The sequence below is a fragment of the Shimia sp. genome (assembly GCF_965227725.1).
Lineage (GTDB): Bacteria > Pseudomonadota > Alphaproteobacteria > Rhodobacterales > Rhodobacteraceae > Shimia.
In genome coordinates this window covers 506,160-563,830 of sequence record NZ_CBDDGH010000005.1, presented here as the reverse complement: position 1 = coordinate 563,830, position 57,671 = coordinate 506,160, and the positions used below count along the sequence as shown (strand labels likewise).

Genomic DNA, 57,671 nt, shown 5'->3' with positions numbered 1-57,671 from the left:
CCCGACATGCAAACTCCAGCGATTGTCGGGGTGTCAGCAGTTTTTGAGCCCGGCAGCACAACCGCCCTACTCGGGCGGATCGGCTCGGGAAAGTCCACACTCGGTAAGCTGATCAACGGTCTCTACCAGCCCCAAGAAGGCACTTTATTGATCGATGGTCATGAAATCGCGCAGTACGAACCCGCAGCCGTCCGCGCGGGCGTAGGCTATCTGCCTCAGGATCCCCTTCTGTTTACAGGCACCATCCGCGAAAACATCTCGCTGGGAGTGCCAGATGCTCCAGATACCGAAATCATGAGGGCACTGCATTTGGCAGGGCTCGATGACTTTGTTGCAGGTCTTCCTGAAGGGTTAGATTATTTTGCCGGGGAAAGAGGTGAACGGCTTTCTGGAGGACAAAGGCAAGCCCTGTCACTGGCGCGCCTTTTGCTTCGTCGACCGAAGTTCATCTTCCTTGATGAACCAACCAACGCAATGGATCATCAAAGCGAAGCTTTAGCAATAGAGCGGTTGCGTCTGTTGCAAAAGGAAGGCGTGGGGATGATTTTATCCACGCACCGAATGTCTCTCGCAGCGCTCGCAAATCGTTTCATAGTGATCGAACAGGGCCGCAAGGTGCTTGATGGACCACGCGTCGAGGTGATGAATCAACTGTCGCAAACAACTTCTGCCGAGCGTCAGATCGATCAGAAGGCAGCCGAGTGATGTTTTCCATGCGGATAGAAGACGAAGAATTCGTCAATCGCCCGGGAGGTCAGGACGCAGGACAAGGGCTTTGGGTCTTGCTGCTGTTTGTGATCGCGCTCATTGGCGGGTTCGTGTTTTGGGCAGCAACCTTCGAAATCGAAGAAGTGACCCGTGCCTCTGGACGCGTAGTGCCGAGTTCCCAAGTTCAAACAGTGCAAGCTCCCGAAGGAGGTATTGTGTCTGCAATCCACATCTCAGAAGGAGATGTGGTTGAGCCTGGTCAGGTGCTTTTTCAGATCGACGATACAACCGTGCAATCCAATCTTGGTGAATTGGAACAACGTTATCAGGCGCTATCCGCTGAACTTGTCCGGCTCAGAGCGGAAGCCGAAGGGTCAGATGCGCTAACGTTCCCGATAGAACAGAACTGGAATGACAGGCTCATCGCGGCAGAAATAGCCGTGTTTGACACGCGGCGAAGCCAGCTGGATCTGGAAATCAGTGTTTTGCAAGATCGCCTGTTACAGCGGGAAGCCGAGCTTGTGGAACTGACCGCAAAGCGCGCCCGTCTTGAAGCGGTCGCAGCCCCCCTTCGGCGGGAAGTCCAAATTTCTGAAGGCCTCTTTGCAAGTGGATCGGTCCCTGAGATTGAAATCCTGCGCTTACGTGGGCAGCTGGCGGAAATCGAAGGCGACATCACCGTGTCAGAAGCCACCGAACTCCGTGTCCGTGCGAGCATTGCAGAAACCGAAAAACAGATCGGCTCTGCCCAATCATCCTATGGTCTCACAGCCCGGGAGCGTATCTCAGTGGTGCTTGGAGATCTCGCAGTGGTCGAGGAAACACTGACTGCTGCGAGAGATCGGGTCTCGCGCACGGACCTGCGCGCGCCTGTTCGCGGAACTGTCAATCGGATTTCTGTCACCAATGTTGGGAGCGTCGTCCATCCCGCGATGACGCTGGCTGAAATTGTGCCTCTGGATGACACGCTGCTGATTGAGGCAGAGGTCAGCCCCCGGGATCTGGCCTTTGTCCGGGTAGGGGCAGATGCGTCCGTCAAGATCACGGCCTATGACTATCTGCGCTATGGTGACCTCCCTGCTCAAGTAGAACGCATCGGCGCGGATGCGCTCAACAACGCTGACGGCGTGCCCTATTTTCAAGTCATGCTACGCACCGAACAAACGTCATTGGAAGGCGACAACGGAGCGCTCGACATCTCTTCGGGAATGGTTGCAAGCATCGATATACAAAGCGGCCGCAAAACGGTGCTCGAGTATCTTATTCGCCCTGTATTACGCGCGCAGCACGAGGCTTTGCGCGAACGCTAGCAAGACAGATACCGGCCAGAGGTCCAGGCGAGATCTGTCACACCAGATGAAATATCGAAACATCACAGTTACTTAAATCGGCCTTATATCTAAATTGTGGCATTTATTTACAATTTGATTTAATTTTCTATCCAATTGTTTTTAGAGCCGCCTGGCGTTTCACGCCTCAATATTCGCGGACGTGTTTTTGTATTGGTTGTTCCTGGGGACTGCCCATGAGTATTAGTGACTTCGACCGCCCTGATAGCGGTGAAAACGAGTTTGTGGTTGTGGCGGATGGGTCAGACGTTCTGACCCCCAATGTTGAAGCCCTCTTTCAAGGCAACTACGCCAAGGACGGCCAAGACCTTGTCATCTCTTTTGATGGTGCAGAAACGCTCCGGGTCGCTGGATACTTTACCTTCGCCTCTCCTGCAGCACTGATCGCCCCCAATGGAGCGAAAATCCAGGGCGCAGATGTTGCTCGGATCGCTGGAGCCGGTATCGATACGCGCACAGCCGCCCTAAAGACCGAAGCGACTTTCCAACACACAGATATCACGCAATCAGACATCGTTCCTGTTCAAGCGCAAGTGTCATCTGACGCCATCGGACAAGTTGATACGATTGAAGGCGTGGTGACGGTCACCCGCGCAGATGGCGCGACCGTCCGGCTGAACGACGGTGCTTTGGTTTTTCAAAACGATGTGGTCCAGACCGGCGCTGGCAGCACGGTATCTTTGGTATTTATCGACGGAACGATTTTTACCTTGGCGCAAGACAGCCGCATGATTTTAGACGAGCTAATCTATGATCCTGACGGGTCAGACAATTCCGCAGCGTTTAACCTGATACAGGGCGGCTTTGTTTTTGTGGCTGGGCAAGTTGCCAAGATCGGCGACATGGAGGTGAACACACCCACTTCCACAATCGGCATCAGAGGAACCACTGTGGAAGTGCGCATCGTGGTGGTCAACGGTGTGACGGAAGTTGTCGTCTCTCTCTTGCCAGACTGGCCCGACGGCGCTCTCGGCAGCATAGATTTGTTTGATCAGAACGGGAATTTTGTCTCTTCCCTTTCCGACCCGGAAACCAGCTGGATTGTGTCCCCCGTCGACGGCGAAACACGCCCAGTGCCGCGCGCCCAAGTGGTTCAAGCGGACTCCGAAGCGCTACAAGTCCAAACCAATGAGGTGACAGAACGCGCCGAACTGCGTCTGGAGAACAGCGGAAGCTACATAGACTTTGACGGAACAGGCACAGGCGAAGCAGGGCCTGACGGCGGCGGACAGGCAGCCCCCGGCGTCGCTCCCCCTGCCCCAGCGCCCACGCCTCAAGATGGTGGCGGTGGTCAAGATGCAGCTCCGCCCCAGGATCAAGGACAAGACCCTGGGGACACCGAAGGCGAAGAGACAGTCCCTCAAACTCCCAACGACGCAGAAGCTCAGGGCGAAGACGACGCCTCGCTGCAACAAGACGGCCAAGAACAATTTGCGGCGGTCGCGCCTTCTGAAGTCGATAACTCCGAGACCTCAGCAGAAAGCATCGCCGCACTCGCTCTTGCGCAACTAGACACCGATGGCGGGGATCTTGGCCTCGAAGGCGTAACAAATTTGGTCACTGGCGACGAGGGCTTAGACACAGGCTCCCTTGGCAATGCTGATCCGGGGCTTGGTCCAGGAACAGAAACCGCTGACACCGGTACCTTCTCTTCCGACCCAGGTCTTGGCGACACCACAAGTGGTGAGTCTTTCACACAAATTGGTGCGCCTGCGGCGCAAACATCGCCCGCACCCACGCCCCCGCCAACAAACTCTCCAGTTAATGACGCCTCTTCAGGTCAAGACGGAGGATCCTCCTCATCTGGTGGCACTGAAAGCACAGAGCTAACGACCGAAATTACCAACTCTGAGCTGGCTGAAGATACCTCGATGTCACTGAATCTCGCCAGCGCGGTCAGTGGTGACAATGGCTCAACACTGACCTTCACCGCAACAAGTGCTCCCTCAAACGGCGTTGCGACCCTGCTGACCAACGGGGATGTGACCTACACGCCAAACGCCGATTTCGCAGGCACCGACAGCTTCACCTACAATGTGGAGAACGAACAGGGCGACAGCACGTCCGGAACGGTGACCTTTTCGATCACCCCGGTCAACGACGCGCCGATTGCAGCAGACGACAGCGGACTATCCACTGCGTATAATATGCCCTTGGCGATCGACATGTCCGCACTTTTGGCCAATGATTCCGATGGTGATCCAGAAACTGTGCAGCCCCTCACAATGCTTTCGGTTGGCTCTGCGGTAGGAGGCACAGCTGCGCTCTCAACAAATGCTGTAACCTTCACGCCAGACCCAGATTTTAGCGGGCAAGCCAGCTTCACGTATGAAGTTTCTGATGGTGCGGGCGGGCTTGCTACGGCAACAGTGCTCATCGAGGTCACTGAAAACACGCCCCCCATAGCCGCAAACGACACCATTGTTACCCTCGAGGACAGCGCAACCACCATTGATCTGCTGCAAAACGCTGTAGACGTTGACGGTCATGCTGTTTCATTGGCAGCGGTTGAGCAACCTTCCAACGGCACGGTGGATTTGACGATTTCTGGAGGGGTCATCTACACCCCCGATGCGGATTTTTCCGGCAGTGACAGCTTCAGCTATACCATTGATGACGGCAACGGCGGGCAGGACACCGGCACCATCACCATCACCGTCACCCCGGTCAACGATGCCCCCGACGCCGCAGATGACAGCGTCAGCACAGACGAGGATTTTGCGCTCACATTTGACGTGCTCAGCAATGATGCCGATGTAGAAGGCGACGCGCTGTCTGTCACCAGCGTCTCTGATCCCGCCAACGGCTCCGTGGTGATTGAGGCCAACGGCCAGCTCACCTACACGCCGGATGCGGATTTCAACGGCAACGATAGCTTCACCTACACCGTGGCCGACAGCAACGGCGCCACTGACACCGCAACCGTGGTGGTGCTTGTTGCCCCCATCAATGACGCCCCTATTGCCACAGACGACAGCGCCGCCACCGACGAAGACATCGCCGTGACCTTTGACGTGCTGGGCAATGACAGCGACCCTGACGGCGATCCGCTGACCGTCACCAGCGTGACGGATCCCACCAACGGCACTGTGGTGATCGAGGCCAACGGCCAGCTCACCTACACACCGGACACTGGCTTCTCCGGGGCCGACAGCTTCACCTACACCGTGGCAGACGGCAATGGCGGCAGCGATACCGCCTCCGTCACCCTCGCCGTGGCCCTCGTCAACCTGCCCCCCGTGGCCACCGATGACAGCTACAGCCTGACAGAAGACACCCCCCTCGCCATAGACGCAGCCCAGGGCCTTCTGGCCAACGACAGCGACCCCGATGGCGATCCGATCAGCGTCACCCTGACCAGCGATGTCTCAAACGGCACCCTCACCCTCGATGATGACGGCAGCTTCACCTATACGCCGGACGCAAACTTCAACGGCAACGACAGCTTCTCCTATCAGATCAACGACGGAAACGGGGAAACAAGCACCGCAACCGTCACGCTCAACGTTGACCCCGTCAACGACGCGCCGGTGGCCACCGATGACGGCGGGCTCTCCACCGCCTTCAACACTCCGATCTCCATCGCCGTGGCCACGCTGCTGGCCAATGACACCGATGGTGACCCGGAGCTGACCCAGACACTCTCCGTCCTGTCGGTGGATGCGCCCGTGGGTGGCACTGTGGCACTGGCTGGCGACACCATCACCTTCACGCCGGATGCCACTTTCTCAGGTCAGGCAAGTTTCACCTACACGCTGTCAGATGGCGCAGGCGGCCTCGACACCGGCACCGTGACCGTCGCCGTGAATGCCAACACCGCGCCGGTGGCCGGGGACTACCCCAACGTCACAACCAACGAAGACGCCTCCGTCTATATTCCCTTCTTTGCCAATGACAGCGACGCTGATGGCGACCCGCTCTCCATCGCGGCCCTCGGCACACCCGCAAACGGCACCGTCACGCTGGACGGCGAAGGCTATCTCTACACCCCTGATGCGGATTTTTCTGGCAGTGACAGCTTCAGCTACACCATTGATGACGGCAATGGCGGGCAGGACACCGGCACCATCACCATCACCGTCACCCCGGTCAACGATGCCCCCGCCGCCGCTGATGACAGTGTAAACACCGATGAAGATCTCGCACTCACATTTGATGTGCTCAGCAATGATGCGGATGTGGAAGGCGACGCGCTGTCTGTCACCAGCCTCTCTGATCCCGCCAACGGCACCGTGGTGATTGAGGCCAACGGCCAGCTCACCTACACGCCGGATGCAAACTTCAACGGCAACGACAGCTTCACCTACACCTTGGCCGACAGCAACGGCGCCACCGACACCGCAACCGTGGTTGTGCTTGTAGCGCCCATCAATGATGCGCCAGTGGCACAGGACGACAGCGCCGCAACCGATGAAGACCTGGCCGTCACCTTCGACGTGCTGGGCAATGACAGCGATCCGGATGGCGATCCGCTGACCGTCACCAGCGTGACAGATCCCACCAACGGCACAGTGGTGATTGAGGCCGATGGCCAGCTCACCTACACGCCGGACGCTGGGTTCTCCGGGGCCGACAGCTTCACCTACACCGTGGCAGACGGCAATGGCGGCAGCGATACCGCCTCCGTCACCGTGGCCGTGGCCCTGGTGAATCTCCCGCCGCTGGCCAATGACGACAGCTACACCACCGATGAGGACACGCCGCTCAGTGTTGATGCGCTCACCGGTGTGCTGGCCAACGACAGCGACCCCGATGGCGATCCGATCAGCGTCACCCTGACCAGCGATGTCTCAAACGGCACCCTCACCCTCGATGATGACGGCAGCTTCACCTATACGCCGGACACAAACTTCAACGGCACCGACAGCTTCACCTACACCATCGCCGACGGCAATGGCGGCACGGCCACGGGCACGGTGGCGGTGGTGATCGCCGCGATCAATGATGCCCCCAGCGCCGAAGACGACAGCGTCGCCACCGACGAAGACATCGCCGTGACCTTTGACGTGCTGGGCAATGACAGCGACCCTGACGGCGATCCGCTGACCGTCACCAGCGTGACGGATCCCACCAACGGCACTGTGGTGATCGAGGCCAACGGCCAGCTCACCTACACACCGGACACTGGCTTCTCCGGGGCCGACAGCTTCACCTACACCGTGGCAGACGGCAATGGCGGCAGCGATACCGCCTCCGTCACCCTCGCCGTGGCCCTCGTCAACCTGCCCCCCGTGGCCACCGATGACAGCTACAGCCTGACAGAAGACACCCCCCTCGCCATAGACGCAGCCCAGGGCCTTCTGGCCAACGACAGCGACCCCGATGGCGATCCGATCAGCGTCACCCTGACCAGCGATGTCTCAAACGGCACCCTCACCCTCGATGATGACGGCAGCTTCACCTATACGCCGGACGCAAACTTCAACGGCAACGACAGCTTCTCCTATCAGATCAACGACGGAAACGGGGAAACAAGCACCGCAACCGTCACGCTCAACGTTGACCCCGTCAACGACGCGCCGGTGGCCACCGATGACGGCGGGCTCTCCACCGCCTTCAACACTCCGATCTCCATCGCCGTGGCCACGCTGCTGGCCAATGACACCGATGGTGACCCGGAGCTGACCCAGACACTCTCCGTCCTGTCGGTGGATGCGCCCGTGGGTGGCACTGTGGCACTGGCTGGCGACACCATCACCTTCACGCCGGATGCCACTTTCTCAGGTCAGGCAAGTTTCACCTACACGCTGTCAGATGGCGCAGGCGGCCTCGACACCGGCACCGTGACCGTCGCCGTGAATGCCAACACCGCGCCGGTGGCCGGGGACTACCCCAACGTCACAACCAACGAAGACGCCTCCGTCTATATTCCCTTCTTTGCCAATGACAGCGACGCTGATGGCGACCCGCTCTCCATCGCGGCCCTCGGCACACCCGCAAACGGCACCGTCACGCTGGACGGCGAAGGCTATCTCTACACCCCTGATGCGGATTTTTCTGGCAGTGACAGCTTCAGCTACACCATTGATGACGGCAATGGCGGGCAGGACACCGGCACCATCACCATCACCGTCACCCCGGTCAACGATGCCCCCGCCGCCGCTGATGACAGTGTAAACACCGATGAAGATCTCGCACTCACATTTGATGTGCTCAGCAATGATGCGGATGTGGAAGGCGACGCGCTGTCTGTCACCAGCCTCTCTGATCCCGCCAACGGCACCGTGGTGATTGAGGCCAACGGCCAGCTCACCTACACGCCGGATGCAAACTTCAACGGCAACGACAGCTTCACCTACACCTTGGCCGACAGCAACGGCGCCACCGACACCGCAACCGTGGTTGTGCTTGTAGCGCCCATCAATGATGCGCCAGTGGCACAGGACGACAGCGCCGCAACCGATGAAGACCTGGCCGTCACCTTCGACGTGCTGGGCAATGACAGCGATCCGGATGGCGATCCGCTGACCGTCACCAGCGTGACAGATCCCACCAACGGCACAGTGGTGATTGAGGCCGATGGCCAGCTCACCTACACGCCGGACGCTGGGTTCTCCGGGGCCGACAGCTTCACCTACACCGTGGCAGACGGCAATGGCGGCAGCGATACCGCCTCCGTCACCGTGGCCGTGGCCCTGGTGAATCTCCCGCCGCTGGCCAATGACGACAGCTACACCACCGATGAGGACACGCCGCTCAGTGTTGATGCGCTCACCGGTGTGCTGGCCAACGACAGCGACCCCGATGGCGATCCGATCAGCGTCACCCTGACCAGCGATGTCTCAAACGGCACCCTCACCCTCGATGATGACGGCAGCTTCACCTATACGCCGGACACAAACTTCAACGGCACCGACAGCTTCACCTACACCATCGCCGACGGCAATGGCGGCACGGCCACGGGCACGGTGGCGGTGGTGATCGCCGCGATCAATGATGCCCCCAGCGCCGAAGACGACAGCGTCGCCACCGACGAAGACATCGCCGTGACCTTTGACGTGCTGGGCAATGACAGCGACCCTGACGGCGATCCGCTGACCGTCACCAGCGTGACGGATCCCACCAACGGCACTGTGGTGATCGAGGCCAACGGCCAGCTCACCTACACACCGGACACTGGCTTCTCCGGGGCCGACAGCTTCACCTACACCGTGGCAGACGGCAATGGCGGCAGCGATACCGCCTCCGTCACCCTCGCCGTGGCCCTCGTCAACCTGCCCCCCGTGGCCACCGATGACAGCTACAGCCTGACAGAAGACACCCCCCTCGCCATAGACGCAGCCCAGGGCCTTCTGGCCAACGACAGCGACCCCGATGGCGATCCGATCAGCGTCACCCTGACCAGCGATGTCTCAAACGGCACCCTCACCCTCGATGATGACGGCAGCTTCACCTATACGCCGGACGCAAACTTCAACGGCAACGACAGCTTCTCCTATCAGATCAACGACGGAAACGGGGAAACAAGCACCGCAACCGTCACGCTCAACGTTGACCCCGTCAACGACGCGCCGGTGGCCACCGATGACGGCGGGCTCTCCACCGCCTTCAACACTCCGATCTCCATCGCCGTGGCCACGCTGCTGGCCAATGACACCGATGGTGACCCGGAGCTGACCCAGACACTCTCCGTCCTGTCGGTGGATGCGCCCGTGGGTGGCACTGTGGCACTGGCTGGCGACACCATCACCTTCACGCCGGATGCCACTTTCTCAGGTCAGGCAAGTTTCACCTACACGCTGTCAGATGGCGCAGGCGGCCTCGACACCGGCACCGTGACCGTCGCCGTGAATGCCAACACCGCGCCGGTGGCCGGGGACTACCCCAACGTCACAACCAACGAAGACGCCTCCGTCTATATTCCCTTCTTTGCCAATGACAGCGACGCTGATGGCGACCCGCTCTCCATCGCGGCCCTCGGCACACCCGCAAACGGCACCGTCACGCTGGACGGCGAAGGCTATCTCTACACCCCTGATGCGGATTTTTCTGGCAGTGACAGCTTCAGCTACACCATTGATGACGGCAATGGCGGGCAGGACACCGGCACCATCACCATCACCGTCACCCCGGTCAACGATGCCCCCGCCGCCGCTGATGACAGTGTAAACACCGATGAAGATCTCGCACTCACATTTGATGTGCTCAGCAATGATGCGGATGTGGAAGGCGACGCGCTGTCTGTCACCAGCCTCTCTGATCCCGCCAACGGCACCGTGGTGATTGAGGCCAACGGCCAGCTCACCTACACGCCGGATGCAAACTTCAACGGCAACGACAGCTTCACCTACACCGTGGCCGACAGCAACGGCGCCACTGACACCGCAACCGTGGTTGTGCTTGTTGCGCCCATCAATGACGCGCCAGTGGCACAGGACGACAGCGCCGCAACCGACGAAGACCTGGCCGTCACCTTTGACGTGCTGGGCAATGACAGCGATCCGGACGGCGATCCGCTGACCGTCACCAGCGTGACAGACCCCGCCAACGGCTCCGTGGTGATCGAGGCCAATGGCCAGCTCACCTACACACCGGACGCTGGATTCTCCGGGGCCGACAGTTTCACCTACACCGTGGCAGACGGCAATGGCGGCAGCGATACCGCTTCCGTCACACTCGCCGTGGCGCTCGTCAACCTGCCCCCCGTGGCCACCGATGACAGCTACAGCCTGACAGAAGACACCCCCCTCGTCGTGGATGCAGCCCAAGGCCTTCTGGCCAACGACAGCGACCCCGATGGCGATCCAATCAGCGTCACCCTGACCAGCGATGTCTCAAACGGCAGCCTCACCCTAGATGATGACGGCAGCTTCATCTACACACCGGACGCAAACTTCAACGGCAACGACAGCTTCACTTACCAAATCGACGACGGAAACGGAGAAACAAGCACCGCAACCGTCACGCTCAATATTGACCCCGTTGCGGATGCGGTTGTGCTTGATGCTGTGACCGGCGACGATTTCATCGATGTTCAAGAACAGCTCTCCCCGGTCACAATTTCAGGGACGGCCGATCCAAACGGCTCGGTGACCATCGACTTTGGCGGCACGGTCGCCACCACGGATGTGGGGGCAGATGGCCGGTTCTCTCAAGTGTTTCTGTCTGCCGATATTCCGGATGCAAACAGCGTTCAGATCAGCATCACATCGCTTGATGCAAACGGCAACGACAGTGGAAGCGCCAACCGGGTGGTGAGCATTTCGCAACCCACGAATGAGCTGACGGTAAATGTGGCCGGATCCACCACCACATTCTTATCCCAGCCCCCGGGCTTTGACCTCTATTTTGGAGACATGCCTGACGCGGCCTTTTTTGAGATCAACTCGGGTGTCGCATCGGTCCGCGCGCCAAGCGTAAATTCATCTTCAGAAATCCGGTTCACCGCAGATGATGGACGTACCTTTGCCTTTTCCGGCTCCGACCTCGACTACGACGGCGCAACCGGGATCATCACTGGGGTAGAAATCGGCACACCGACGGACCCGGATTTTCTGACCGGGACAGGCTTTAACCTGACCGTGGCTGAATTCGTAACGGCTTTGAACAACAGCATCGTTGGCGGTGTGATCGATAACGCGCCTTTAGATGCGTTCTTTGGGGAATTTCCTTGGGTATACAATGGGTCTGATCAGGAAGATTGGATCGACGTTAATGAAGACAATACATCCAACGATATCTTCTTTGGCAACGGTGGGGATGATGAGGCCGACTTTGGCTTGGGAGATGACCAGTATTTTGGCGGCTCCGGGAATGACTTTTTCTATGACACCGACGGAAACAACAGCTTTGACGGCGGCATAGGAGAGCTTGACCAAATTTCTTATGCCAATGCATCGGGTGCCGTCGACGTAAACCTCAACACAGGTTCTGCAGAGAAGTCTGACGGTACTTTGGACACGGTTGTCGGCGTTGAGTTTGTGCGCGGCTCACAATTCTCAGACAGCATACAGCTTGCAGATAATGCCGACTTTAATCGTGCGCTCGGGCTGGCTGGAAATGACACTCTGAGAGGCGGCGCAGGCGGTTTTGACCAAGTCTCTTATGATCTGGACAGCAGGTATACCGTCCGCACTGTCGGGGTGACGATCAACATCGCACTGGGCTTCGCAATCGACCTCTTTGGGGACACGGACTCCCTTGCAGGTTTTGAGAGTGTCCTTACCACAGAGTACAACGACGTCGTGATCACGGGCGATGGAGGTTTCGTAACCTTCGCCGGTGACGGCAACGATACCGTTCAAACGGGAGGTGGCGACGACTTCACGGAACTTGGCGCAGGCGAAGACATCTTGGTCTATACGGCTGGCTTTGACGTGGTCGGAGATTTCAACCCTGATGAGGACGCACTTGTCTTTGGCGGCTTCGCCCTGGCAAACTTTGATAGTCTCACAACCGCAGCCTATGACGATGGCGTTGATACCGGAACACTACTGGCATTTGATGACGGGGCCGGCACCACATCAAGCATTGTGTTGTTCGGAGTGACGTTGGCGGAAGTCTCAGATCTTCTGAATGTAGAGTATTTCTATGGCACAGATCTCAACGACACAATCGAGCACACCACAGTTGATGGAGATCTAAAGATCACCTTCGCGTCGTTTGGCGACGATACTTACATCTATTCAAATAGTGCCCCACAGGCCTATCAGGAGTTGCGGTACAACGCAGAAGCTCTCGATTTCGGCTCCATAACAGCCAATCTTGATGCCAATGCGGCCACAAACACCATACTCAAATCTTCAGGTGGCACAGACACGCTTGTCGACCTGTCTCAGGTCGCGCGTTGGGCCTTTGGCATTTATGGTACGGCGAATGACGACACATTCAACGTCACACTGAGCAATTCCGACTTCGCTTGGATTGGCGTTTTTGACTCAGGTGGTGATGACACGGTCAATCTGTTTGGCGGGACGGGTTGGCTGCGTGTCGATGCTGGGGAGGACGGTGAAAACGTCATCGCTGACCTCGGCGCCGGTACGGTATCTTGGGGCACGGACTCGACCACGATCAACTTTCTGGGCGACATATCTGATGTGACGCTAAACCTTCGGACGCATACTGGCGACGACAACGTGGTTGGCAGCGAAGGACGAGACTCCATCATTCTCGGTCCCGGAACGGACGTTGCCGACGGGCGCGGCGGATTTGATAGCATCCAATACAACCGCTTTGATATATTCGAGGGTGTGACCGTGAACCTCGCGACCGGCATAGCGACCGGCATCTGGGACGGACAAGCTTTCACGCATACGCTCAGTAATTTCGAGCGTGTTCGGGGATCTGCTTTTGATGACGCATTGACCGCCGCGGACTATAGCACGCGCCTGCAAGGCAACGCGGGCGACGACACGCTGATGGGCGGATCAGGGCGCGACTCGTTGGAGGGTGGTGAGGGCGACGATGTGTTGGATTCGTCGGCTGGAGCCTCTGAAACACAGGGCTACGGTGATCTCATCGAGCCATGGAGCGGTAGCGACACGATCATCGGTCACCAAACGCATTGGGAAGCAGGTGAAGGCATCGAAATCGGTTACTGGAACCTGACAGGCACAGGCGGGCTGCAAGTCACGCTTGGCCTTGAAGGTTCAGGAACAGTCGTCTCCAATAATACCGGTGTTGTGAACGATACTTTCACCTACGCAAACTGGCTGCGCGCCACAGATGAGAATGACTATTTTGTGGGTGCGGAGTCATATGGCGCGCCTAATGAAGGCTTTACCTTAAGCGGTGGTGGGGGTGACGATACCATCATTGGCGGTGGTGGCCGGGAGAACATACGCGGCGGCGATGGCGATGATCTGCTCGATGCATCAGGCGGCAGCGTAGAAAACCAGTTTTGGGGTGACTACGTTCAGCCTGGAACAGGCAACAACACGATCATCGGGCACCAAGCTCTTTGGGAGCAGGGTGACGGCATCGACATAAGCTATGAAGATGTCGAAGGAAGTGGTGGTGTCGTTGTGAACGTTGGAGCAAATGGCTCTGGCACGGTTACATCCAACGTTGCGGACGTGATCAATGACACATTTACATATGCGCATTATTTTGGCGGCACATCGGAAGATGATCTCTTCAATGGTTCAAGTCACAGATTTGAAGGTTGGCAACCCGGCGCGGGCAGTGACACCATTAACGGTGGCGACGGCACAGACAAATTGAACTATCGCACCGAGGATGACGATCCCAATGGCGTTGGGGTTAACATCAATTACACGACCGGTATCGCAGTAGATCAATATGGCGATACAGATCTGTTCACTTCGATTGAAGAATTTGAAGGGACAGATTTTGACGACACCGTAATTGGCTCGACTGCTGACGAATACTTCGAGCTTGAAGCAGGAGCTGACCGCCTGACTTACAATGGCGGCTATGACTACGTCAGAGATTTCGACGTTACTGAAGACACGCTGCAATTCGCAGGTGATCCAATCACCTACATCGGCACATTGGAAATTGTCAGCAGATCAAGTGGGCCAGGACATTCTTTCCGTTTTGACGATGATTTTGACGACCGGCTCGAAAATGAATTTGAGCTCACTCTTGATGGAGTCTCGCTCGAAGGCATGTATCAGATTTTGGCAGGCATGACCTTCACTCCGGTCAATACTGTCGGAACCTTTGGTCGTGCAGATTACTTTGGCTCACCAGAAGACGACACCATTTCAATTGGCGGCAACGATCAGGAAGGCGAGTTCATCTACGCAAGCGCCGGCAACGACACCTACAACTACTCCGCAAGTACCAATGAGACGTTCACCGATCTTATATACGAATATCTGGGTGCGGTTGGCATCACCGTTGATCTGGATATGAGCAGAGGCATCAACACCGTCGACAAAGGTGTGGCGGGGGTCGATACGCTCGAAGATATCGCTCTTGCTGCGGCGGGTGATGGGCTGTTTATCGTTGGCAGCGATGGGGATGATCTCTTCAACATCAGACAAGATCCCGTTGAGGATACATGGCTCGGCATCTCTCATCGGAGCGGTCACGACGTCATCAATCTCACCGCAGGCACCGGTCTGTTCCGCGTCGACCTAGGCAGCGGCAACGACGACGTAACTGGCGACTTGGTGACGGGCTTCTTCTCTGAAGCCCCGGACGAAAGCGTGACGATCAACTACAGCGGAGATTTGTCAAACTCACGGCTTGATGTGCGCACCCGAAACGGCGACGACACCGTCTATGGCACAGATTTTGACAACCGTTTTATTCTGGGCGCGGGCAATGATTTCGCAGATGCGCGCGGTGGGTGGGACACAATACGGTACGATCGCAACGGGGTCGAACAGGGTGTCACTGTCAATCTGGCAACAGGTGTCGCAACGGGTGTCTGGGATAATCAGGCTTTCACACATACGCTCGTGAACTTTGAGCAAATCCGCGGGACAAATTTTGACGATGTCTTGGTCGCAAACAATCTAGGCAACCGTTTGGATGGCCGCGATGGTGATGACATTCTCATCGGGGGCGCCGAAAATGATGAGCTTTCCACGACGGGAGGTGTAAGTGTCCTGATCGGAGGCGGCGGCGATGACTATTACAACGTCTATGAAGGAAACAATCTGATCATCTTCTCAGCCGGAAACGACTATATTGACGGCTTTGATCCAACCACAGACATGTTGCAATGGGACACCTCCATTGCCGCCCTGCCCTTCACCATCAGCGAGTATGTGTTTGACGGCGATACCCGCGTGCGGTTTGATTTTGACGATGGATCTGGGAACTTCTTTGGTGTCGACCTAGGCAGCACCACTTTGGCGAATGCCAACCAAATTGTGGCGAATATGGCCAATCAAGCAAATTACATCATTGGCACCACTGGCCGAGATGATGAGATATTTGGCACAATTGGTGACGACGACATCAATCTGCTCGGGAACAACGATGAAGGCGACTTCATTTACGGGTCGGAAGGCAACGATATCCTTCGCTTTACCCATGCTACGGACAACAGCTGGTATGAAGTCGACTACAGCGATCTCTCGACTACATCAGTCACTCTGAACCTGGATCTACAGAACAACACAGGCTCCGTAGACAAGGGCGCTGCAGGCATCGACACACTCGTCGACCCTCAATTCGCTGATTGGGGCCTCAGCTTCCAGGGGACAAGCGGCAACGATACCTTCAATGTTACGCTGAACAGCACCGAGTTTAACTGGATCAGCTTTGGAGCCAGCGGAGGCACAGACACGCTAAACCTCACAGGCGGCAATGGCCTGGTGCGTGCAAGCATTTACTCGGGCGATGTGAGTGCGGATCTCAGCCAAATACATCTGGGTGCGTCCGGCAGCATGTCTTCCACCACTGGCGAGGCCCATATCATAAACGCCGCTGGTGACCTGACAAACACGCTGATTGAGCTGCGCACTGAGGATGGCGACGACAATTTGGTTGGCAGCGAGTACAATGATCGCTTCATTCTCGGCACCGGCACGGACATCGCTGACGGCCTCGGCGGGGTCGATCAAATTCGTTATGACCGCAGCGGTGTTGAAAGTGGCGTTACCGTCGATCTCCAAGAGGGATCTGCGACCGGCACTTGGGACGGGCGCATTTTCAATCACAGCCTTCAGAACATCGAAGTTGTCCGAGGATCCGGTTTCGATGACCAGCTCACTGCGCTGGACGATGGTTTCAGCGAGTTGCGCGGACGCAATGGAGATGACCTGCTGATCCGTTCGGATTTTGCAGAAGACTGGACTGAGGGTGGCGAAGGTCGCGATACCCTCATGCAGTCAAGCTCCGGCAGCTTCGATTTCTCTGCATTCAATGTGCGCGACCACTACCGAGATATCGAAGTACTCAACTTTGAAAACGCCGGTGCGGATGACATCACCCTGTCACTGGACAACGTCATGGACCTTTCAGACACAGCAGATTCCTTACTTGAAGGCTTCTTTGGAAGCGACGCCGTGGAAAGCATTACGGTATTGGGCGAAGCCGGGGATAAGCTTACCTTTGATGATGAGGGGTTCAGCAAAGGTTCTTCAATTTCTGATGGCGAAGGTCGCGCCTTGGACGTTTACCAGTACGACGGAGGTGCCGGAATTCTGGCCATTGTCGCCGTTGATCAGGATGTCTCGGTCGAAGGAGCCGCAACAAGCACTTAAAGGCCATCTCGCTCCAGAGACGCAAAAGCTTCGCGTTGGCGTCATGAGTTAACCTCATTTCCACTCTACCCTCCTATTTTGTGGGGCAGTTGACCGGCAGGATGGGCCGGCTCTGCGACGGAGTGGATCTTGAAAAATCGGCGCTTGAGCGGCCATCGTTGGGCGCTTGCTTTCTTTTGCACGCTGCAAATAGCATCGCTACCCTTGGCCCGCATCAGTTTAGCGGCTATGCCAGAAGTCCCCGCTGACGCTCCACTCATCATTCACAATGATCGCGGCGGCCTCCTTACGGATCGCATTCACCAGCTGCGAAATTTGGTCACCACACAAACCCCCGTCGAAATTCGTGGCGAAGTCTGTCACTCAACCTGCACGATGTTGTTGGGGTTGCCAGATGTCTGTGTTTCGCCAAATACCCGATTTGGTTTCCATGGCCCCAGCAAAAGCGGCGCACCAATTAAGCCTGAGGTGTTTGAACGCGCCTCTCGAGTGATTGCCAGTTTCTACCCAAATGATCTGCGTGACTGGTACATGAGTTCCGCTCGCTATCACATTGCTGAACATGAAGAAAAAACCGGGGCGGAGCTAATTAAACTCGGCATACCGCGCTGCGCCAACTCCTAAGCACTCTACTTCGTCGTTGCATCATGGACGCCGTCCCAATCCCTAGGTGGTGGTAAGCGTTCAAAATCTTCAATCCGCGTATGATAGTTCATCAGATGTGTGTTTAGCCTGGCATCGAAGTCGGTCACCAGCGGTTTGAGAGTTTCCAGCATTTCCTTGGCCCGCGCCCAGTCGCGCGAACGATATGCCTCAAGCATCTCTGCATTTGTCTGCCGAATTTTTGCAAACATCGCTTCTCTGAGTAACTTTACGTCGCCTAGTAGTGCAAAGATATGCTCAGCCTGCTGCTTGCCCTTTAACCGCACAAAATCGACTTCCAACAAGGCAAAATCATCACGGACCAAACGCTCGGTCTCTGCAGCCACGATGACTGTCTTGCCGTAAGTGCTTGATTGGCCTTCAAGGCGCGACGCCAAATTCACTGGATCCCCCATGGCGGTGTAGTCAAACCGCGTGTCCGACCCCATGTTGCCAACCATGCAGGACCCGGTTGCGATCCCGATCCCAAACCGGATTTCGAGAAACTCAGTACCGGCAGCCTTTGCTTCCTTCTGCCTCTTGATGTTGAGAGCTTCCACGCCGTCGCGCATCAACAACGCGGCTCGACAGGCCGCGCGCGCATGATCCTCGTGGCTGAGCGGGGCATTCCAGAAGGCCATCACCGCATCGCCCATGAATTTATCAATCGTCCCCTTTTCATTCAGGATGGCGTTGGACTGGAGATTGAGAAACGTATTCATCAACCGTGTCAGGCCTGCAGGATTATCGCGGAAACTCTCTGCAATGGGCGTGAAGCCTCGCACGTCGCTGAACAACAATGTCAGCTCTCTTGTTTCCCCGCCTAGCTGCAAGCCATCCGGGTTGTCGCTCAATGCATTCACCAGATCTTCGGAAACATAATGCCCAAACGCACTCCGAATATCGCGGCGACGCTTCTCTTCGCGCATATAGTTTGTCGTCGACATAAAGATGATCGTCGCTAGGGCAGAAACGATCGGGAAACTCGCATCCAAAAGGATTTTTTCGTTTTGAAACAGCAGGAAAGAGCCCCATCCAAAAGCTGTTAGCATGGCCACGGAGGAAACCGCTAGAAACCCTGCATTCATGATCGGGGTGACGATCACAAACAACAAACACAGAAGAAGCGTAACAGCCAATTCAGCAGAGATTGCATAGTTCGGCCTTTGCAAGAGAGAGCCTGTAAGCAGATTTTCCAGCAACTGCGCGTGAAGCTCCACACCGGGGACAGCCACGCCAAAGGGTGTCGCCCGATAGTCGCCCAATCCCACCGCCGATGTGCCAAAAAACAGCAGCTTACCGGCCACATGATCTGGCCTAAGTTTTCCGTTCAACACATCTGAAGCTGGGATAAATCGCTCCTGCAGCGAGCGCGTTAAATACGGCCTGACAGTGCCATCAGCTGCGGTCTGTATAAACTGACGCGCAAGCACGACCCCATCAACACCTGCCTCATTGGATCTCAGCACAAAAGGTGCCCCACCTGTGGCGACGCGTAACATCTCTGGCGCAAGAGCAAGGCGTAGCTGGCCCTGTGCGTTCATAACCATTGGCAAATTGCGATAGACCCCGTCCGGATCCGGTCGAATACTGAACATTCCTCTGCCGGAAGCGGCATCCTCAAGCACTGGCAAGTTTTGCACGAGATCAGGCAGCTCCAGAATGAACCCCACAGGAGACGGCCCCATCATGGCATGTGGCACATCCGGGATTTGTTCATTAGGGATCGAACGATGGAATGCGCTTCGAATGCTCGTTTGCCCCACAATCACGCGGGCACGTTTGAAAGACGCTGCCAATACATCGTCGTTGTCAGGAAGCAGCGACAGCGCCTGAGAAACCTGCTGCGGTAATGCGCTGTTGTCCAAAGCAATAGCCTGCGGAGAGAGACGGTCGGGTTCGGCAAAAATTACGTCAAATGCTATCGCGACCGCGCCGAACTCGGTCAGCTTGTCGATCATTTCGGCAAACCGCGTCCGTGGCCAAGGCCATTGACCAATTTCAGCGATGCTGGCGTCGTCGATATCGATAATCGCTACAGGAAGCTCTTCCGGTACACGCGGCAAAATACGTTGGTAGGCATCAAAGGTGAGGTTGCGCACAAGCTGCACCGGAATTGGGTCAGCAATGCGGACGAACAGCGCAAAAACAATCAAACCCAACGCTACAATCCGAGCAAAGGCGACGGACTCAATAAACCGAACAAACATGTTCCGATTAAGCAAGAGCCTGAGAGTTTTGGCAAATACTTCTGTAGATCAGCGGTTTTAAGCGCTGGTAAGGGGCTGATCGGCTCCAAAGACGGCCGTTGTATTCGCCCACTATCTCTCGATAGCCAACTGGCGATGCCAAGGTTTAGAAACCTGTCGCACCGCCAGCCAGAGTAATTTCGTCGATCAGGCGCGCTGATCCAGGGCGCGTTTTTTGTCGCCTTCACGCAGCAAGTACAGCGCGAGCAACGTCACGGCGACGCCAGACAGCAGGTAGATCGCCGCCGCCCAAAGGCCAAAACGGGACGCCAAGAACAATCCTGTGAGAGGTGCAAACGCCGCGCCAGCCAACCAGGACAAATTCGTTGCCATGGCCGATCCGGAATATTGATACTCTTCCTTAAAGCGGTTCGGCACGATGGAACTAGATTGCCCATAGGACAGGCCAAGCACCACAAACCCGAAGAGAATGTAGATGGACGGGACGGTTTCCAGCGTCACAAAGCTCAGGCTGAGCAACACCATCAGAACGCTGCTGATAAACAGCACAACACGGCGCGAGAACAAATCGCTCAAAATGCCTGATACGATGACCGAGCCAATCGCCAATGCGCCACCCAGCAGCTGCAGCAGCAGAATTTCGGTGATGTCTCTGCCCGAAAACAGCAGCGCATAGCTGAGCGGGAAGACTGTGACCAAGTGGAACAGGGCATAGCTTGCCAGAGGAAGCAGCGCTGACAAAATGATCGTGCGCCATTCGTTTTTCAGAAGGTCCGGAAGCGGTGCCGATTTGAGCAGCGTTTCGTCATCGCTGCCAAAATCAGTTGTCAGCAACCGCAGGCGCGCAAACAGAGAAACCACGTTCACGGCCATCACTGCAAAGAAGGCAAAGCGCCATCCGTAGGTCAGGAATTCCTCTTCCGTCAGGAAACCTGTCAACACATAGAAAAGCGCCGCTGCAACGCAGAATCCGATAGGCCCACCAAGCTGAGGCACCATGCTGTAGCGCCCTTCCCGGCCCTCAGGTGCGGCCGACTTCAGCTGCAACGTAATGCCGTCCCAAGCGCCGCCGAGACCTAGCCCCTGCACAAATCGCAGAACGCCCAACATGATGGGTGCAGCAATGCCCCAATTCTGGTAACTTGGCAGCAATCCGATGGCCACCGTCGACGATCCGAGAATCATGAGTGCCAGAGTTATCTTTCCCGGCCTCCCGATCTTGGTTTGAATGCGTCGCGCGAGCATACTGGCGATCGGCCTTGCGACAAAAGCAAGTGAAAACAATGCGAAAGACCACAAAGTTCCACTAAGCGGATCCAGATGAGGAAAGAAAACCGCTGGAAAAACGAGGGCTGAAGCGATGGCGTAGACAAAAAATCCGAAAAAATCCGTCACCCTTGCCATCACCACGGTGATGACAACATCGTCGAGTGTGACGTTTTGTTGTGCAGTTGCTTCAGTTATTGCCATATTTTTCAGCCTCCGTCTGATGAATTCACCTCTGATCCTCTCCTCAAAGGATCAAAGACGCCTCAACCGCCCTGCTTCGGCAAATTTGACGCAGCGCAGCATCTTGCAACTGAAGCGTACTGGCGATATTCGCCCCCGGCAAGGTGCGAACGGCGCCTGATCGCCGTTAAACCCAGTTAAATATATCCAGATACGAAAAGAAGAATGCCATGCTGCTGAAACGCGTTGGTTTGTTCGTGCTCCCGTTGTTGTTATTATCAGGGTGCCAACTCACAGTCCTTAATCCGGCCGGCGACATCGCTGCGCAACAGGGCGACCTGATCATCTACGCAACCGTGCTGATGCTGATCGTGATTGTGCCAGTCATGGCGCTGACAGTCTTTTTCGCCGTGAAATACAGGGCCTCTAACGAAGAGGCTACTTACGAACCTGACTGGGATCACTCTGTCAGTCTCGAGGTTGTTGTTTGGTCTGTGCCGCTGGCCATCATCATCTGCCTTGCTGGTCTGACCTGGGTCGCGACCCACCGTCTTGAGCCCTACGACGATCTGAAGCGGATTTCTGCTGAAAAGCCAATCGATCCAAGTGTTGAACCTCTGGAAGTGCAAGTGGTCGCACTGGATTGGAAATGGCTGTTCATTTATCCGGAATACGGCATTGCAACCGTGAACGAAGCAGCCGCCATCGTTGACCGCCCTGTGGAGTGGAAAATCACCTCTGCGACGGTGATGAATGCGTTCTACATCCCTGAAATGGCCGGCATGATCTACGCCATGGGTGGCATGGAGACCGAGCTGAACGCAGTGATCAACGCCCCGGGCGAGTTCGAAGGCTTCTCAGCCAACTACAGCGGCAACGGCTTCTCTCACATGCGCTTTGACTTCCACGCGCTGGACGAAGCTGACTTTGATGCATGGGTCGAAAAAGTCCGCGAGGCCCCTCAGGCGCTGGATCAGGATGCCTATGTCGCGCTTGAACCACAAAGCACCGATCACCCGGTCACCTATTACTCCTCTGTCGAAGCTGGCATCTGGGATAAGATCCTGAACATGTGCGCAGGCGAGGACGACCTCTGCCTCAATGACATGATGATGGCTGACGCACTTGGCGGCGGCGGCATCGAAGGGCTTTATAACCGTGAGCTTTTCCGCGGTCTGTGCGCGGCGGACGATCCGCAGGGTCTGTTTGACATCCTGCGCCCCGATCTGGCTGAACGTCGCGACGAGATCATCAACGCAATGCTGAGTGACTCCACTCTGCTTCCTTCCTCTACAGTACAGGCGAACTGATACATGGCGAGCCCAACCGCAGCCGTCGAGCACGGCACAGATATCGTCAACTCTGCCCACTGGTTCTGGGGCAAGTTGGGATGGGACATCTTCCCGTTCTACGATCCAATCATCTTTGGCACCTTCATTGGCACCTGTCTTCTCGGGTTGGCCGTGTTTGGTGCCATCACCTACTTCCGTCTCTGGGGCTATCTCTGGAACGAGTGGTTCACCTCGATTGACCACAAGAAAATCGGGATCATGTATATGATCCTTGGCACCATCATGTTGGTGCGTGGCTTTGCCGATGCCTTGCTCATGCGCTTGCATCAGGCTTTGGCCTCCTCGGGATATGTCGGCTTTCTGCCCGCCTATCACTATGATCAGGTCTTCACCGTACACGGCGTGATCATGATCTTCTTCGTGGCGATGCCTTTTGTCACGGGCTTCATGAACTATGTGATGCCCCTGCAGATCGGCGCGCGCGACGTGGCCTTCCCGTTCCTCAACAACTTCAGCTTCTGGCTGACAGTGTCGGGTGCGGTGCTGATCATGATCTCGCTGTTTGTGGGCGAATTTGCGGCAACCGGCTGGTTGGCCTACCCACCTCTTTCGGGTCTGACGTTCAGCCCGGGTGTTGGCATGGACTACTATCTCTGGTCCCTCAACATCGCAGGTATCGGTACGACGCTTTCCGGGATCAACCTGGTTGTGACCATCGTGAAAATGCGCGCACCGGGCATGACCTGGATGAAGATGCCTGTCTTCACCTGGACCACGCTCTGCACCAACGTTCTGATCGTGGCCACCTTCCCTGTGCTGACAGCCACCCTCGCGCTGCTGACTGCAGACCGTTACCTCGGCACCCACTTCTTCACCAATGAAATGGGCGGCAGCCCAATGATGTATGTGAACCTGATCTGGATCTGGGGTCACCCAGAGGTTTACATCCTCACGCTGCCGGTCTTTGGCATCTTCTCCGAGATCGTGCCAACCTTCACCAAGAAACGCCTCTTTGGCTATGCGTCCATGGTTTACGCCACCTGCGTGATCATGATCCTGAGCTACATCGTTTGGCTGCACCACTTCTTCACCATGGGAGCCGGTGCAAATGTGAACTCCTTCTTCGGGATCACAACGATGATCATCTCGATCCCAACGGGCGCGAAGCTCTTCAACTGGCTGTTCACCATGTACAAAGGCCGCATCAGCTTTGAGCTGCCAATGATGTGGACCATTGCCTTCATGCTGACCTTTGTGATCGGCGGCCTCACAGGCGTGCTTCTGGCCATTCCGCCAGCGGACTACGTCCTGCACAACTCGCTGTTCCTGGTGGCACACTTCCACAATGTGATCATTGGCGGCGTGGTGTTCGGTATCTTTGCGGGCATCAACTACTGGTGGCCCAAAGCCTTTGGCTTCAAGCTGGACCCATTCTGGGGCAAAGTCAGCTTCTGGGGCTGGGTTGTCGGCTTCTGGTTTGCCTTCATGCCGCTCTACATCATGGGCCTGATGGGTGTGACACGACGCCTGAGCCAGTTTGAAGACACTTTCTACAGCGTCTACTTCATCGTGGCTCTTGTGGGTGCACTGATGATTGCTGTGGGTCTTCTGGCCTTCATCGTTCAGATCGGTGTCAGCATCCTGAAACGCGAAGAGCTGAAGGTTGATGGCGATCCATGGGGCGGCCGTTCACTGGAATGGGCAACCACCTCTCCACCGCCTTACTACAACTTTGCCTTCAACATGCGTGTCTACACGCTGGATGCGTGGCAGCATATGAAAGACAACGGCTACAAAAAGCCAATGGACGGCTTCGCGCCCATCCATATGCCGCACTACACCTCCAGCGGGATCATCATCTCCGGTTTCATGACCGTAATGGGATTCGCACTGATCTGGCACGTGTGGTGGTTGGCGGCTGTGACCTTCTTTGCCTCCCTCATCTGGGGCATCGGCCACACATTCAACTACAACCGTGATTACTACATCCCTGCTGACGAGGTCCGCGCGATCGAAACCGGCAAGGCAGCAACCATGAGCCCGGCGGAGTAAATCTAATGTCCTCAGCTACCGTTGACACGCCGGAAGGCGGCTTTGAATTCATCGTCCATGATGACCATCATCATGACGATGGAGAGCACCACCACGAAACCGGGACAATGCTCGGTTTCTGGATCTACCTGATGAGCGACTGCCTGATCTTTGGCATTCTCTTTGCGATCTATGCAGTTGTGGGCCAGAACTATGCGGCTGGCCCCGCTCCTGTGGATCTCTTTGAGCTCGACAAGATCGCTTGGGCCACCGCCTGGCTTTTGCTCTCTTCGATCACCTACGGGTTCTCCGTGATCAAAATGCATGAGAACAACAAGAACATGATGATGTTCTGGTTGCTTGTGACAGGCATCTTTGGCGCGGCGTTCCTGTATCTGTCGGTCGAAGAATTCATGCACCTCTGGCACATCGGTGCCGGTCCGGGTGCTTCGGCCTTCCTGTCCGCGTTCTGGTTCCTTGTGGGCACCCACGGTGTGCACGTGGCCTGTGGCGCGCTCTGGCTGGTTGTTCTGCTGGTGCAGGTTCAGATCCACGGTCTGACCCCTGAAAACAAACGCCGCATCCTGTGCCTGAGCCTGTTCTGGCACTTCCTCGACCTGATCTGGATCGGGGTGTTCTCATTCGTCTATCTCACAGGGGTTCTGCTATGAGCGCTGAAACACACGACTCAGCCAAGGCCTATCGCGACTATCTGAAAGGCTTCATCTTTTCGGTGATCCTGACGGTTATCCCGTTCTATTGCGTGATGAGCGGCGCGGTCACCGATGTGCCGACCCTGATTGCCATCATCTTCGGCCTCGGCGCGATCCAGATGCTTGTGCATGTGGTCTACTTCCTGCACCTGACCGTCAGCGCAGAAGACGGATGGCAGGCCATGTCGGTTGTCTTCACCGTGATGCTTGTCGTGATTATCATGGCCGGCTCGATCTGGGTGATGGCGCACCTTCATGAGAACATGATGCCAGCACACGATCAGATTGAACGGATCAAAAACCTGCCATGACGGCCTCTTCAACCCGCGTGAAACGTCCTCTTTGGGTCGATGTCACTCTCCTGCTGTTGTCCTCTGCGCTCTTCCTTTCCATGGTCGCGCTTGGCAACTGGCAGGTTCGGAGACTCGGCGAGAAGCTGGACCTGATCACGCGGGTTGAAACCTACGCATATGGGGATCCTGTCCCCGCGCCAATGGAAGGTGTCCCGCCAGAATATCTGCGGGTACACCTCTCCGGCACATACGATCACACAAAATCCATCCTCATCAAGGCGGTGACCGATCTTGGCCCCGGCTATTGGATGATGACCCCCCTCCTCATCACAGACGCAGCAGACACAGCGGTTTGGATCAATCGCGGGTTTGTGCCTACGGGAACCGCAGATACGGATTGGTCGCTACCGGAAGGCCCCCAAGAGATTGTTGGTCTTGTGCGCCCGAGCCAGCCCGAGGGGACTCTGCTGGAAAGCAATTTGCCCGACCAGGATCGCTGGGTCTCGCCTGATCTTTCCGTGATGTCCACGACTGTGGGGCTTCACAATACTCTCGATTACTATGTGGCAGCTGAACACAGCGGCGCAGAATCTGCCTGGCCGCGCGGCGGCATGACACGCCTCACATTCAGCAACTCACACCTCAGCTACGCTCTGACATGGTACGCCATGGCCGTCCTTTTCCTCGCAGCGATGCTCTACGTCATCTGGGATCGCAGACGCGCCAACACCTGACACTGTCAGCCCCTTCCAAATGGCAAAACAGAATAGACCTTCAGCCTGCGCTGAAAGGTCTCTGCTCCATGTCGCAAAATTAAGCTTTTTGTAAGCTTTTCGCCTTGCGGCATCTGCGTGATTGGGCAATCAGACATCCCTAATAAAGAACGCTCTTCGCGCGCTTTACAGCCCTGCCAAACAGCAGAGGCACAGATACCGACATTCACCAGTATGGAGACAAAACGCACAATGTCTGCACGACAAGACAGCGATGGTGGCATCCCATCATCCGAGACCACTTATAAATTCGGGCTACAGCAAGCGCTCGCAGGGGCACAGATGCTCTTCGTGGCTTTTGGAGCCTTGGTCCTTGTTCCAATTCTCACAGGCCTCAATGCGAGCGTCGCGCTGTTCACGGCCGGCGTTGGCACCCTGATCTTTCAGATCGTGACACGTGGGCAAGTGCCGGTATTTCTGGCCTCCTCTTTTGCCTTCATTGCACCCATCATCTACGGCGTACAGACGTGGGGTCTGGCAGCCACCACAGGCGGTCTGGCCGCCGCTGGTCTGCTCTATGTTGTGCTCAGCTTTGCCATCCGCATCTGGGGCAGCGGCTTTCTGCACAAATACCTGCCACCGGTCGTGGTTGGCCCGGTGATCATGATCATCGGCCTGTCGCTTGCGCCGGTCGCGATCAACATGTCCACAGGGCTCGCAGGTGACACACAGATCATGCCACGCGGCATCGCCATGCTGCTGGCGGCTATCGCGCTTGGCACCACCATGCTCACCGCAATTCTGGGCCGTGGCATCATGAAGATCGTCCCCATCCTGGCAGGCATCGTCGCAGGCTATGTGGCCGCGATTGTGGTTGGCCTGATCACCGGCGAAAGCCTCATCAACACCGCAGGCCTTGCAGATGCGCCTTGGTTCGCGATCCCGGAATTTGTACGCCCGGAGTTCCACCTGGCAGCCATTCTGTTCATCCTGCCAGTGGCAATCGCTCCGGCCATCGAGCATTTCGGCGACATTCTGGCCATCGGCAATGTCACCAAGAAGGACTACCTCAAGAAGCCGGGCATCCAGAACACCATGCTGGGCGACGGTCTGGCGACAACCGCTGCTGGCCTGCTGGGCGGCCCGCCCAACACCACCTACTCCGAGGTAACAGGCGCCGTTACACTGACCCGTGCGTTCAATCCTGCGATCATGACCTGGGCGGCAATCTTCGCAATTGCTCTGTCCTTTGTGGGCAAGCTGGGCGGCTTTCTTGGCACCATCCCGATGCCGGTCATGGGTGGCATCATGATCCTGCTCTTTGGCATGGTGACCGTTGTCGGCATGAGTGTGGTCGCAAAGATCGGCGATGAGCTTCACGATCCCCGCAACATGGTGATTGCCTCCACAATCTTGGTGCTGGGCCTTGGCGGTTTGACCCTTTCGTTTGGCGAAGGCTTCTCTCTTGCCGGAATCGGTCTGGCTGGCGTCGCCGGGCTCCTCCTGAACATGATTCTACCGCAAACCCGTAAGGACTAACTTCGGCTTGCCGAGCCAGAAAAGAGCGCTGCCCACCCTCCGGGCCGCGCTCATCCCCTATCCGTCAATTGACTGACATTCCCCCCGACATGGTGAAAAGACCGCCGCCTGCTCTTCTATAGAGCAAGCGATCCCTACCGTTGGGAAAAACGCGATACGATGCAGCCACAAGTCAGATCGCAAAGTAACCCGAACAAGTCCTGCAATCGCGTCAAACAGCACAAGGCATTGAATTACATTGATTTATTTCAGAGGGGGGGGGGGTATATGGCGGAGAGACAGGGATTCGAACCCTGGAGACGGTTTCCCGCCTACACACTTTCCAGGCGTGCGCCTTCGACCACTCGGCCACCTCTCCGCATCAAAGAGATGATGTTGTCATCGTCTCTCTGTGGAGCGGGGTTTACCTCTAACTGTCAGGAGGATGCAAGAGGCAAAATGAGGTATTTTTTGGATTTCTGAACAAAAAAGAGCCGCGCAGTTGCGCGGCTCTTTTCAGGTCCTAATAAACCTTTATCAGACGGCCTCTGCGGCCTGTGGGCGGTCTCTGTTTGACAGCTCTTCGGCCACCAGGAACGCAAGCTCAAGCGACTGACTGGCGTTCAGGCGCGGGTCACAGGCGGTGTGATAGCGCGCAGAGAGATCTTCCTCTGTCACGGCCCGCACACCACCGGTGCATTCAGTCACGTCCTGACCGGTCATCTCAAAGTGCACACCACCCGGGATGGTGCCTTCAGCCTTATGCACGCCGAAGAACTCACGCACTTCGCGCAGCACGCTGTCAAACGGACGTGTCTTATAGCCGGTCGCCGATTTGATGGTGTTGCCATGCATCGGGTCACAGGTCCAAAGCACATTGGCGCCCTCTTCCTGAACTGCTTTGACCAGACGTGGCAGATGATCCCCAACGCTGCCCGCACCAAAGCGCGCGATCAGAGTTAGACGGCCTGCCTCATTCTCCGGGTTCAGCTTTTCCATCAGAACCTTCAGGTCGTCCGCCGTGGTGGTCGGACCACACTTCAGGCCAATCGGGTTCTGAACGCCGCGAGCGAACTCAACATGGGCACCATCAGGCTGGCGGGTACGGTCGCCAATCCAGATCATGTGGCCGGAACCAGCAAGCCATTTGCCAGAAGTCGAATCCAGACGGGTCAACGCCTCTTCATACTCCAGAAGCAGCGATTCATGGCTGGTGTAGAAATCCACAGTCTGCAGCGTATGCAGACGATCAGAGGTCACCCCGGCCGCCTTCATGAAATCGAGCGTATCGCTGATACGATTTGCCATATCCCGGTATTTCTCAGCCTTCTCACCTTCGGTGAAGCCGAGTGTCCAGGCGTGCACCTGATGCACATCCGCATAACCACCGGTGGAGAACGCGCGCAGAAGGTTCAGCGTTGCTGCCGCCTGAGTGTAGGCCTGCAACATCTTGCTAGGCGCAGGGATGCGCGATTCTGGTGTGAAAGCCAGATCGTTGATGATGTCGCCACGGTAGCTTGGCAGCTCAACACCATCCACAGTCTCTGTTGGCGCGGAGCGTGGCTTGGCAAATTGCCCCGCCATACGGCCCACTTTGACCACCGGCACCTTGGCACCATAGGTCAGCACCATCGCCATTTGCAGCATCACTTTGAACGTGTCACGAATGCCATCTGCGCTGAACTGCTCAAAGCTCTCGGCGCAGTCTCCCCCCTGCAGCAAAAAGGCCTCGCCGCGAGAAGCGGCCCCAAGCTGTGCTTTCAGGCGGCGCGCTTCGCCGGCAAAGACCAACGGCGGATAGCTTGCCAGCTTGGCTTCAACTGCCTTAAGCTCTGCTTCATCCGTATATTCAGGCATCTGAACTCTGGGCTTTGCGCGCCAGTCAGATTTTTGCCATTCTGCCATTGTCTTTACTCCGATTAGACAGGTTAAAGGCACCTTATACAAAAGCTCTTGTGATAGAGCCATAGATGAAATATCCGACTTTGACGGGCGCGTCCGAGACCCCGTCAAATCCAAACAAACAAGGCGCTTTGAAAGCGCCCTCACCACGGGGAAAAGGGAACGATGTCAAAGACTTCGACCATCGGTTCTGAACTTGGCGACGACAAAGGACGGCGCTTTGTTTTTGTGCTCCTTGAGAATTTTACGCTGCTTTCTTTTGCATCTGCGATTGACTGCTTGCGGCTTGCCAACCGCCGTCTGGGCCGAGAGCATTACACATGGAATCTATGTGGTGAAGGCGGTGACGCCACCAATTGCTCAACCGGAACGTCACTGAAACTCGACACAGATTTGGAAGAGTTGCACCGCGATGACACGATTGTGCTGTGTGGCGGCGCTGATGTTCAGCAGGCCACAACCAAGCGTTTGCTGAACTGGCTCCGCCGCGAAGCACGCCGTGGTCCCGCTATTGTGGGCCTTTGTACAGCCTCCTACACTATGGCGAAGGCTGGGTTGCTCGACGGCAAGCGCGCGACCATTCACTGGGAAAATCAGGACAGTTTCGCGGAAGAGTTTGAGGAAATTGAACTTTCCAAGGCGGTCTTCACCGCTGATGGCAATCGCATGACCACAGCTGGCGGCACGGCCTCCATCGACCTTTTCCTGAAAATCATCGCACAGGATTTGGGGGAGGAAGTTGCCAACTGGGTCGCGGATCAACAGATCTACAATTCGATTCGGACAGATCAGGACACGCAGCGCCTGTCTGTGCCGACACGGATCGGCGTGCGCCACCCCAAGCTCTCTATGGTTATCCAGATGATGGAAGCCAACATTGAGGAGCCGATCAGCCCTTCTTTGCTGGCAAAAGAAGTTGGTATGTCCACGCGGCAGCTGGAGCGCTTGTTCCGCCGCTACCTCAACCGCTCGCCAAAGCGCTACTACATGGAACTGCGCCTGCAGAAAGCCCGCAATCTGCTGATGCAGACGGACATGAGCGTCATTAACGTGGCTTTGGCCTGTGGCTTCGCCTCACCCAGCCATTTCTCAAAGTGCTATCGGGCGCACTACGAGACAACGCCCTATCGTGAACGCGGCTCCCAGAGCGCCCGGCTGTCTGTGTAGCGGATAGTCCAGACAGCCGCCCCCTGCTTTTTCGGCTAGCTGGCAGGCGTCATTCGGTAGAGCGTGCCCTTATCATCTGAGAGGAACCAGATGGCCCCATTTGGTCCTTCTCGCACATCGCGCACGCGTTTGGTCGCCGATCCTTTTATTTTCTCGACTTCCCGCAATGGCGCCCCGCTGAGGCGGCTCACGTAGTCAAACTTCAGGCTCCCGACGAAGAAGTCCCCGCGCCATTCCGGCCACAGCTTCCCAGAGTAAATCATCAGGCCAGACGGCGCGATTGAGGGATCCCAGTAAAACGCAGGTTGCTCCATACCTGCCTTTTCTGTCCCGACGCCAATCTTCGCCCCTGAATAATGCGCGCCGTAAGAGATAATGGGCCAGCCAAAATTCGCGCCCTTTTTGATGACGTTCACCTCATCGCCTCCTTTTGCGCCATGCTCGACCACCCAAAGACGGCCATCTGCGTCGAGCGTTGCGCCTTGCGGGTTGCGATGACCAAATGACCAGATTTCAGGCTGAGCGCCGGCCTGCCCTCGGAAAGGATTATCCCCGACCGCCCCGCCGGTACGCGCGATACGTACAACCGTTCCTTCGTGACGGGTGACGTCTTGTGCCGCAGGCCGGTCTCCGCGCTCGCCAATCGTGACAAACAAGGTCCCGTCAGTCGCTTCCACAATACGGCTGCCAAAATGGCGCCCCCCGCTGCTGCCCGGTGCCATTTCAAAGATCCTTTTGGCCTCAATCAGATTCGTGCCGTCTTCGGACAAAATCCCGCGATATACAGCGGTGCCGGACCCGCCTTTCTGCCGAACCGCCAGGCTGAGAAACACTTCTCTTGATTGAGAAAAATTGCGTGCCACAACCACATCCAGAAGCCCGCCCTGCCCCTGAACATGCGCCTCAGGCACACCGCGAACAGCGGTGCGTTTGCCATCCGCCGCAACATGCCACAAACGACCGCCGCGTTCAGTGATCAACAGGCTGTCCTCGGGCAGAAACGCAAACCCCCAAGGGTTCTTGAGATCCTCAACCACCGCCTCAACGGTAATGCGCCCCTGAGAGCTTTGAATGCTCTGCGCGATCGAAGGACTGCTGAAACCCAACAGTGAAACACAAATCATCATTCTCAAAAGTCGCATGCAACACCCTGATTTTATGCAAATATTCGGCACTTAGCCGCTTGCTATGTGAAAGCTCCCACCAATGATGAAAAATTGGTCAACAGCCTCTTTCCTTTTGATTTTAGCGCGCTTAGGCTCCAATTCGGAATAACAATAAATCACTAGGGAGTAAGAACATGAAAAAGCTGCTTATGGCCTCCGCCGCAGGCGCATTGCTGGCCGGAGCTGCATCTGCAGAAGACATCAAAATTGGTGTCATCCTGGGCTTCACCGGACCTCTGGAATCCATCACCCCAGCAATGGGTGACGGCGCTGAACTGGCAATCAAAGAAGTGAATGACAGCGGCAAGCTGCTGGGCGGTGCAAGTGTGAGCGCGGTCCGCGCAGACTCCACCTGTATTGATGCCGCCGCGGCCACCGCCGCCGCAGAACGCCTGATCACCTCTGACGGTGTCAAAGCGATCATGGGCGCGGACTGCTCCGGCGTCACCGGTGCGATCCTGCAGAACGTCGCGGTGCCAAACGGTGTTGTGATGATTTCGCCATCGGCAACATCCCCTGGCCTCAGCCACGCCAACAACGAAGATAACGGCCTGTTCTTCCGCACCGCACCTTCTGACGCTCGCCAAGGCGTTGTGATGACAGAAATCCTCATGGAAGAAGGCATCAAGGAAGTTGCTGTTTCTTATGTAAACAACGACTACGGCAAAGGCCTGGCAGACGCGTTTGCCTCCGCTTATGAAGCAGCAGGTGGTTCAATCACCATCAGCGCAGCGCATGAAGACCAGAAAGCAGATTACTCAGCAGAGGTTGGTGCGCTCGCCGCTGCCGGTGGCGAGCGTCTCGTGGTTGCTGGTTACGTTGACGGCGGTGGCTCCGGCATCGTACGCGCCGCAATCGATACGGGCGCATTTGACACCTTCCACTTCCCCGACGGCATGGTCGGCGACCAGCTTCAAGCCAACTTTGGTGACGAAATCGAAGGCTCGACCGGTCAGTTCCCAGGCACCGACAGCCCGGGTGCAGCCAACTACGGCAAGATCGTAGGCGATGCGTTTGATTCCTCCGGCGCCTTCTCTCCGGAAAGCTATGATGCTGCGGCTCTGATCATGCTGGCCATGCAGGCAGCTGGCTCTGCAGAATCCGCTGATTTCAAAGAGAAAGTCATGGAAGTTGCCAACGCACCTGGTGAGAAAATCTACCCAGGTGAGCTGGCAAAGGCACTCGACATCATCGCGGGTGGCGGGGACGTCGACTATGTGGGCGCATCCGCTGTTGAGCTGATCGGCCCAGGTGAATCGGCTGGCAACTACCGCCAGATCGTCATTGACGGCGGCGAGATCACCACAGCTAAGTATCGCTAAACAAAGCGTGAATTGAAACAGAAACAGCCCGGCCTTGCCCGGGCTGTTTCTCCATATATAAGGCGCAGCCAGAACTGTGCATTCGGGGGAAAAGCCATGATCGTCGTAGAAGACGTTCACAAACACTTTGGAGGGTTTCATGCCGTTGACGGTGCGACCCTTCGGATCGAGCCTGGCTCGATTACCGGGTTGATCGGCCCCAACGGCGCCGGAAAAACCACTCTTTTCAACGTCATCGCGGGTGTACTTCAACCCACGTCCGGTCGTGTGACCATGGCGGGCGAAGACATCACCGGCCTGCCACCACATGAGCTGTTTCACAAAGGGCTGCTGCGCACGTTTCAGATCGCCCATGAATTCAGCTCCATGTCCTGCCGTGAAAACCTGATGATGGTGCCCGGCGGGCAATCTGGCGAGACGTTGTGGAACACCTGGTTTGGTCGCAAGCGCATTGCGGATGAGGAACGCGCCTTGCGCGCCAAAGCCGACGAAGTGCTTGAATTCCTTACCATTGAGCACCTTGCCGACCATAAGGCGGGTCAGGTTTCCGGTGGTCAGAAAAAGCTGCTGGAGCTGGGGCGCACCATGATGGTGAATGCCAAGATCGTCTTTCTGGATGAGGTGGGCGCCGGGGTGAACCGCACCCTGCTCAACACCATCGGCGACGCGATTATCCGCCTGAACAAAGAGCGGAATTACACCTTTGTCGTCATCGAACATGACATGGATTTCATCGGCCGCCTCTGTGACCCGGTGATCTGTATGGCAGAAGGCAAAGTGCTCGCAGAAGGCACTTTGGATGAGATCAAAGCCAATGAACAGGTGATCGAGGCCTACCTCGGCACCGGGCTCAAGAACAAGGAACAGCTGAGCGCATAACACGTCGGTATCGCATCGGTATCGCGGCTGCATTGCAGCGGTAAAGCGACCGTGCATTGACGGTGTTATCTGCTTGCTCAGTGAGGAGTGATGGGATGACGGGGAACCCGTATCAGGACGATCGTGGCAACAAAGACGCCTCGATCACCAACCCGAAAGGCGGCGGAGAGCTTGTGAGCTCGGTCGGCACCGGGAAAGAGATGAACACGACCAATGCCTTTTTGGTCGGCGACAGCATGACCGGCGGCTATGGCAAGGACGGTCCGGACATTTTGCATGACTGCACCATTGCCGTGAACCCGGGCGAAATTGCTGTGATCGTCGGGCCAAACGGCGCGGGCAAATCCACCGGTATGAAAGCTGTCTTTGGCATGCTGAACCTGCGTCAGGGCTCGGTGCGACTGGATGGCGAAGACATCACCGATCTGACCCCGCAGGCACGCGTGGCCAAAGGCATGGGTTTTGTGCCGCAAACCAACAATATTTTCACCTCAATGACCGTGGAAGAGAACCTCGAGATGGGGGCCTTCATCCGCACCGATGATTTCTCAGGCACCATCGAGCAGGTCTATCACTTGTTCCCGATCCTTAAGGAAAAGCGCAACCAACCGGCCGGAGAACTGTCTGGCGGCCAGCGGCAGCAGGTGGCCGTAGGCCGCGCGCTGATGACCCAACCCAAGGTTTTGATGCTTGATGAGCCCACAGCGGGGGTGTCGCCCATCGTGATGGACGAGCTTTTTGACCGCATCATCGAAGTCAGCCGCACCGGCATTCCAATCCTGATGGTGGAACAAAACGCCCGCCAAGCGCTAGAAATCGCCGACAAAGGCTACGTGCTGGTTCAGGGCCGCAATGCCTACACCGGCACCGGCAAAGACCTTCTCGCGGATGATGAAGTCCGCAAGAGCTTCTTGGGGGGCTGACATGATGTTGAAAACTCATGTTCCTACGCGTCCGGCCCGAGGGTGGGTGCGGAACGCGCCCGCCCGTGGGGGCGGGTCGGACGCGTGGCGCGGCAAAGCCGCGCTTATGTTTTTATGTGCGATTTGTATTTGGTCGCCAATCGCAAAAACTGCGACTGCCAAAGAGGCCGATTTTGACTGTACGCTGCAGGAAACATGCAAAGAACCGGCAAAGTGTGAAGCCGTTCTTTCGCTCGGGTTTTCTGATATAGCCTTGAACACGCTTCACACGAGCCTCGGAACATTTGAAGTCTTGGCGAAGTCTGAACCTGGTACGAAGTTGGATGAAATACAGCTCTCTACGCAAACCTACCAAATCGTGACCACTGGTGGTTTTGTTCAGGCGCATCAGGAGACTCAGAAACAGACACTCACGCTGACTCTGGCCCAGACCGACAACGCGACCGTCTACGGCACACTCATAACAGTTCCCGCAAAATATGCGGACTACGACAACGCCCGGCGAGTATTCGCTGGCCCTTGCGAATTGGGGTTCTAATGGACTTCCTCAACGCCCTTGTGGCGCTTTCTAACTTTGTTCTGATCCCCGCAATCGCCTATGGCAGCCAGCTGGCGCTCGGGGCGCTGGGGGTGACGCTGATCTACGGCATCCTGCGGTTTTCCAACTTTGCCCATGGGGACACCATGGCCTTTGGCGCGATGCTGGCTGTGCTGATCACATGGTGGTTCCAATCCATGGGGCTGAGCCTGGGCCCGCTGCCAACCGCCCTGCTGGCCCTGCCCTTTGCGATTTTGGGCACGATGGCGTTGATGCTGATCACCGATCGTATGATTTATCGCTTTTACCGCGAGCAAAAAGCCAAGCCGGTGATCCTTGTGATCGTGTCCATGGGCGTGATGTTCATCATGAATGGCCTCGTGCGCTTCATCATCGGCCCGGCGGATCAGAAATTCTCTGATGGCGAACGGTTCATTATCTCAGTGCGTGAGTTCAAACAGATGACTGGCCTGCGCGAAGGTCTTGCGATCAAAACCACGCAGGGCATCACCGTTGTGGTCGCCATCGTTGCTGTGGCACTGCTGTTCTGGTTCCTGAACCGCACCCGCACCGGGAAATCCATGCGGGCCTATTCAGACAACGAAGATCTGGCGCTGCTGTCGGGCATCAACCCTGAGCGTGTTGTGATGTACACTTGGCTCATTGTGGCAGCACTCGCGACCACGGCTGGTGTCCTCTACGGGCTCGATAAATCCTTCAAACCGTTTGTGTATTTCCAACTGCTGCTGCCGATCTTCGCCGCCGCCATTGTGGGTGGTTTGGGCAGCCCGCTGGGTGCCATCGCAGGGGGCTTTGTGATTGCCTTTTCCGAGGTGACCATCACCTATGCGTGGAAAAAAGTGCTGAAATACATGCTGCCAGAAAGCCTAGAGCCCTCCGGCCTCGTGCAGCTTCTGAGCACCGACTATAAATTTGCCGTCAGCTTTGTGATCCTGATCGTGGTTCTGCTGTTCAAGCCGACCGGCCTGTTCAAGGGGAAATCGGTATGAGTGAACAGCTAAAAAACACCGCCCTTTTTGCCCTGATCTTCGGCCTAATTGTACTGACCGGCTTTATGCAGAGCTGGAACGTGGCGCTGCTGATCCTCAACATGGGGCTGATTTCGGCAATCATGGCGCTTGGCGTGAACCTGCAGTGGGGCTTTGCTGGGCTGTTTAACGTGGGTGTTATGGGCTTTGTCGCGCTTGGTGGTCTGGCCGTTGTGCTGACCTCCGCAGCACCTGTTGACGGTGCCTGGAGCGCAGGTGGCTGGCGAATTATGATCGCTTTGCTTGCGGGTGCCGGCACAATTGTGGGCGCGGTTATGCTGCGTCAGAAAATGCCTGCTGGGCGTGCGCGCAATCTCGCGACACTTGCTGTTCTGGTGGCGGGCTTCTTCCTCTACCGCGGCATCTTTGATCCCGGTGTGGCCGCTGTCGAGGCGATCAATCCAGCGCTGCAGGGCAACTTGGGTGGTCTGAACCTGCCAGTGCTGCTGGCCTGGCCTGTCGGTGGTCTGCTGGCTGCTGGTGTGGCCTGGTTGATCGGCAAAACCGCTCTGGGTCTGCGTTCTGACTACCTGGCGATTGCGACGCTGGGGATTGCGGAAATCATCATTGCCGTGATGAAAAACGAGGACTGGTTGGCGCGCGGCGTGAAAAACGTGGTCGGGCTGGACCGTCCGGTGCCTTATGAGATCGACCTGCAGAACTCCTCGACCTTCATCAACCGCGCTGAAGGCCTGGGCATGGATGTGGCCACAGCCTCGTCGATCTTTGTGAAGCTGAACTATTCGGTCCTTTTTGCCATTGTGCTGATCCTGATCTTTGTGATGGCGCAGCTTGCGCTGAAAAGCCCGTGGGGCCGGATGATGCGCGCGATCCGTGACAACGAGGTGGCTGCCGAAGCCATGGGCAAAGACGTCACCAATCGCCATCTGCAGATCTTTGTGCTGGGCTCGGCGGTCTGTGGCATTGCGGGCGCGATGATGACCACACTTGATGGTCAGCTGACACCCGGCACCTACCAGCCGCTGCGCTACACCTTCCTGATCTGGGTGATGGTGATTGTTGGTGGCTCCGGCAACAACCTTGGCGCGGTTTTGGGCGGCTTTTTGATCTGGTTCCTCTGGGTGCAGGTTGAGCCGATGGGGCTGTGGCTGATGGAGCTGGTCACCATCGGGATGGCGGAAGACAGCGGCCTGAAGAAGCACCTCATCGACAGCGCGGCCCATATGCGCCTGCTGACCATGGGGGTGATCCTGCTGTTGGTACTGAGGTTCAGTCCACGCGGTTTGATCCCTGAAAAGTAAGAGAAAAAGGCGCTCCTTTGGGAGCGCCTTTTGCCTTCGGCGAGGATATTTTGAGAATGAGAAGGGGCTGGCTCAGCGCCCTTTGAAGAGACCGCCAAGAATACCGCGCACGATTTTGCGCCCCGTGGTTCCTGTCAGCTCTTTCATCACCATCTTGCCCATGGCGGTGCCAAAGCTAACATCTGACCGGATGCGCATAGAGCGAGAGGACGACCGGCTCACCCGACCTCCGCTGTAGCGCCGGGCCGCGCTGAACTCGCGCTGCGCCGCGGGTTGTTCTTCTTCCTGAGCTTCCACGACCTCCGCTTCCTTGGCCGCGCTTGCCGCGCGATCGCGCAGCATTTCATAGGCGGAATGGCGATCCTTGGGGGTGTCGTATTTTCCGGCAACCGGTGAATTGGCCATCACATTTGCCCGCAGCGCCTGATCCAGGGGCCCCAGTTGCGACGATGGCGGACGGATCAGTGTCCGCTCGACAATGCCGGGCACGCCTTTCTTCATCAGCATCGAGGTGACAGCCTCCCCGACGCCCACCTCGCGTATCGCCTCTTCAGTCTCAAAGCGGGGGTTTGGGCGGTAGGTTTCTGCCGCAAGGCGCAACGCTTTCTTATCGCGGGCTGTAAAGGCCCGCAGCGCGTGCTGGACCCGGTTACCCAATTGCCCAAGAATATCCTCGGGAATGTCGTCAGGGTTCTGGGTCACAAAGTAGACCCCCACCCCTTTGGAGCGGATCAGGCGCGCCACCTGCTCCACCTTGTCAATCAGCGCCTTGGGCGCGCCGTCAAACAGAAGATGCGCCTCATCAAAGAAGAACACCAGCTTGGGTTTCTCCGGATCGCCCACCTCAGGCAGGGTTTCAAACAGCTCAGACAGAAGCCACAGTAGGAAGGTGGCATAAAGACGTGGCGCGCCCATAAGCTTGTCTGAGGCAAGGATGTTGATGCGACCGCGGCCTTCGGCGTCCACCCGCATCAGATCAGACAGATCCAGTGCCGGTTCACCAAAGAGTTTGTTGGCCCCCTGGTTTTCCAGAACCAGCAGGCGGCGCTGAATGGCACCAATCGAGTTGACCGAGATATTGCCATAGCGCAGGGCCAGCTCTGCGCGGTTCTCGCCAACCCAGACAAGCAGCGCCTGCAAGTCCTTGAGATCCAGCAAAGGTAGACCCTGCTCATCCGCCAGACGGAAGGCGATGTTGAGAATACCCTCCTGCGCCTCGCTAAGCTCCATCAGCCGCGCCAGCAACAGGGGCCCCATCTCCGCAACCGTGGTGCGCACCGGATGCCCCTGCGCCCCAAAGAGATCCCAAAAGGTCACCGGGAAGGCTTTGTAGCTGTAGCTCTCAAGGCCTATTTTTTCAGCGCGGGAGGTGAAAGCGCCGTGCAATTTGGCCTCTGCGCTGCCGGAGGCGGCAAGACCTGAGAGGTCGCCCTTCACGTCAGACAGGAACACCGGCACCCCGGCTGCGGAGAATCCTTCTGCCAGAATCTGCAAGGTTACAGTCTTTCCAGTGCCGGTTGCCCCAGCAATCAGGCCATGCCGGTTGGCATATTTCAGAGAAAGCCCCTGTTTTTCGCCATAATCGGGGCCACCACCGCCCAAAAAAATCTTGCCGTCCATCAGTGACTTACCTCGCCGTTGCCCTGAAAATGAGTTGGTTAACCGAATGCAGAATACATTGTTAACCTTTTTGCCCCATTTTCAAAGGTGTTCCAGACCAGAGCTTAACGGTTTTGGGAACGAACTCCTCCCTGTTGAGTACTGGCCGCACGCACTGTGCGGCCCTTTTTTTTGAACAATTCCAAGGCAGAAGAATTTCTTTTTCCTGTTGACCGCAAACGATTTTGGCCGTAGCGTTTTGGCAATGAATAAGTCGGCCAGTCCGACGGGGAGTGAAATATAGGGAGAGGGCCCAGTTTTGGGCCCTTTTTCTTTGGAAAGTGACTGCCCCTTCAATCCCTTACACGCTATCTTTCGTGCAAATATAGTTTACCCTGTCGGCCCGGTTGCGAGGCATGCTCCGCAAGCAGTGTCCGCTCACAAAAGCGAACCCTGTCAGCATTGATCAGGTTTTCATCAAGCGTGACCTGACAATCAAATTCTGCCGTGTTAAGCGACGGCAGACGACATGAGAACAATCAGGAAATCACATGCTCAAACTTCCAACTTTTATTGCCGCGTTGCTCGTGGCGAGCCAGCTCTCTGCGCAGAGTGTGCCATCCCTGTCTGACGGATCGCTGGCAATGGGGGAAGCCGTGGCCGGTCAAGGTGAAGCCCAGATCCCGCAGGCCCCGAACAATGACGTGACCACCGAAGTGATCGGCGATTGGGAGCTGCAATGTGCAGCCAACGGGCCGGAGCCGCGCCCATGCCGTTTGTACCAGCTTTTGCGCGACCAGACCGGCACGCCGATCTCTGAAGTCACACTGTTCAAACTGGCCCAACCTGAAGGTCAGGCGGTGGCCGGTGCGACTTTGATTGTCCCGCTTGAAACGCTGCTGACCTCGCAGTTGACCATGGCCGTGGACAGCAACAACGCCCGCCGCTACCCGTTTGCCTTCTGCAACCAAGCTGGCTGTGTGGCGCGGATCGGCTTTAGCGAAGCCGATATCAACAACTTCAAAGCTGGCAACGTCGCGCAGATCACCATTGTGCCCGCGTTGGCACCGGATCAGGTGGTCACCGTGGAAATGTCCTTGGCTGGATTTACCAAAGCCTTTGACACCGCAGGTGGCGTCGATCAGTAAACGCTCCCAAAGCGTAAAAAACAACAAAGCCGCACACCTGATGGTGGGCGGCTTTTGATTTTCAGAAGTCTGTGTATCGGCGGTCTTGCGGCATCAGACCTTCTTTAACGCCATCACCGCATTTAACCCGCCAAAGGCAAATGCATTTGAGAGCGCCACATCCACATTGGCCTCACGTGCCTCATTAGGCACAACATCCATAGCGCATTCAGGATCGGCTTCTTCATAGCCAATCGTGGGCGCGATGATGCCGTCGCGCAGCGCCATGATGCAGGCCAGAAGCTCCACCGCACCGGTGCCGCCAATCAAATGGCCATGCATGGATTTTGTGGAGGAAATCATCAGTTTATCTGCATGGGGACCAAAGACATCGGCCACCGCGCTGCATTCGGTTTTGTCGTTTGCTGCCGTACCGGTGCCATGCGCGTTGATATAGCCCACGTCTTCGCGGTTCAGCTTGGCATCGGCCAAAGCTCCGGAGATCGCGCGGGATGCGCCCTGACGGGAGGGCATCACAATATCAGCGGCGTCTGAAGTCATGGCAAAGCCGACCACCTCAGCCAGAATTTCCGCACCGCGCGCCTTGGCATGGTCCATCTCTTCAAAGACAAAGACGCCTGCGCCCTCGCCTTGCACCATGCCGTTGCGGGTGGCTGAAAACGGCCGGCACGCATCCTTGGACATGACCCGCAGCCCTTCCCAGGCTTTGACGCCGCCAAAGCAGAGCATGGATTCAGCCCCACCTGTGATCATCACCGGTGACATGCCGGAACGGACCATCTGAAAAGCTTGGGCCATCGCATGGTTGGAGCTCGCACAGGCAGAGGCCACCGTAAAGCTCGGGCCTTTGAGGTTAAACTCCATGCTGATGTGGCTCGCCGCGGCGTTGTTCATCAGCTTGGGCACGACAAAGGGGTGTACGCGGTTTTTGCCGTCCTCATAGACGGTCCGGTAGTTTTCATCCAGCGTTTGCATGCCGCCGCCGGAGTTGCCAAGGACAACACCGGATTTTGCGGAAAGCTCACCGGAAAACTCAAGACCGGCCTGCGCCAGCGCTTCGCGTGCTGCGACAAGCGCGAACTGCGTAAAGCGGTCATAGAGCGAAAGCTGCTGCCGATTGAAGATAACCTCTGGCTCAAAGCCCTGAACCTGCGCGCCGATTTGGACGCCCAGACGGTCCACATCGCGCATGTCCAGCTCGCCAATGCCACAATGCCCTTCACGCATGGCTGCAAGCGTTTGTGGCACATCATGCCCAAGGGCGTTGATTGTGCCGGCTCCTGTAATGACGACGCGCTTCATGTCCTCTTTCGCCTTATTCGTTCTGCGAGTGCAGACTCAGCCTTCAACCAGCTTTTCAATGCCGGAAATGATGGTGGCTACTGAGGAAATGTCAAAGTCACTCTTCTCAGGCTCATTGGCATTGAAAGGGATCGAAATATCAAAGGCCTCTTCAATGGCAAAGATGCTTTCGACCAGACCAAGGCTGTCGATGCCAAGGCTCTCCAAAGTGCTGTCCATAGAGATGTCAGAAGGCTCCAAAACCGCCTGTTCGGCAATGATTTCAATGACTTTGTCTTTGACACTCATTTCTCTTCCTTTCCCGCGGTCATCGGGTTTTAGGACTTAAAGCCCAACTTCGAAACAGTTTTTTGAAGATCTGCAAATTGCTTTGCCAATCGTGGCAACCGTCTGAGAGCTTTGTACATTTCCAGATTGGTTTCCATCTTGACCGCTGGGTAACCAAGCACAACCTGCCCCGGTGCCACCTTGCTCATCAGCTTGCTGCCACCACCGGCGATGACGTTGTCGCCAATGGTGGTGTTGTCAGTGACGCCAACCTGCCCGCCAAGGACCACATTGTTGCCAATACGCGTGGAGCCGGCGATGCCGACCAATCCGGCAAACAGGCAATCATTGCCCACGACAACATTGTGCGCCACATGAACGAGGTTGTCGATCTTGCAGCCATTGCCAATCTTGGTGTCGCGCACCGTGCCGTAATCCACACAGGAATTGGCGCCGATTTCGACGTCATTTCCGATGGTTACAGCACCAAGCGAATGTATGCGCGCCCAGGCTTGCTCAGTGACATCCCCCTGATCCCCCAGTGAGGCGCGCGCTTTCTCCACGCCACTCGCCTCTGGGGTCACAAAAGACAGGCCATCCGCGCCAATCCGCGCGCCAGGTTGGGCCCAAAACCGGTCTCCGATGGTGACGCGCGCGCCGATCGAGACGTGATCGCGCAGCATTGTGTCCTCACCCAGACGGGTGTCTGCCCCAATGTGACAAAACGGGCCAATAACGCTGCGCGCACCAATCTGCACGTTTGCGCCGACAACCGCATAGGGTCCAACGGAGACACCCTCGCCCAGCGAGGCGGTTTCGTCAATCAGTGCAGTCGGGTGAATGCCTTCCGGATAGCCCTGACCGGGGTCCATCATGCGCGACAGTCCCGACATGGCAAACCGTCCGCGCTTGGCGGTGATCGCGGCCTCAAGCCCCATGCCTTGCCAGTCTGCACCATCCCAAAGAAGCGCCACTTTGGCCTGCCCTTTGGCAAGCCCATCGGCGAATTTCGGATTGGTCAGAAGCGCCAGATCATCCGGACCAGCCATGGCAGGTTCGGCAACCCGCTCCACGACCAAATCAACGTTGCCATGTGCCTGCGCATCAATTGCTGCAGCAATCTGCTGAACCGTAAACGCCATGTGCAACCCTCCGGATGATGTCGGAGGCGTGTTTAGCCTTGATAAGAGGTTAAGGCCACCCCTTCATTTGCCATGGCTTCCCAGATCTTTGCGTCACGCCCATAGACGTCGCGGCGATACTGCACCGGACCTTTGGCCTCGGTGTAAGCCGTGCGGTAAATGATGTGCACCGGGATGTTCTGCTCCAAATTCACATGTGTTTCGCGCCCGGTTTTCAAACGCGACTGGAAGAAGCCTTTGGGGTTGTCTTCCTGTTTGGACAGAAGCTCATAGGCAAATTCAAACGGCTGCTGCAGCCGGATACAGCCATGGCTGTAAGCACGCACTTCGCGTTTAAAGAGCGCCTTTTGAGGTGTGTCATGCAGATAGATATTGTGCCGGTTCGGGAACATGAATTTGACCAAACCCAGCGCATTGCGGTTGCCCGGCGCCTGCTTCATGTCAAAGGGGAAGTTCCGGGTTGTGAACTGGGAGAAATCAACCGCACTGCGATCAACCGTTTGACCGCGGCCATTCACCAAACGCAGATAACTCACAGCGTTCGGGTTCTGCTTCAGCAGAGGTAGGTATTCCTTGGTGGCAATAGAGCGCGGCACATTCCAGGTTGGATTGATGACCATATGCTCCATTGTGTCGGAGAATTCCGGGCTGCGGCGATCACTCTGGTTCTTGCCAACCACCGAGCGCGTGCGGAAGGTCAGCTTGCCGTCATCGATAATCTTCGCGGAAAAGTCGGTCAGGTTGACAAGAATTTCGCGCCCTTCGGTTTCACGATCCAGCCAGCGCTCCCGCTCCATGGCGACCATGATGGATTTCAGGCGGGTCTCAGCAGATACGTTGATCTCGCTGATCGTGCCTTTGCCCGCGACGCCATCAATTTCCAAACCATGGGCTGTCTGGAATGCGCGCACGGCGTTCTCAACGTCGCTGTCATAAGACGCGGTGGCGGAGCGCTCCATAAAGCCCATCCGCATCAGGCGGTCGCGCAGCGCAATAACCGAACGGCCTTTGTCTCCCGGCTCCAGCTTGGCAACAGGCACGCTCTCGCCCCACCCTCCTTGAGAAACCAAACGCTGAAGGCGCAGCTTCTCTTTCATCAAGCGGGTGTATTCCGGCGTTTGCGGCGCAAGCCCGCGCAGGAAGCTCTTCGCGTCCTCCGCCGCAATAAAGCTCTGCAAAAGCTCGGTGCGGTCACGCCGCGCAATCTCGCGCACAATTTCTTCGTCAATACGGGACGGCACCAGCATGCCGGACGTCAGATCACGCGCATATCTCAGGTAAGCCTTGCTGAGCGCCACTTCCACAAGCCCCAGATCCCGCGCACTGCGCGCACTGGCCATTTGGGCAACCAAACGATCCACATCATAACGTGCCGCCGGTAATGCATGATCTTCGACACGGGACAGTGCGTTGATCAGTGCCTTACGCCGCTGAACAAAGATCTCCCCCTCCCCAGTCCAGATCGGATCGAAATCCGCGCCGCGGTAATAGGCTGCAATCGCATCGTCGCGCGCCGCTGTTTCTGCAACCGCCTGCTTAAAGGCTGGGAAGGCCTGCGCTTCCGTGGTCAGCAGTGAAACAGCGAGGACAGCCGCGGTGACAGAGCTGAAAACACAGCGCTTAAAGCGGGACGCGCGCGAGGGTTGCAACATAAGAAACTTCCAATAGTCGGGATCAATTCAGACTTCGATTTTCTCCGTATCGGCAACGCTGTCCAATCACAAGTTCGCCAAAGGGGGGAATGTGGTGCAATTTGTTGCACCGGTGCAGCGACGCCACAAGTCCTGCGGCGGAAACCTTTTGTTCAGGAATTAAGCAAAATTCTGCCTAAAACCCATGCTCCGCCCGTCAACGCCAAAAAGAAACCTTGGTGTAGAAATCCTTGTGTGCCATAAAAACCGCACATCTGAGGGGATGGATGACAACAACGGCCGCGTAACATCGCGGTGGCAGGTAAGCGACGGGACAGGCGCTGAAACTATGAACGAACCGAACGACGGCTCTTTGAGCATGACGCGGCGCGGCTTGCTGGGCGCGTTTGCAGCAACAGCATTGACTGCGGCTCCGACATATTCCAAAGCAGCGGGCTTTTTGCGCGGTGGCGGTGATATCCGCCGCATTCGCATGTATTCAGGCCGCACCGGTGAGCGCATCGACACCATTTACTGGGTTGAAGGCGAGTACATCAAAGACGCGGTCAGCGAGGTCAACGCCTTCATGCGTGACTGGCGCACCAATGACGTTATCAACATGGACATCCGCACCATCGACATCATGGCCGCAGCCCACAATCTGATGGACGCTGGCGAGCCTTACATGCTGCTGTCCGGCTACCGCAGCCCCAAGACAAACGCGATGTTGCGCTCCCGCTCCCGCGGCGTGGCGAAGAACTCATTGCACATGAAAGGCCAAGCCGCAGACTTGCGCCTCTCTTCCCGCTCAGTGACCCAAATGGCCCGCGCAGCAGCCGCCTGCCGCGCCGGTGGTGTTGGCCGCTATTCCGGTTCCAACTTTGTGCATATGGATTGTGGACCCGTCCGCACTTGGGGCCGCTAAGCCCCAAACACGTCCCAATCCCCGTAATAAGAAAAAGGCGCCACTCAGGCGCCTATTTTTTTGCCAAGACCACGGCCTGCGCCTTTAGCCCTCGTATCGCCAGGCCCCTCTGCGCTCTGACAGCTCCGCCTCACCCGGAAGCAACGTTCCCAATTTCACCATTCCTGCCGTGACTGCGGGTTCAGCGACCCGCGTTTCAGTGTCAGCCTCTGCCGTAGCTTCCGCCATTGCAGGTGCCGTCTCGGGCTCGGCTTCCTGAGCCTCTTGTACTGGGGCAACCTCCGGCTCAGCCACGGGCGCCGCCGGCTCGGGCGCGGGCGTCGCAACAGGCTCCGGTGCCGCTGGCATTTCAGGCGCTTCAGCAGCGCTCGCTGATTTGCTCATCATGGTCATGCCAAAAAACGCCGCGCCCGCCAGAATGGCCGAGACAACAAATCCCCAGCCCAGCCCCGCGAGACTGACAAGGAACACAAGGGCAGCAACAACAAGGGCTGCTGTGGATTTTCGATTGCTGGTTGACTGTGACATATCTCTCCTCCCCAAGAGTGAGGGAAACTATAGGCCCGAGGGGCTCATGCACCTAGAGATATGTCCCAAAGCCCTCATAGGCCTTTGGTCGTATCAAGGTTCAACGAAAAGCGGATTTTAAGCGAAATTGTGTGGAGCGGGCGCGCTCACCAACATTAACTACACGACGTAACCTATTGATTTTGTGGTGCCCAAGGAGAGACTCGAACTCTCACGCCCGTGAAGGCGGGGGATTTTGAATCCCGTGGAAGCTGGGTAGGCCATTGATATTCCACGGTTCCTCTCGTCACCGCGTCACCGCCTATGTCACCGTCCATGTCACTGGTGACGACCACGGAACTGTCGGGTGATTCCCTGTCCCGCCGCGTGACAGAAATAACATCCACTTGTGGAGCTTTCTGCCCGCAAAGCATCCGAGCCATGGGCCTCGGTCCTGCGCCGTAGAATGCACCAAAGGTCAGAGCCTTCACGGTGTCTGCTGGGGCAAACAGAAGGGGCTGAGATAGGATGCTGTTGAGGTGGTCCAGTCGAGGATTGCCGTCGTTGTGGTAGAAGAACCGCATCAGAAGTCCTCTGATGTGATCTGCGTGGGGCTGCTGATACTTGTGATCATGTCGATCTCATACTTCTCGCGAGCGAACTCGGCTTCCCCTTCGAGGTCGCGGATGCGCTTCCTCGCCTCAGTCAGTTCACGGTAGATGTTCAGGCGCTCTTGGTTGATCAAGTCAAACTGGTGACCGGCTTGGGTGCGGTACTCGCGCAGACCCCGTTCCAGTAGGCGGGTGTGTTCGGCTTGCGTGATGAAGCCCCAGCGGTGCGCGAGGTGGCGTTGGATTGCAAAGATCAGTTGGTTCATGCTGCGGGTCTCTTCCATGCTGCGGCTGCGCGCCCCTGCGCCATGCCTAGGGTGTTCGCCGTCTCTTCCCAAAGCTTGGGGACAAACTCTTCGTGGAACATTCGGTGGAATGCGCGGGCGACCTCAGGTGTGCGGTCGAAACGGACCCTCGGGTCTTCCGCCATTTTGAAGTTCGCCATGAACGGCTCCATAGACCAATGGACTTCGTGCGCGATCACCCGATCATAAGGCAACATCGCCGTGCTCGCGGTCACCTTGATGGGAGGCATAGGGATGCCCTCACAGGCCTCCTTTTGAAGCTGAAAGTAGGCGGCGCGGAGTTCTTCATGGTCACGCCAGATGCCAATCAGTTTGATGGCGAGGTCGGTGTTGGTGGCGAGCAGTTCCTCGTATTCTGCGCGACTGTGTGCAGGGACTTTCTCATGGATGAACTTTGCTGTCTTGTCGATCAGCTTCTCTTTGAAGGTGCGCGTGTCGTCTGTCATATTGGCTCCGCAAGTGGATGTAATTGGACGTGGTTAAGAGCAGGAAGTTGATGGGCCGGTATAGTCTTTCCCAGCAGGCAAACAGACACGCTCGCGCAGGACGCAGCGGGCTTGCTGTTGAGGCACCATGGTGGTGCTCTTGCCGTTAAAGATAGGCACGAGTGTGGTGAAGTATTCGTGTCTGGCACACACCTCACCCCAGCGCGGCGGGCGCTCGTCAGGTAGGGTTGCAATCCAGACGACAACGAAGAGCACGGCCACGACGAAGCCGAGTACAAGTTTGTTCATGGTGTTCCTTGTTGGGTAGGTGAAGGTCAGCGGGTCTTGAAGTAGACCACTGCAGCGACCACCGCTGGGACGAACAGAATAGCCGCCAGAGCCTCAGAGTATGAGAGACTCACGGTGGCAAGGACGAACAGCCCAAAAGCGATGCGGTCGAGTTTATTCACCATAGCCGGTTAGCTAGTGGTGAGTGTTCAGAAGGTCAAGAGATTGGTTCTTGGGATGGTGCCGCTCCCCGGACTCGAACCGGGACGCCTTGTGGGCAAAGCATTTTGAATGCTTCGTGTCTACCATTCCACCAGAGCGGCACGAGGGCTGGTTTATGGGGCTGTCAGTGAGTCGTCAAGCAGGTACGTATCGCCACCTTTTCTCAGTCCCTAGGAAGCATTCATACTCCACCTCAAGGACATACCCCTCAGGGGCTGGTGGAGGTGTCACGAAGGTGCGCGGCCATATCCAACCCTGTGGTGGTTTCCAGTTCATGCGGCGTCCCCTGTGTTCATGGCCTTGGGCGCGGGAAGCATGAAGGGCGATGGGAGCTTGGACACACGTTCCATGATGTCAGTCACATCGTCAGATGTGAGGTGCCCCAGCACGTCGTCCGTGATGGGCGTGTCGTAGCAGAGGTCACCCTGAAACATGACAGCCACCTCGTAGAGACCAGCATCTGACCCGTAGCCGTCGTCTATGACGCTCACCCCGTACCCATTTGTATAGTCATGGCGTGCTTGGAAGCCTCCGCGTCCAGATTTCCGCTTAAACACAAGATCAAAGAATGTCATTTCAAGTTCCTTTTCGGTCGTTAAGTGCCTTGAGCGCTATGTCGAGGCTGTTAGGCGCGAGGTGCGCGTATTTCATGGTGGTTTCGATCACCTTGTGGCCCATCCAGTTCTGCACGATCACCAGAGGCACCCCCTCCTGCACGAGGCGAGAGCATGTGGTGTGGCGCAGGGTGTGGAACACTGCCTCGTCTTCATCGGGCAGATCACGGTGATGCTTCCAGCGGCGCATGAAGCGGCTGATGTTCTCGCTGGTGAGGCGCGTATCAAACACCCGCTGGTGTGCTTTCAGGCCCTTGATCAGGCGCGCGCATACCACCTTGGCTTCTTCGGTGATGGGAACCGAGCGGTTCTCGTCAGACTTGGTCTCGTTGACGATGATCAGGCCACGCTTGAGATCAATGTCGCGGGGCGTCAGGGCCAGCAATTCACCTTGGCGCATGCCTGTCTCGACCCCGAGGATGATCAGGTTGAGCATGTCAATATCGCCCTTAGCGAAGTCGATCAGGCTCTCCATCTCGTCATCCGTAAAGTAGCGCAGACGGCCTGTGTATTCCTTCTTCTTCGGTAGCTTGAACTTCTGGACCCAGCCGCGCCGTTGACCAATGGTGAGCATCTTCCCCAGCGCCGCGAGCTTGCGGTTGATGGTGCCCCCTGAGTTGCCCTTGACGGCCAGACGGTCGCAGACCTCAGTCACATTGTCGGGCTTGAGGTCAGACAGGAGGAAGTCATAGCCAAGCTCGTCAGGCCAGACGCTGCCGTTGCGGATACTGGATGTCTCTGCCTTGGTGCCCTTCCATTCATCGCGAATGGTCACGTCCAGAAGGTCGCCCAGAGTTGGACCCTTGGAGGCCTTAGCCTTGCCGCTGTCCTGCACCAGATCGGCGGGGTCTCCACCGGCCAGTAGGTGTGCCTTGAATTGAGCCTCTACTGCCTGTGCCTCATGCAGGGTATCGCAGGAAACACGAGGAGCGCGGACGCCCTTCACTGTCACGTCTACCTGATACTTGTTGCCTTTGTTGCGGATTGCCATTGGAGCGTCCTCTCAGTTTGTGGAGTGGCCCCTGCGACCAGTCATCACAGGGGTCATCGTTTAGTTCAGGCGAAATAAGCGGCGAGTTCGTTGGTCGGGTAAGCATTGACGTACCGTGCTTTAGGGAAGCGGCGTTTCATGTGCTCACATGCAGCTACCTTGATGATGGGAACACCCCGTGAGTGGAGCCTTTTTGACAAATCAATGCCAACACTGATGGTTTCGTGAACGGGGTTCACCATCAGTTCCAGCGCTTCGGGGTTCGTCTTGGCGAGGTAACTCAGGACCGTATCGTAGCCCATAATATCGCAGGTGAAGTCCTCCTGCTCAGTCCCAGCCAGTTCGATCTCAAGGTTGCGCAGTTTGGCTGCGGTAACATGGTCCATGAAGCCGCCGCGCTGAGCGTCACGAAGGCGGGCGATGATGTTAGTTGCATCCATGGGGTGTCCTTTCAAGTGGAGCTTTTGGGGTAAAAGGAAGTGAACACCCTCAACGGGTGTCCACCATCTTGTTTGCTAGTGCCCTGCCCTTGGTTGTCAGGTAGAGCAGCTTCGCGCGCCGGTCTTCGGGGTTCTCGACCCACTCGATCAGGTCGTGTCCCGGCTTCCCGAGACGATGCACCTTAGAGAGCGCCGCGAGGATGCGCGAAGATGTTGCGCTGGGCATATCCAGTGCGTTGCGGAGTTCAACTTGCGTTGACCCCTCATTGAGTGCCACCCATGCAAAGACAGCCGCCATGGACATTGGCATGTCCTTTTCGGTGTCCCGCATAAGCTGGAAGAGATTGTAGGTAGATCGGAAGTCCCTACGCTTATCGTCCGAAGCGAAAGTGGTCGTGTTCATAGTCATTGTCCCCTTTAGCAGGGAATGATTTCAGCCCCTGTCTGTTCATTTTTGAGTGTCTCGTCACCTGCTACAGCCCAACCGGCTAAGAAAGCCAGTGAATACAACGTAAAGATGACTGCTAATGCCCGTGTGATATACCATACAGGCCATTGAAATTTCTGGAAACGCTTTGTTTGCACTAGCGAGAATTTTCCGCAGAAGATATGAGTGTCATTCCCCTCGCGGTGGTATTCCCAAGACGACCAACTGGCCTTGGGAGAGTATTCAACGACTACATCACGGAGTGGTGTCGATAGCGTAGTCAAGATCATTGCTTGTTGTCCTACCTTAACGGGAAGGGCACCAGAAATTTGCGCCCCTGCCCTAAGTCCCTCTAAGCCTGAAAAATGTCAGGAGGTTAGAGCCAATAACTTTGGGAGTATCCATTGGTATATAGTCTAGTCGCTTTCGGATATGTCACGACTTTACGCGACGTTTCGCCGACTGGATCGACTTTTTTAACATCCGCTTGTCTTTCTCTAGCGTATGTACAAGCCACGGCCCGAGAAGGCCCTGACGCTCGTGCTCAATAAATATGCGTCTGTCGATCTGCGCTCGTTTCATCTGACGTTTCCCCCTGTCAGGCACCAGAGACCCAGCGCCACGGTTACTGCAATGATTAGCGGAAGGCCGGTGTCCAAGAAAAAGTTCATCCGAAGTCCAGTTCTTTCTCAGGCGGCAAATAGAAGTCCTGCATGTCGCTTCCTCTCAATATTCGAAGTCAATGAAGACGACGGTGTCGCCGCTCAGGAAAATCGAGCGACCCACGTCTTCGTAGTCGGTCAGGCAGTATTTCTTGCTCGCCCTGTCATAGTGCTCACGCAAGTAGACTTTCTTTGCGTCTCTCTTGCGTTTGATCAGTGCGCCCGCTGGTACGTGTCGCAACGGAACGCTCCTCATACCCAACCCTCCAAGCGGCGAGGAGGTAAGGTTTCCCATACCCCGTTCGGTCCCTCGCGTTCATAATCTGAGGGTGGCTCGTAGGTGCCGTCTTTCATCTTCCAGCCAAAGAAAATGATGTCTACGTCGTCAAAGGCTTCGATGCCGTAGTCCTTGGGCAGACTGGTGTGGAGCAGGTTAAAGCTCTCGATCTGGTCATAACCCTCACGCGACATGATGGTGCCGTCAGCGTCCACCACACAGTGCCCCTCAGAGCCAACTAAAGTAAGCCTCATTGATCAGCCCTCCATCTCGGCAAAGACCCATGCCCCAGCGGCCCCGATAAGGACCGCCAGAAGCAGTCCCCCAGAGTGCAGGCTCAGGAAGTCCATGAAGGTGAATGTGAAGGGTTCGGTGTTCAGAGTTTGCATGTGAAGTCTCTCCGTAGGTGGATACATTAGGCCGCAACTAGGGCCTTGGCTTTCTTGGCGGATGTGCCGTGCGCAACGATGGCAATGGACTTGGCTTTCTTGGATGCCCCAGCGCATAGCCCGCAAAGGTCACAGGTGGTGCGCTTGCCCATTTCATCGGAGGCAGGGCAGAGGATTTCCTTACCGGCCACCACATCGGCCACGTCGGCAATCACTCGGAAGGTGCGCTGACCCATGGCCCACGCGGCTGCAGCTTCGGCCTTGCTGTCTGCTGAGGTCATGAAGCGCTTAGGGTCAGTCGCGGCACCATCTACGCCGTTTTGGTGGGTGTATGCGGTCCAGCCGGTGGCGTCTTCACACAGGCTATCCCAGATGTAGGAAGGCACTGCAGCGCCGTCGCCATAGGTGCCAATGCGGACCATGCGACCCTTGCCGATAGCTTTGATTGCCTCATGGCCGGTCACGGTATCATATACACCACGCTTGAAGGCGGCATAGACAGAGCGCGGACCATGGGCCAGAGTGACGTAGCAGGTGCGGTCTTTGGCCTGCCCTTTATCGCCGTCATGTGCCTTGCCACGGTGCGGACAGTTCCCACAGATCGAGAAGTCTTGGCCGGTGCGGCTTGCACTGATTGGGTCAATGTCAGCCCGCAGAATGTAGGTCTGCACCATGTCGCCTGTCTTGCGGTTGCTTGTCTTGGTCTGAGCAACGACGATGATCTCTTGACCGTCGAGAAGGCTTGGCCCTTGGTAGATGATATGGCTCGGCATGTGAAGTCTCTCCGTAAGTGGATACGTTAGGTTACAAAAACAGCCCGCTCGGGCAGCTTATGAAACCAACGATATGGTTTCGTGTTTACTGAGCCGCCGGTCACCCGATCTTAATCGCCCGTCATGCCCTGCCCACCATCGCCGCACTCCGTCACATCGCCGTGGTCTGCGCTTAGGTGGTCAGAGCATCCCGTAGGAAGCCCTCTGAGCCGGTCACCTCAGGCCGCGTTGCAATTAAGCGAGCGGGTTTGGCTTCGACCCCCAGCCGGTGATATGTCTTCGGGCGGCTGGCCCCTGCCCCGTCCGGCCCGTAGCGCCCTGCGCCGTGTCTGCCGTTCGGTGATATTGTTCTAGCCGCAAGTGGATTATCTCCGCAAGTGGATATTTCCCGAAAGTGACGAGAAAGATGCTAAGTGTCTGTTTTTAAACGAAAGAAAAAGGACAATGTTTCCCCCGCACCATGAAAAACAGGCCCGCGGTGTCCCTGATGGTGCCGTGATGGTGCCCCCAAGCGTCCCGTGATGGTGCCCGTGATGGTGCCTTTGCGTATAATAGCTCCCGCGCGTACCTATAGACGCCCTCAAAAGGTCACGTGATGGTGCGCCTGATGGTGTCCGTGATGGTGTCCGTTAGAGTGGACGTGGCGTCTGTTATCGTGGAGACAAAACAGATTGACTGCACCCCTTCGGACGGTCACGCGCTGACACAATCCAACGCCCCTTGATGTGCTCTTGATGGTGGCCGTGATGGTGCCCTTGCGGCGTGTCGCGGGATTTATAATCCACCGCAACCCCAACAAAACAAGGACGGTGCGCGTGTTGGTGACCTGAAGCGGTGACTTGAGGTGCCGTGCCGGTGCGATCTGGAGGAGCCGAGGGGGGTGCGCGCGGTCATCTCTATCTATCTCTGGGTGTCACATTTTTGCGGTGAAAATAAAATGGGTTCCCGGTTGACAGAGGTATGTGCTTGACAGGGTTGACTGAGGGGCGTCAGCCCCGAGGGAGACCCTGAGGGGGAAGACCCACTGTCGAGATGCTTATTTCGAGCATCCATGGTCTATACCCCCGCTAGGGGGCACCTTCATCATGGGTCTTTCTCGGAGGAGGAGGAGAAGTACATGCCCTCTCACGTCCACTTACTCATTCTGGTCATGGACCCTTTAAGGTAACCTCTAACATATACCTTAAGGTTTCATCCTTAGGGCTTAGATGCGGGTTAATTGTAGGTGATTGAGAAGGCTTATCTTTTTAGGGTGTCTCAGAGGGGGTGTTGGAGGGTGTATCTCCTCCTTCGATAGAAGGGGAAATCACCCCCTGAGGTTCAGCCTAGCAAGCCCCCTGCCTGCAGCCCCAAGCGGGCCACCTTACGGAAGTCGCTGAGACCGCCTACGGAGACTCCTGAGGGCGTGAAGACTTGAGGTACTGTCTCATACCCCGCTTCCCTCAGCACCGCTCTCTCGCGGCTGTCAGGAGCCACAGCGATGAAGTCGAAGGGGATACTCAACAAGGTGAGAAGTTGTTTGAGATCGTCACAGGCAGGACAGCCGTTGTCATACCCGTAGACGGTCAGTGGATTAGACATAGAGATAGGTTCCGAAAAAAGCCCCACCGGCTCGCAGAGCGAGTCAGCAGGGCGTGTTGAAGGTTGGTTGGGAGTGAGAGTCCCAGGATTAGTTAGAGGCCCTCAGGGAGTCCCTCAGAGGCTCGTGAAGCCTTTGCGTTTTCGGCGCTTCAAACCGCCCATGGCGATGCGGCTTTCGATCCCGCCTTTCACTTCCTTGATGAAGTCCTTGTAGGCCTTGTCACGGAGTTTCTGTTGGTGCTTCTCGAAGGCATCCTCCGAGTTCTGGGCCATCTGTTCTGTCCAGTACGCCACAGCCATTGAGAGCGCGTCTAAGCGGTCGTCATGTTTCAGGCACCCTCTCTCCCGCGTGAGTCGGGTAAGCTGCCAGAACAGGCTATACGAGGCCTCCGAGGCTGTCTCGAAGTCCCGGTTGATCAACGTCTGACAGATGACCAAGCGGTGCTGCGCGAGGACAGGCTCGATGGTGTCGGCCATCCTCATCTCTTTCTGCTTCGAGTGGTTCACTTCTTCGATCTGAACGAGATACTGGTTCCGCTTACACGCCGCCATCAGGAGCTTCGCGAACATGCCTCCGCCGAAGTTGCCCTCGACCAGCAGGACATTCACCTTCTGATCTTTGGCGACCTGAACGATCTTGTCCAAAGTCTCGTCATCGTAGCCGCCAACCAGACCACCGGCAGCGGTCACGAACTGCATCCCGTTGAGGTGCTTGACCACCGCGTATGCTGTCTCATCCTGACCACGGCCCGAAGGGTCGATGGCCATGACGGAACCACTGTAAGGCAGGAAGTCTTTACCCACGAACATGGGACCGTAGAACTTGTCGCCGGGGAGACCTGACACATGAACACCTTCGATCAGGTGCTCTGCACCAGAGGACCAAGCAAGCTGCGCAGGGGCCATGTGAGGGTCCAGAGGCATCGTGATCATGTCAGCCAGCTTCAACGGGAACCGCAAGCTGTCGTTCAGGCTGGTGTTCAGCATGAACTGCAGAGCGAAACCTGCAGGGCCATAAGATCTTTCACGTTCATCCAAGTCTTGATTGGAGAAACGGTCGGGGTCAGTCGATGTACCGACAGGCCAGCCCTTTTCGATCAAGTTGTAGATGAACGGCGCGAGCTGCCCGTTGTAGACGTTGGTGTCTTCTGGGACTCGTGCTGGCCAGATGCGGATGTTGTAGCCACGCTCGGGCAGCTTGATATACATCGTCATGGCAGACTGAGGTGTGCCGAGGTAGGTGATCACGCCCCCCGGTTTCAGAACAGCGTCGAACTCTTTGACGGCCTCAGACAGCCTCTCACGGGCACCTTCGGTCGCCGAGTTGTTCAAACTCTCGATGTCGTCCGCGAGGATTTCGTCAGCACGGGAGCCTGTGATCTGGCCGGTGATGCCTACGGACTTGAGTGAGGGGTCTTTGGACGGTTTTGACGGGCCAACGTCGAAGAACACATTGGAGTTACGCTGATCTTCGCGGGGGATGAGGTGCTCCAATAGAGGCATCTCGTGGATGAGACGCTTCACAAAGCGCGAGAAGTCATCAGCGGTAGTCTTTGTGGCGGAGACAACCATGATCTTCCATTCAGGGTTGCAGTAGAAGCGCCAGCAGACGAAGGCTGCGTAGACCCATGTCTTGCCGACCCCTCGGAACGCCTGAACCATTTTCCTTCGCGGGCCATGTTGCATGTACCAAGCGATGTCCAACTGAACTGGCGTGGGTTTGGGGAGGCCCAGATGCTTCCAGACGACATGAAGAAATAGACGGAAGTCCTTCTTAAGAGGGTCTTTTCTCTCCTCCTGTCGGCGCACCTGTCTTGACCGCCCGTCGTGGTTACGTTCGGGTATCATTAGGTTTTCCTTGTAGGTGAAACGCAAAAAGCCCCGCGAATGCAGGGCCTTGTGGGTGTCACTTAAAGCTGGGGTGAAGGAGGCCCGAAGGCCTCACTCAGTTGTAGTAGGTGTTGTCATCCCCATCATCGAGCGTGGGGAGGTCTTTCAGCGCGTCCTCCAGAGGATCGAAGCGGTCAGCGCCGGGGTCAGCGGTGATGTCGTTGTCCTTGAGGAATTTGATGGCTGCAGCGATGTAGCTCGCAGGCGCAGGCTCCCGTCCGACTTCCTCGCCGGTCTCTTTCGAGAACACGGGGATGCCGTTCTGGATGATGTCGGCCAAGCTCTGCGCAGTGAGCGCATGAAGTTGGTCCATCAGGTCTGAGGTTGCTTTCTTTGTCATTTAGAGTAGTCCAAAATAGTGGGCCAACACCGTGAGACCCGTGGGGACAAGAACCCCGAGAGCGCCCGTCAAGACGCCTACTCGGATTTTGAATGCCTCTAGCAGGGCAACACGGTCGTCGAGTTCATCTACGTGCTTTTCCATTCGGGCTTCTACTTCGTCGAGGCGACGGTTCGTTGACCGCCGCTCTTCGACTAGATATTTCAAGTCCCCGCTCATCTCACCCAACATCAAGAAGATGCGGCTGTAGTCGGGGGTTTCGGGTTTCATTAGAAGTCACCGAACTCGGGGCGCTCTTTGACGCCCAGATCGTATTGAAGTTCCAACAGTTCTTTCTCAAGGTTGCGCACTTCGGTCTGCAGTTTGCGGATGAGGGTGCGGCCAGAACGCGCGGACGCCACGCCGACGAGGGCGATGAAGGCGGTAGGGAAGAGTGCGATTACTGCGATTTCTGCGAGTGTCATTTCATGGTTCCTTGTTTTGAGATGAGCGCGATGACTGCGCCCGAGATGTCGATTTCCCACCACTTGTGGGAGAAGCTTGCCCTTCCGGGCTTTGCATGATGATTGTTGTGCCAGCTTTCGCCCCATGCAGGGATTGCGAGCCACCAGCAGTTGCGGCTGTCCTCGCCGGTCTCATAGGTCTGATAGCCGTAGACGTGGCC

At 56.7% G+C, this 57,671-nt stretch carries 46 protein-coding genes and 2 tRNA genes (2 of these 48 cut by a window edge); 19 read left to right on the top strand and 29 right to left on the bottom strand.

The window, feature by feature from the left end:
* The 4 genes from ACO07T_RS13035 to ACO07T_RS13020 all read left to right on the top strand — a co-directional run.
* Positions 1–705, top strand: the final stretch of a protein-coding gene (locus ACO07T_RS13035; RefSeq protein ID WP_422049774.1) for a type I secretion system permease/ATPase. 1,473 nt of this gene lie to the left of the window's left edge; 705 of the gene's 2,178 nt are visible here — the last part of the coding sequence; its start codon lies off the left edge, out of view; it ends in the stop codon at positions 703–705.
* A 77-nt stretch (positions 706–782) separates the two neighbouring features.
* Positions 783–2,018 (top strand): HlyD family type I secretion periplasmic adaptor subunit, encoded by a 1,236-nt coding sequence (locus tag ACO07T_RS13030; protein WP_422049773.1) that lies wholly within the window; start codon positions 783–785, stop codon positions 2,016–2,018.
* A gap of 215 nt (positions 2,019–2,233) precedes the next feature.
* Positions 2,234–17,182, top strand: coding sequence for an Ig-like domain-containing protein (locus ACO07T_RS13025; protein WP_422049772.1), 14,949 nt, complete (start codon positions 2,234–2,236; stop codon positions 17,180–17,182).
* Between the two features lie 129 nt (positions 17,183–17,311).
* Entirely contained in the window at positions 17,312–17,806 is a 495-nt protein-coding gene (locus ACO07T_RS13020; RefSeq protein WP_422049771.1) for a hypothetical protein, read from the top strand.
* Between the two features lie 5 nt (positions 17,807–17,811).
* Here ACO07T_RS13020 and ACO07T_RS13015 read toward each other — a convergent pair whose 3' ends face one another.
* Both ACO07T_RS13015 and ACO07T_RS13010 read right to left on the bottom strand, forming a co-directional pair.
* The gene (locus ACO07T_RS13015; RefSeq protein WP_422049770.1) at positions 17,812–20,034 is read right to left on the bottom strand and encodes a CHASE2 domain-containing protein; all 2,223 of its coding nucleotides are present in this window, start codon (positions 20,032–20,034) and stop codon (positions 17,812–17,814) included.
* A 186-nt stretch (positions 20,035–20,220) separates the two neighbouring features.
* Entirely contained in the window at positions 20,221–21,438 is a 1,218-nt protein-coding gene (locus ACO07T_RS13010) for an MFS transporter (protein WP_422050504.1), read from the bottom strand.
* 275 nt (positions 21,439–21,713) lie between these two features.
* Here ACO07T_RS13010 and cyoA point away from each other — a divergent pair, with 275 nt between their 5' ends.
* The 6 genes from cyoA to ACO07T_RS12980 all read left to right on the top strand — a co-directional run bounded on the left by cyoA (position 21,714) and on the right by ACO07T_RS12980 (position 28,064).
* The gene (cyoA, locus tag ACO07T_RS13005; RefSeq protein ID WP_422049769.1) at positions 21,714–22,793 is read left to right on the top strand and encodes a ubiquinol oxidase subunit II; all 1,080 of its coding nucleotides are present in this window, start codon (positions 21,714–21,716) and stop codon (positions 22,791–22,793) included.
* 3 nt (positions 22,794–22,796) lie between these two features.
* A complete protein-coding gene (gene cyoB / locus ACO07T_RS13000; protein WP_422049768.1) occupies positions 22,797–24,827 on the top strand; it encodes a cytochrome o ubiquinol oxidase subunit I in 2,031 nt (676 codons plus the stop codon).
* A gap of 5 nt (positions 24,828–24,832) precedes the next feature.
* Positions 24,833–25,477 carry a cytochrome o ubiquinol oxidase subunit III gene (gene cyoC, locus ACO07T_RS12995; RefSeq protein WP_422049767.1) on the top strand — a complete coding sequence of 215 codons (645 nt, stop codon included), beginning with the start codon at positions 24,833–24,835 and terminating at the stop codon, positions 25,475–25,477.
* Positions 25,474–25,830 (top strand): cytochrome o ubiquinol oxidase subunit IV, encoded by a 357-nt coding sequence (cyoD, locus tag ACO07T_RS12990; RefSeq protein WP_209060277.1) that lies wholly within the window; start codon positions 25,474–25,476, stop codon positions 25,828–25,830. Before cyoC ends, cyoD begins: the two co-directional genes overlap by 4 nt.
* Positions 25,827–26,546: an SURF1 family protein gene (locus tag ACO07T_RS12985; RefSeq protein ID WP_422049766.1), complete on the top strand. Its 720-nt coding sequence runs from the start codon at positions 25,827–25,829 to the stop codon at positions 26,544–26,546. Before cyoD ends, ACO07T_RS12985 begins: the two co-directional genes overlap by 4 nt.
* A 231-nt stretch (positions 26,547–26,777) precedes the next feature.
* Positions 26,778–28,064, top strand: a complete 1,287-nt coding sequence (locus tag ACO07T_RS12980; protein ID WP_422049765.1) for a uracil-xanthine permease family protein — start codon at positions 26,778–26,780, stop codon at positions 28,062–28,064.
* A gap of 268 nt (positions 28,065–28,332) precedes the next feature.
* Here the strand turns inward: ACO07T_RS12980 and ACO07T_RS12975 are convergent.
* Positions 28,333–28,422: transfer RNA gene (locus tag ACO07T_RS12975), tRNA-Ser, on the bottom strand.
* 158 nt (positions 28,423–28,580) lie between these two features.
* Positions 28,581–29,948, bottom strand: a complete 1,368-nt coding sequence (locus tag ACO07T_RS12970) for a class II 3-deoxy-7-phosphoheptulonate synthase (protein WP_209060283.1) — start codon at positions 29,946–29,948, stop codon at positions 28,581–28,583.
* A gap of 162 nt (positions 29,949–30,110) precedes the next feature.
* Here ACO07T_RS12970 and ACO07T_RS12965 point away from each other — a divergent pair, with 162 nt between their 5' ends.
* Positions 30,111–31,112 (top strand): GlxA family transcriptional regulator, encoded by a 1,002-nt coding sequence (locus ACO07T_RS12965; RefSeq protein WP_422049764.1) that lies wholly within the window; start codon positions 30,111–30,113, stop codon positions 31,110–31,112.
* Positions 31,113–31,147: 35 nt separating this feature from the next.
* Here the strand turns inward: ACO07T_RS12965 and ACO07T_RS12960 are convergent, their stop codons facing one another.
* Entirely contained in the window at positions 31,148–32,254 is a 1,107-nt protein-coding gene (locus ACO07T_RS12960; RefSeq protein ID WP_422049763.1) for a PQQ-dependent sugar dehydrogenase, read from the bottom strand.
* Positions 32,255–32,412: 158 nt separating this feature from the next.
* Between ACO07T_RS12960 and ACO07T_RS12955 the strand changes: the two genes are divergently transcribed.
* The 6 genes from ACO07T_RS12955 (at position 32,413) to ACO07T_RS12930 (ending at position 38,251) form a co-directional block, all read left to right on the top strand.
* Positions 32,413–33,600 (top strand): ABC transporter substrate-binding protein, encoded by a 1,188-nt coding sequence (locus ACO07T_RS12955; RefSeq protein WP_209083455.1) that lies wholly within the window; start codon positions 32,413–32,415, stop codon positions 33,598–33,600.
* A gap of 96 nt (positions 33,601–33,696) precedes the next feature.
* Positions 33,697–34,479 (top strand): ABC transporter ATP-binding protein, encoded by a 783-nt coding sequence (locus tag ACO07T_RS12950; RefSeq protein WP_422049762.1) that lies wholly within the window; start codon positions 33,697–33,699, stop codon positions 34,477–34,479.
* Positions 34,480–34,574: 95 nt separating this feature from the next.
* Positions 34,575–35,402 (top strand): ABC transporter ATP-binding protein, encoded by an 828-nt coding sequence (locus tag ACO07T_RS12945; protein WP_209060296.1) that lies wholly within the window; start codon positions 34,575–34,577, stop codon positions 35,400–35,402.
* A gap of 1 nt (position 35,403) precedes the next feature.
* On the top strand, positions 35,404–35,940 hold the full coding sequence (locus ACO07T_RS12940; RefSeq protein ID WP_422049761.1) for a hypothetical protein: 537 nt from the start codon (positions 35,404–35,406) through the stop codon (positions 35,938–35,940).
* Entirely contained in the window at positions 35,940–36,950 is a 1,011-nt protein-coding gene (locus tag ACO07T_RS12935) for a branched-chain amino acid ABC transporter permease (RefSeq protein WP_209060298.1), read from the top strand. The genes ACO07T_RS12940 and ACO07T_RS12935 overlap by 1 nt, the downstream gene beginning before the upstream one ends.
* A complete protein-coding gene (locus tag ACO07T_RS12930; RefSeq protein WP_422049760.1) occupies positions 36,947–38,251 on the top strand; it encodes an ABC transporter permease subunit in 1,305 nt (434 codons plus the stop codon). Before ACO07T_RS12935 ends, ACO07T_RS12930 begins: the two co-directional genes overlap by 4 nt.
* A 72-nt stretch (positions 38,252–38,323) precedes the next feature.
* Here the strand turns inward: ACO07T_RS12930 and ACO07T_RS12925 are convergent, their stop codons facing one another.
* A complete protein-coding gene (locus ACO07T_RS12925) occupies positions 38,324–39,871 on the bottom strand; it encodes a helicase HerA-like domain-containing protein (protein WP_422049759.1) in 1,548 nt (515 codons plus the stop codon).
* Between the two features lie 530 nt (positions 39,872–40,401).
* On the opposite strand from ACO07T_RS12925, the gene ACO07T_RS12920 reads away from it, so the two are divergent.
* Complete coding sequence (locus tag ACO07T_RS12920) at positions 40,402–40,998, top strand: invasion associated locus B family protein (protein ID WP_422049758.1); 597 nt, start codon at positions 40,402–40,404, stop codon at positions 40,996–40,998.
* 93 nt (positions 40,999–41,091) lie between these two features.
* Here ACO07T_RS12920 and ACO07T_RS12915 read toward each other — a convergent pair whose 3' ends face one another.
* The 4 genes from ACO07T_RS12915 to ACO07T_RS12900 are packed head-to-tail and all read right to left on the bottom strand — an operon-like array spanning position 41,092 to position 45,361.
* Positions 41,092–42,300, bottom strand: coding sequence for a beta-ketoacyl-[acyl-carrier-protein] synthase family protein (locus ACO07T_RS12915; RefSeq protein ID WP_209060306.1), 1,209 nt, complete (start codon positions 42,298–42,300; stop codon positions 41,092–41,094).
* A gap of 36 nt (positions 42,301–42,336) precedes the next feature.
* Positions 42,337–42,588: an acyl carrier protein gene (locus ACO07T_RS12910; protein ID WP_209060308.1), complete on the bottom strand. Its 252-nt coding sequence runs from the start codon at positions 42,586–42,588 to the stop codon at positions 42,337–42,339.
* 29 nt (positions 42,589–42,617) lie between these two features.
* A complete protein-coding gene (gene lpxD / locus ACO07T_RS12905; RefSeq protein WP_422049757.1) occupies positions 42,618–43,709 on the bottom strand; it encodes a UDP-3-O-(3-hydroxymyristoyl)glucosamine N-acyltransferase in 1,092 nt (363 codons plus the stop codon).
* Between the two features lie 32 nt (positions 43,710–43,741).
* The gene (locus ACO07T_RS12900; protein WP_422049756.1) at positions 43,742–45,361 is read right to left on the bottom strand and encodes a L,D-transpeptidase family protein; all 1,620 of its coding nucleotides are present in this window, start codon (positions 45,359–45,361) and stop codon (positions 43,742–43,744) included.
* Between the two features lie 358 nt (positions 45,362–45,719).
* On the opposite strand from ACO07T_RS12900, the gene ACO07T_RS12895 reads away from it, so the two are divergent.
* Positions 45,720–46,265: a YcbK family protein gene (locus ACO07T_RS12895; protein WP_209061982.1), complete on the top strand. Its 546-nt coding sequence runs from the start codon at positions 45,720–45,722 to the stop codon at positions 46,263–46,265.
* An 84-nt stretch (positions 46,266–46,349) separates the two neighbouring features.
* Here the strand turns inward: ACO07T_RS12895 and ACO07T_RS12890 are convergent, their stop codons facing one another.
* From ACO07T_RS12890 to ACO07T_RS12800, 19 genes are all read right to left on the bottom strand, one after another.
* Positions 46,350–46,793: a hypothetical protein gene (locus tag ACO07T_RS12890; RefSeq protein ID WP_422049755.1), complete on the bottom strand. Its 444-nt coding sequence runs from the start codon at positions 46,791–46,793 to the stop codon at positions 46,350–46,352.
* A 562-nt stretch (positions 46,794–47,355) separates the two neighbouring features.
* Positions 47,356–47,649 carry a hypothetical protein gene (locus tag ACO07T_RS12885; RefSeq protein ID WP_422049754.1) on the bottom strand — a complete coding sequence of 98 codons (294 nt, stop codon included), beginning with the start codon at positions 47,647–47,649 and terminating at the stop codon, positions 47,356–47,358.
* Positions 47,646–48,134 (bottom strand): hypothetical protein, encoded by a 489-nt coding sequence (locus ACO07T_RS12880; protein WP_422049753.1) that lies wholly within the window; start codon positions 48,132–48,134, stop codon positions 47,646–47,648. The genes ACO07T_RS12885 and ACO07T_RS12880 overlap by 4 nt, the downstream gene beginning before the upstream one ends.
* A 33-nt stretch (positions 48,135–48,167) precedes the next feature.
* Positions 48,168–48,422: a hypothetical protein gene (locus tag ACO07T_RS12875; RefSeq protein ID WP_422049752.1), complete on the bottom strand. Its 255-nt coding sequence runs from the start codon at positions 48,420–48,422 to the stop codon at positions 48,168–48,170.
* 217 nt (positions 48,423–48,639) lie between these two features.
* Positions 48,640–48,724, bottom strand: a tRNA-Leu gene (locus ACO07T_RS12870).
* Positions 48,725–48,895: 171 nt separating this feature from the next.
* A complete protein-coding gene (locus tag ACO07T_RS12865) occupies positions 48,896–49,198 on the bottom strand; it encodes a hypothetical protein (protein ID WP_422049751.1) in 303 nt (100 codons plus the stop codon).
* 1 nt (position 49,199) lies between these two features.
* On the bottom strand, positions 49,200–50,228 hold the full coding sequence (locus tag ACO07T_RS12860; RefSeq protein ID WP_422049750.1) for a tyrosine-type recombinase/integrase: 1,029 nt from the start codon (positions 50,226–50,228) through the stop codon (positions 49,200–49,202).
* A 65-nt stretch (positions 50,229–50,293) separates the two neighbouring features.
* Positions 50,294–50,668 (bottom strand): hypothetical protein, encoded by a 375-nt coding sequence (locus tag ACO07T_RS12855; RefSeq protein WP_422049749.1) that lies wholly within the window; start codon positions 50,666–50,668, stop codon positions 50,294–50,296.
* 49 nt (positions 50,669–50,717) lie between these two features.
* Positions 50,718–51,071: a MarR family winged helix-turn-helix transcriptional regulator gene (locus tag ACO07T_RS12850; RefSeq protein WP_422049748.1), complete on the bottom strand. Its 354-nt coding sequence runs from the start codon at positions 51,069–51,071 to the stop codon at positions 50,718–50,720.
* Between the two features lie 750 nt (positions 51,072–51,821).
* The gene (locus ACO07T_RS12845) at positions 51,822–51,998 is read right to left on the bottom strand and encodes a hypothetical protein (protein ID WP_422049747.1); all 177 of its coding nucleotides are present in this window, start codon (positions 51,996–51,998) and stop codon (positions 51,822–51,824) included.
* An 11-nt stretch (positions 51,999–52,009) separates the two neighbouring features.
* Positions 52,010–52,288, bottom strand: coding sequence for a hypothetical protein (locus ACO07T_RS12840; protein WP_422049746.1), 279 nt, complete (start codon positions 52,286–52,288; stop codon positions 52,010–52,012).
* A gap of 3 nt (positions 52,289–52,291) precedes the next feature.
* Entirely contained in the window at positions 52,292–52,423 is a 132-nt protein-coding gene (locus ACO07T_RS12835) for a hypothetical protein (protein ID WP_422049745.1), read from the bottom strand.
* A gap of 26 nt (positions 52,424–52,449) precedes the next feature.
* Positions 52,450–53,196, bottom strand: a complete 747-nt coding sequence (locus ACO07T_RS12830) for a hypothetical protein (RefSeq protein WP_422049744.1) — start codon at positions 53,194–53,196, stop codon at positions 52,450–52,452.
* A gap of 1,320 nt (positions 53,197–54,516) precedes the next feature.
* Positions 54,517–54,777 carry a glutaredoxin family protein gene (locus ACO07T_RS12825; RefSeq protein ID WP_422049743.1) on the bottom strand — a complete coding sequence of 87 codons (261 nt, stop codon included), beginning with the start codon at positions 54,775–54,777 and terminating at the stop codon, positions 54,517–54,519.
* A 114-nt stretch (positions 54,778–54,891) separates the two neighbouring features.
* Positions 54,892–56,625: a phage terminase large subunit gene (gene terL / locus ACO07T_RS12820; protein ID WP_422049742.1), complete on the bottom strand. Its 1,734-nt coding sequence runs from the start codon at positions 56,623–56,625 to the stop codon at positions 54,892–54,894.
* A gap of 97 nt (positions 56,626–56,722) precedes the next feature.
* On the bottom strand, positions 56,723–57,007 hold the full coding sequence (locus ACO07T_RS12815; RefSeq protein ID WP_422049741.1) for a hypothetical protein: 285 nt from the start codon (positions 57,005–57,007) through the stop codon (positions 56,723–56,725).
* Entirely contained in the window at positions 57,008–57,277 is a 270-nt protein-coding gene (locus tag ACO07T_RS12810; protein ID WP_422049740.1) for a hypothetical protein, read from the bottom strand.
* On the bottom strand, positions 57,277–57,471 hold the full coding sequence (locus ACO07T_RS12805) for a hypothetical protein (RefSeq protein ID WP_422049739.1): 195 nt from the start codon (positions 57,469–57,471) through the stop codon (positions 57,277–57,279). The genes ACO07T_RS12810 and ACO07T_RS12805 overlap by 1 nt, the downstream gene beginning before the upstream one ends.
* A protein-coding gene (locus ACO07T_RS12800; RefSeq protein WP_422049738.1) for an acyl-CoA desaturase crosses the window boundary here: on the bottom strand, positions 57,468–57,671 show its 3' end. It continues 540 nt past the right edge of the window; 204 of the gene's 744 nt are visible here — the last part of the coding sequence; its start codon lies off the right edge, out of view; the stop codon is at positions 57,468–57,470. The genes ACO07T_RS12805 and ACO07T_RS12800 overlap by 4 nt, the downstream gene beginning before the upstream one ends.

Coding starts and splice junctions, on each gene's coding strand:
- ACO07T_RS12825 (WP_422049743.1), bottom strand. CDS start 54,777: ATGTCTAATCCACTGACCGTCTACGGGTATGACAACGGCTGTCCTGCC.
- ACO07T_RS12980 (WP_422049765.1), top strand. CDS start 26,778: ATGTCTGCACGACAAGACAGCGATGGTGGCATCCCATCATCCGAGACC.
- ACO07T_RS12885 (WP_422049754.1), bottom strand. CDS start 47,649: ATGAACCAACTGATCTTTGCAATCCAACGCCACCTCGCGCACCGCTGG.
- ACO07T_RS12925 (WP_422049759.1), bottom strand. CDS start 39,871: ATGGACGGCAAGATTTTTTTGGGCGGTGGTGGCCCCGATTATGGCGAA.
- ACO07T_RS12830 (WP_422049744.1), bottom strand. CDS start 53,196: ATGCCGAGCCATATCATCTACCAAGGGCCAAGCCTTCTCGACGGTCAA.
- terL (WP_422049742.1), bottom strand. CDS start 56,625: ATGATACCCGAACGTAACCACGACGGGCGGTCAAGACAGGTGCGCCGA.
- ACO07T_RS12955 (WP_209083455.1), top strand. CDS start 32,413: ATGAAAAAGCTGCTTATGGCCTCCGCCGCAGGCGCATTGCTGGCCGGA.
- ACO07T_RS12860 (WP_422049750.1), bottom strand. CDS start 50,228: ATGGCAATCCGCAACAAAGGCAACAAGTATCAGGTAGACGTGACAGTG.
- cyoD (WP_209060277.1), top strand. CDS start 25,474: ATGAGCGCTGAAACACACGACTCAGCCAAGGCCTATCGCGACTATCTG.
- ACO07T_RS12940 (WP_422049761.1), top strand. CDS start 35,404: ATGATGTTGAAAACTCATGTTCCTACGCGTCCGGCCCGAGGGTGGGTG.
- ACO07T_RS12890 (WP_422049755.1), bottom strand. CDS start 46,793: ATGTCACAGTCAACCAGCAATCGAAAATCCACAGCAGCCCTTGTTGTT.
- cyoC (WP_422049767.1), top strand. CDS start 24,833: ATGTCCTCAGCTACCGTTGACACGCCGGAAGGCGGCTTTGAATTCATC.
- ACO07T_RS13015 (WP_422049770.1), bottom strand. CDS start 20,034: ATGTTTGTTCGGTTTATTGAGTCCGTCGCCTTTGCTCGGATTGTAGCG.
- ACO07T_RS13010 (WP_422050504.1), bottom strand. CDS start 21,438: ATGGCAAGGGTGACGGATTTTTTCGGATTTTTTGTCTACGCCATCGCT.
- ACO07T_RS12920 (WP_422049758.1), top strand. CDS start 40,402: ATGCTCAAACTTCCAACTTTTATTGCCGCGTTGCTCGTGGCGAGCCAG.
- ACO07T_RS12960 (WP_422049763.1), bottom strand. CDS start 32,254: ATGCGACTTTTGAGAATGATGATTTGTGTTTCACTGTTGGGTTTCAGC.
- ACO07T_RS12945 (WP_209060296.1), top strand. CDS start 34,575: ATGACGGGGAACCCGTATCAGGACGATCGTGGCAACAAAGACGCCTCG.
- ACO07T_RS12805 (WP_422049739.1), bottom strand. CDS start 57,471: ATGACACTCGCAGAAATCGCAGTAATCGCACTCTTCCCTACCGCCTTC.
- ACO07T_RS12880 (WP_422049753.1), bottom strand. CDS start 48,134: ATGACAGACGACACGCGCACCTTCAAAGAGAAGCTGATCGACAAGACA.
- ACO07T_RS13025 (WP_422049772.1), top strand. CDS start 2,234: ATGAGTATTAGTGACTTCGACCGCCCTGATAGCGGTGAAAACGAGTTT.
- ACO07T_RS12875 (WP_422049752.1), bottom strand. CDS start 48,422: ATGAACAAACTTGTACTCGGCTTCGTCGTGGCCGTGCTCTTCGTTGTC.
- ACO07T_RS12970 (WP_209060283.1), bottom strand. CDS start 29,948: ATGGCAGAATGGCAAAAATCTGACTGGCGCGCAAAGCCCAGAGTTCAG.
- ACO07T_RS12815 (WP_422049741.1), bottom strand. CDS start 57,007: ATGACAAAGAAAGCAACCTCAGACCTGATGGACCAACTTCATGCGCTC.
- ACO07T_RS12895 (WP_209061982.1), top strand. CDS start 45,720: ATGACGCGGCGCGGCTTGCTGGGCGCGTTTGCAGCAACAGCATTGACT.
- cyoB (WP_422049768.1), top strand. CDS start 22,797: ATGGCGAGCCCAACCGCAGCCGTCGAGCACGGCACAGATATCGTCAAC.
- ACO07T_RS12900 (WP_422049756.1), bottom strand. CDS start 45,361: ATGTTGCAACCCTCGCGCGCGTCCCGCTTTAAGCGCTGTGTTTTCAGC.
- cyoA (WP_422049769.1), top strand. CDS start 21,714: ATGCTGCTGAAACGCGTTGGTTTGTTCGTGCTCCCGTTGTTGTTATTA.
- ACO07T_RS12915 (WP_209060306.1), bottom strand. CDS start 42,300: ATGAAGCGCGTCGTCATTACAGGAGCCGGCACAATCAACGCCCTTGGG.
- ACO07T_RS12950 (WP_422049762.1), top strand. CDS start 33,697: ATGATCGTCGTAGAAGACGTTCACAAACACTTTGGAGGGTTTCATGCC.
- lpxD (WP_422049757.1), bottom strand. CDS start 43,709: ATGGCGTTTACGGTTCAGCAGATTGCTGCAGCAATTGATGCGCAGGCA.
- ACO07T_RS12810 (WP_422049740.1), bottom strand. CDS start 57,277: ATGAAACCCGAAACCCCCGACTACAGCCGCATCTTCTTGATGTTGGGT.
- ACO07T_RS12865 (WP_422049751.1), bottom strand. CDS start 49,198: ATGACATTCTTTGATCTTGTGTTTAAGCGGAAATCTGGACGCGGAGGC.
- ACO07T_RS12965 (WP_422049764.1), top strand. CDS start 30,111: ATGTCAAAGACTTCGACCATCGGTTCTGAACTTGGCGACGACAAAGGA.
- ACO07T_RS12835 (WP_422049745.1), bottom strand. CDS start 52,423: ATGCAAACTCTGAACACCGAACCCTTCACATTCACCTTCATGGACTTC.
- ACO07T_RS12935 (WP_209060298.1), top strand. CDS start 35,940: ATGGACTTCCTCAACGCCCTTGTGGCGCTTTCTAACTTTGTTCTGATC.
- ACO07T_RS12850 (WP_422049748.1), bottom strand. CDS start 51,071: ATGAACACGACCACTTTCGCTTCGGACGATAAGCGTAGGGACTTCCGA.
- ACO07T_RS12910 (WP_209060308.1), bottom strand. CDS start 42,588: ATGAGTGTCAAAGACAAAGTCATTGAAATCATTGCCGAACAGGCGGTT.
- ACO07T_RS12985 (WP_422049766.1), top strand. CDS start 25,827: ATGACGGCCTCTTCAACCCGCGTGAAACGTCCTCTTTGGGTCGATGTC.
- ACO07T_RS12855 (WP_422049749.1), bottom strand. CDS start 50,668: ATGGATGCAACTAACATCATCGCCCGCCTTCGTGACGCTCAGCGCGGC.
- ACO07T_RS12840 (WP_422049746.1), bottom strand. CDS start 52,288: ATGAGGCTTACTTTAGTTGGCTCTGAGGGGCACTGTGTGGTGGACGCT.
- ACO07T_RS12930 (WP_422049760.1), top strand. CDS start 36,947: ATGAGTGAACAGCTAAAAAACACCGCCCTTTTTGCCCTGATCTTCGGC.